Genomic DNA, 56219 nt, shown 5'->3' on the forward strand with positions numbered 1-56219 from the left:
GAGCAGGGTCGCGCGCCATTCGTTCAGCCGGCCGGTGTCCAGTGCGGCGAGGGTGTGCGGCATCTCGGTCACGAGGGCCTTCGCGAGGCCGAAGAGCCGGGATCCGCGGGCGGGGGATTCCCGCCGGGCCAAGGCGACCTGCGCTCCGACGCCGCGTCCCTGTTCGTCAGCCGGGACGCCCAGGTCGGACTCGGCGCTGCGCTGGGCGGCATCGAACGCGACCGCGATCCGGGCCTGCGCGGCGGCGGCCGCCGACTTCAAATCCTCAAGAGCACGCAACTGGTTTATCAGTTCAGTACTGTCGGAATTTGGCCGGAGGGACGTAACGGCGCCGAGTAGTTCCTCTATTTGGACGCGCCGGACGGCACCATCCGGGCCGGCCTCCGGACGCGCGCCGCCTGAAGGCGCGGCTGATCCGATCAGCTGTGTTCCCCGAATCCCGGCCATAACCAAAGCATTCCGGAGGGGTACGACATTATGAGGATGTTGCCTCGCGGGCGACCGGGCGTGGACTCACAGTGTTTTCGGGGGGATAGTCAGGGCTACGAGGACGTGAAGGGGAGAATGACGGCAACGAAGGCAGATATCAACATAATGACCAAGACGACGGCTGTCACAATCCTGAGAGGACCCTTGACTTCATTTCCGTCTTTGTCGAAATGCCGCAGCCCACGGCCCGGAGGATAGGACACCGGCTTGTGGTGTTTGGCCAACACATAGACGGCGATGCATCCAGCAACGAGAAAAAGCATCGGTATGAATCTGGCCAACCACAGAACTGCTTCCTGCGACATTAGCTTGCGACCTTTGCGCGAGGACACTCACCGAAGAGAACATTGAGGTAAGGATCGGTGCTGCTTTCCCTCACTCCCATGTGACGCTCGTTGGGAAACTCAGTCAATAGCACGATGAGCCAAAAACCACAACGGCGGGGTGCCGCTTCCCACGGAAGCCGCACCCCGCCGTCGGGTTCGTTAAACCACGCCTGTCAGCGGCGGAGAGAAACTACGCCGAAACCAGGTTGTGCCAGTCGGCCACGAGGGGCAGGTTGTGTGCCTCGGAAACCGAGCGGTGCGTGACCTTGCCGGCGGCGATGTTCAGGCCGGCTGCCAGGGCGGGGTCGCGGTCGAAGGCGGCCTTGACGCCCAGGTTGGCCAGCGACACCGCATAGCGCAGGGTGACGTTGGTCAGAGCGTAGGTGGAGGTGTTCGGAACGGCGCCCGGCATGTTGGCGACGCAGTAGAAGATCGTGTTGTGGACCTTGTACGTGGGTTCCTGGTGGGTGGTGGGGTGGGTGTCCTCGAAGCAGCCGCCCTGGTCCACGGCGATGTCCACGAGCACGGAGCCGGGCTTCATGCGGGAGACCAGCTCGTTGGTGACCAGCTTGGGAGCCTTGGCGCCCGGGATCAGCACGGAACCGATCACGAGGTCTGCGTCGACCACTGACTTCTCGATCTCGTAGGCATTGGAGGCGACGGTCTTCAGGCGGCCCTGGTAGAGGGCGTCCAGTTCGCGCAAGCGGTTGATGTTGATGTCCATGATGGTGACATCGGCACCCAGGCCCAAGGCCATCGCGGCGGCGTTGGTTCCGGCGACACCGGCGCCAAGGACAACGACCTTGGCCGGGCGAACACCCGGGACGCCGCCCAGCAGCACGCCCTTACCACCGGCCGGAGCCATAAGGGAGGAAGCGCCGACGACGACCGACAGGCGGCCAGCGACCTCGGACATGGGTGCCAACAGGGGCAGCGTGCGGCCTTCCTGGACGGTTTCGTAGGCGATGGCCGTGACGCCGGAGTTGATGAGTTCCTGAGTCAGTTCAGGCTCAGCGGCCAGATGCAGGTAGGTGAAGAGGATCAGGCCCTTGCGGAAGCGGTGGTATTCGGCCTTGATGGGTTCCTTGACCTTCATGACCATGTCAGCGCGTGCCCAGACGTCGTCGGCTTCGGCCACGATCTCAGCACCAGCTACCGCGTATTCCTCGTCCGTGATACCGGAGCCGACGCCGGCGCCGCGCTCCACCAGGACTGTGTGTCCGTGGGTGCGGAACTCGTGAACCCCCGCGGCAGTGATGGCAACGCGGAATTCGTTGTTCTTGATCTCTTTGGGGACACCGATAATCATTGTGGGCTCCATGTTCGAAAGGCTTCAACGGCCTTTTTCTCTGCGGGGGACTGTGATTCCAGAATAAATCCGCTGTGAGCCAGGCGACACGAAAGGCGATGGCCGCCGTCGTGAACTTCCTTGTATTTCCGGGGTTTTTACCCCCCACAACTCGACATTTGTCGACTCTGAGAGCGTCAGGTGTCGCCTGATGTTCGCCGGGCGATCCGGGATCCGGCATGAGTGCTTGCCCGCCAGTTGAAACGCATGTTTCATGAATGATTCTTCTAGTGACATTTGTGTCACCTCGTTGAAACGTCGTTTTCCTATCGTGGACGAGCAACCACGCACCTCCGTCCAACGATTGGCCAGCACCGTGAAGACACAGACCTCTTCGACTGTTGTTCCTGCGCCCAGGAAGCCCCTGTACAAATCCCTGTTCGTCCAGATCTTCGCCGCCGTGATTGCAGGTGTGCTGATCGGCCACTTCTGGCCCAGTATCGGTTCCGGACTGCGTCCTCTTGGCGACGGCTTCATCCAGCTCATCAAGATGATCATCGCGCCACTGATCTTCCTGGTCATCGTCACCGGAATCGCAGCGGTGGGGGATGTCAAAGCCGTGGGCCGTGTCGGAGTCAAGGCACTCATCTACTTCACGGGGGCCACACTGTTCGCCCTGGCATTCGGCCTGATGGTGGGCAATCTCGTCCAGCCTGGGGCAGGGCTCAACATCGATCCGAATTCGCTGAGCCAGGACGCCCTGAACGCCAAGACCGGCACCGCGCCGCCCAAGGACGTGGGCCAGTTCCTGCTCGGCGTCATCCCCACCAGCGTCGTGGGCGCCTTCGCGAACAACAACCTGCTGCAGGTCTTGTGCTTCTCCGTCTTCTTCGGTTCGGCCGTTGTTGTGATCGGCAAGGAACGGTGCGGGCCTGTGCTCACGTTTATGGAGACCGTCCTGGACGTGTTCTTCAAGATTATGGCCTGGGTCATGCGGGTGGCACCCATCGGCGCGTTCGGGGCCATGGCGTTCATCATTGGCCAGTACGGACTGGATTCTTTGGGCACATACGCAGTACTCATCGCGGCGTGTTACGGCGCCGCCGTCGTCTTCATCGCTTTGCTCTTCCTCGTGGCGTGGGGCATCGCCCGGGTGCCGCTCTGGCAGTTTTTGAAGTACACCCGTGAAGAGTTCCTGCTGGCCCTTGGTACGGCGTCCACAGAATCCGTCATGCCGCGCATCATGGCCAAGCTCTCCAACGCAGGTTGCTCACGCAGCACCACCGGCCTGGTTATTCCGACCGGCTACTCCTTCAACCTCGACGGTGCCGCAATCTATCTGTCGATCTCCCTGCTTTTTCTCGCCCAGGCTTTCGGGCACCATCTCGATCTCGGACAGCAGCTCGTGGCGCTGGGGATCCTCATGCTCACATCCAAGGGCATGGCAGGGGTTCCCGGGTCAGCCTTCCTCGCTTTGTCGGCCACTGCCGGTGCATTGGGGATCTTCCCGGTTGCGGGCGTCGCGCTTCTCCTTGGCGCGGACCGGCTGATGGACTCCATGCGGGTGGTGGTGAACCTGCTCGGTAACTGCGTGGCCACCTTTGTTGTGGCGAAATGGGAAGGCGAGTTCGATCGGGACGCCATGCTTCGTGCCTTCCTGGGAGAAGGCGCCCTCCCCGAAAAGGCCGACGAGGCTCCCGTGCCGGTCCGCGTCGGATAGATGCCACGCTAGATAAACAAGTCCAGCCACTCGTGGGCAGCGGGCAAAGTAGTCTTGCTCCATGCAACAGGACGTGGAGAAGATCGTCGAGGACGTCGCACTCAAATTGGGCCGCGGACTCTCCCTGGAAGATCTCGACGGTGTCCTGCTCGCCTACAGCTCCAACCAGTCCCACGCCGACCGCGTCCGCGTGAATTTCCTCCTCAGCAAGAAAGTCCCGGTGGACGTCAGTGCCTGGCAGCTCTCGCACGGCATCGCCACCGCGGTGCGTCCCGTCGTCGTGCCCGCCAATGAGGAACTCGGTATGGTGGGGCGCGTCTGCGTCCCGCTGCTGGTGCGCGGGTTCCGCGTGGGGTACCTCTGGGTCCAGCAGGACCTTGACGAACAGACCGCGACGGCGATCCTCGCCCAGTTGCCAGGAGTGCGGGACGAGCTGGACCTCCTCGCGGGGTTGCTGCTCGATTCCAATACGGCCGAATCGGAGTTCCGGCGCCGCCGCGAGCAGGAATTCCTGGCTGCATGCCAGGGCGAATCCAACGCGGTGGCGGCCGTGGCCGGATGGAAGGAGGTCCAGGGCCGGGGCCCGTGGCAGCTGGTGACCGTGCTCGACGCCGAGGACAGCGGCGGCGTCTCCGATCCCATCGCAGCCACGCTGACGCACCGTTCCGCCGCGCTGCAGGCCACTATCGGCGTCGATTCGGTCCTTTTCAGCGCTGGCACCGAGACGCATTCGGTCCTGCTGTTCCGCGAAACCGGCGGACGGGCAGAACATGCCCAGGTCTTGGTCCACTATCAGCTGGAGCTCGCCAAGCGGGCCGGCCGGAAGGTGGACCGGGTCATCCTGGGCATCAGTGAGCCGTTTTCGGTCATCCGCCAACTGGGGCGGGCGTACCGGCAGTCGAAGCTCGCGGCCCAGGCTGCCGCCGTCGATCCTCCGCTCGGTGAGCTCGTGGACAGCCGTTCGGCAGGGATCTACCAGTTGTTCGAACGGCTGCAGGCACCCGGCGGTTGGGACGATTCGGGCTCGTCCTATTTCCAGGCGATCGAGGACGCCGACCGCAACGGCGAGCTCCTGCCCGTCCTCGAACTGCTCTACGACAGCGACGGCTCAGTCCAGGACGTGGCCGCGAAGCTGCATTTGCACCGCAGCAGCATCTACAACCGCCTGGCCAGGGTCCGGCAACTCATCGGTGCGGATCCGTTGAATGGTGCTATCCGGCTCGAACTCCACGCAACGCTCAAGGCGCGCCGCTGGGCGGGCCGTCCTCGGATTTGAGGCTGCGCTGTTACTGGAGGCCGCACTCGTTTACCGCTTGAACGGCCTTAGCTGAAGGCTGCAGCGCCAGCGGTCGGGGCGGCGCTCATTCATCTGCGTCCGGGTGCTCTGGCAGCACCGCCCGTGCCACTCGACGGATGATGTTCGATGCTGTCCCATCCTCACTGCAGGATCCCGCTTGCAGCGTCCAAAATCGCTCCCAAGTCGAAGCCCGGCTGAGCTGGCTGCGACGAAGCCGTCGGTGCGCTGCTGGGCTTTACCGGCGGTTTCGGCTTCGATTGCCCAGGTGGCGTGTGGGAGGGCGGATCGGTGGGAGTGGGCGTCGGCGAGGACGGGTCAGTAGGCGTCGGCGTCGGTGTTGGAGTGACCGTGACCGGGGGAGCCGGGCTGGGAACCGGAGCAGGCTGCGCCGGGCCCTGCGTCGGAACGGCCGGCACAGGAGCAAGGCTTGGGGGCAGCGCTGATGGGATGACGGAGGGGACCTGAACGGAGACCGATGGTGCTCCAGCACTCGACGGCGCGACGGCGGCGGGCGCTTGCGGCCCTTGCGCCGGGTCGGTCGCGGTTTGACCGGCCTTGGCAGCCGTGGCGGTTGCCGACGGTGAAGCTGTTGCGTCGGGGGAGACGCTGCCCGCGGTGGAAGGGTCCTGAGGCTGGACGGAGCTTTGGCTGTCTGCGTCCTGGGCTTGGGATTCCTGGCCGAAGAAGGGCAACTCAAGGGCCTGGCCCAGGGAACCCGCCGTCAACAAGATGCCGAGGGCTCCGGCCACCACGGCCATCCGGTTGCTCATCGTCCGGATGGTCGCAGCCTTCTTCAGGACGGCATGAGGTTCCCGGCTGAACGACGAACCGGCGAAGGACATCTGACCGAAGCCGGCACGAGGAACCGCGCGCTGGGCGGTCGTGGCTGCCTTCCGAGTTTCGGCGGCCTGGGTCTTCTGGTTCGGTGCAGCCTCGGGGGCTGCGGGTTCGGCGGGGGCTGGTTCCGCCGGCGTTGTTGCCACCGTCGGGATGGCTGCGGTGGCGGGTTCCGGGGCGGAGCTGGCTTGTGCGGCCCGCTCCCGCTCGGCCGCGCGGGCGGCCGCTCGCGTGGTGGGTGCCGCCGTCGTCGGGGTTTTCGCGGTGGTGGGTGCCGCCGTCGAACTCAAAGGTTCTGGAGCCTGCGCAGGGATGAACGTTGCGCTGTCTTGGGCCCGACGGCGTCCGGTTGGTTTGGTGCGCTCGCCCGCCACTTGGGCACGGCGAGGCTGATCCATGGTTGGGGACATGGTGATTGCCTCTCAACGCCTTCGAGGTTAGCTGTCGGGTTCGGACGAGGCCGTCCGGCCGCACGTGGCGGCTTCACCCCGAGGGCCTGTGGAGAAATAGGCCCGGAGACTCTGGGTCCCCCGTCTCTGCCGCGGGTCTAGCGGAATCCGGGTTGCGGCAGAGCTCGGCGTCAACCCGGAAGCGGCCCAGTTGGGGAATGGGTCGCCCCTCGACGGTACATCAGCCGGCCAGCAAAGTCACATTTAGATAACGAGGGAGCCTGGAGCGGGCCCGGCGTGTGTCAGGGCACCCGGTCGGTACTGCACGCCAGAACGAACTATGTTCCTGCCCATAGTTCGTTCTGGCGTGCAGTTGAGGCCCCATGGCCCCCGAACCGTTCAGGGCCGGACCGGTATTCATTGAAGGCAGGGAAGTCGAAACAGGAGCCTGGCGCGGAACCATCACCGGCGGCGAAGTCGAAAGCTGACGCGGCGTTGCTTCCCGATCCGCACCTTTAGCTGACGGCGTCATCTCCGGCGGCCGTTGCCGCTTGCTTGCGCTTCTGCGTCTCCAGCCACGCCATGATGTCTGCGAGCCGGATCCGGCGGTGCGTGCCACGGTATTCGACAGGTATTTCGCCACGATCGGTCATGTTGCGAAGGTAGGTGTGCGAGATCCCCGCGAGTTCGGCAGCCCGCGACGTCGTGAGCATTTCCTCCACGCTGCTGACGGTCACCGCTTCGCCGCGGCTTAGCCGGCCGAGGAGATCGACGACGGCGTCCCTCGCCTGATCCGGCAGCCGGTGGACCGTGCCGTCGACGAAAACGGTAATGTCGTTGCTGTCCTGGAGTGAGGCTGCAAGGTTCCGGGCGTCGTCTGCGGGCAGGCCAGGCGTCATGCGGGGAGCTATCAATGCCATGGCAGAAGCCTAGCTGCGCTCGAGGCTGCGCGGTTACGCCGCCGTGTTAGATTCACGCCTATGGTCAACTACCCCGCCAATCCGGATCCGAGCCCCGCTGTGGCGGCCGCAATCGAACTGCTGGTGCGGCAAGGCTACGACGCAACCTCCGTGGACGATCTCGCCGACGCCGCGGGCGTCAGCCGCAGCACGTTCTTCCGCAAGTTCGGTTCCAAAGAGGACGTCGTTTTCGCTGATCACGACCGGATTCTGGCGCGCGTCCAAGAGTTGCTTTTGCGCACGACGGCGGCTCCGTTGCGTTCTGTCGTGGAAGCGGCGCTCTTGGTCTTTGACCACCATGTAGGCCACCGGGAAACCTCGCTGGCCCGCTACGAGCTCCTGCGCCAGGTGCCCGCCCTTCGTGATCGTGAATTGGTCATGACGCATCGCTATCAGCGGGCTTTTCGAAGTTATCTGCAAGCGGCCTTGCCCGAAGGCGAGAACCGGGAACTCACTGCCGTGGCGTTTGCTGCGTCCGTCATCGCGGTGCACAATAGCGCCCTGCGCCAATGGCTGCGGGCGGCCGCCGGTGGCGAGCAGGCAGAGGATGAGGCGCCGGAAACTGAGGCCCAAGAGCTGGCCGGCCGACTCGCGCGGGAGCTGGGTGTTCTGGCTGACACTTTCGCCGGGGGACCGGCCCGGGTTCCGGCCGACGAGGCGGGCGGGCAGGCTCATCTGGAGAGTGACCGTCCCGCCGTCGTGGTTGCCGTCCTGGATCCTGCGGCCGGTACAGAGCAGATCCTTCAAGCGGTTCGCGACGCCCTGGCCTAGCTCGGGTTTCCTCGGACCGGGCGTAGATTCTGCTGGATCATTCGGGTTCCCCATCAAAACAGCCGCGTGTTTTCGCGGCCTGCCCGTGGATGGGTCGGGATGATCCAGCAAAAACTCTCGATGGTACTGAGTTCCTTGACATGAAACTCAGTGTCAGCGCATGCTGGGAGTCGCAGAATGCAACCCAGAGCGAGGATTCACCCATGACGACGACGTCCGACGACACGTCCGCAGAGCTGAATGCCGTTTTCCGGACGGCACCGTTTTCCCAGATGGCACCATGGAACCCGAGTACGTCCTGAACGAATCGCTGGACCCGGACCCGGCCTCCGTTTTGAAGGACATCAGCGGCGAAGACCGCGCCTACTGGGACCGAGCGCGGACCTTCGTCCAGGACGAAGTGCTCCCGATCATCGCGGGATACTGGGAGCGCGCGGAGTATCCGCTGCACCTGGTGAAGCGCTTGGGTGAACTTGACCTGCTGCGCGACGGAATCAACATCGACGGGTTCCCGGCCATGAGTAAAACCGCCGCCGGGCTGGTCACCATGGAACTGAGCCGCGGGGACGGCTCCATCGGCACGGTGGTTGCGGTCCAGGGTGGTTTGGCGCTGCGGTCCGTTGCCGAATGCGGTTCCCCGGAGCAGCAGGCCCGCTGGCTTCCGGCGCTTTCCCGGGCCGAGGAATACGGCGCCTTCGCCTTGACCGAGCCGGCCCATGGCTCCGATTCGGTGGGACTCGAGACGACCGCGACGGCCGTCGAGGGCGGATATGTCCTCAATGGCGAAAAGAAGTGGATCGGCAACGGCTCGATCGGCGGCCTGACTGTGGTCTGGGCCCGAGGTGACGACGGGCAGGTGCATGGGTACCTTGTCCCGCAAGATTCTCCTGGCTACTTCGCCACAACTATCGAGGGCAAGCTGTCGCTCCGTGCGATCTGGCAGGCACACATCCGCTTGGAGAACGTCTTCGTGCCGGTGGAAAACGTGCTCCCGGGGGCCCGGAGTTTCAAGGACACAGCGCGCGTCCTTTTGGCGACCCGGCTGGGAGTGGCGTGGTCCGCCGTCGGGCATGCAACGGCCTGCTATGAAACCGCTGTACAGTACGCAGCCCAGCGCCGGCAGTTCGGTCGCCCGCTAGCCGCTTCCCAGATTGTGCAGGAGCGTCTTGCGCGCATGCACTCGGAGCTCGCCACCATGCAGCTCATGGTCATGCAGATGACCAAGCTGGACGAAGAAGGCGTGCTGACCCCCGCGCAGGCGGCGCTCGCGAAGTTCACCTGCACCCGTACCGCCCGCAGCATCGCTTCGAACGCGCGCGACCTGCTGGGTGGCAACGGAATCTTGTTGGCCAACCGCGTGGCACGGCACTTCGCCGATATCGAAGGCATCCACACGTATGAGGGCACGGAAACTGTCCAGGCGTTGATTATTGGACGCTCCATTACGGGCATGTCCGCCTTCGCGTGAGGGCGCGCCGTCCCGCCCGCCCCTGCCGCGCCCCCTGAGACGCCCGCCTCCGCCCTGAGACGCTCGCTCACCTATGCGGCCGAAATCCCGGACGCTCGCTCTGATGTGAGCCCAATCGGCGGAACGCTCCTGCAGATCTGAACTGCAAGCGCCGGCCATTTCGCCCGTCACTCCACCACGGCGACCGCGAATCCTCCCCACGCAGATCAAATAGCCGAGTAGTGAGACCGGGAGCAGCACAATACTGAGCACGTAGAACGCGACGGCGGCATTCGGCTTGCGCATTTCGGGTCCCTTCCGGCGAGCGGTGCGTATTTCTGCAGGAGGGTTGGGTTGGAAGCGGCTATATGTGAGCGAGGGTCCGGTGGTGCCTACTCCGCGTCGAGGTCTGTTTCCAGCAGGGTCACCAGGGAATCCAGTGCGGCGTCGGCGCCGTCGCCCTCTGCCCGAAGCACGACGACGTCGCCCTTTGCGGCGCCGAGCGTCATGAGCGAAAGGATGCTGGCGGCGTCGAGCGCGTCCTCGGCAGGCTCGCCGCGCATGGCGATGGTCACTTCAACCGGAGATTCTCCCGCGGCTTCGGCGAAGAGAGCCGCCGGGCGGGCGTGCAGTCCGGAGCGGCTGGCGATGGTGGCGGTGCGTTCGGGCATGGGTACTCCTTGTGTTCAGGTTGGGGTTGGTGCGGCCGGGCTTAGAGCCCGAGTTCCTCGAGGATCGGCAGTTTGGCACGGACCCAGGCCTTGGCGTCCAGGGCATCGGGAGCGCTGAGCGCCAAGCGGGCCAGCTCCTGAGCCTGTTCCAACGTGACCGTTTTGAGCACGGTTCCAACGGCGGCCAGTGACCGTGCCGTCATGGACAGCGTGGACACGCCCAGGCCAACGAGTACGACGGCGAGGGCCGGGTCCGCGGCTGCCTCACCGCACACGCCAACGGGTTTGTTGTTGCCTTCCTCCGCAGAGCCAGCGACGGTCAGCTGCACGAGGCGCAGAACGGCAGGCTGCCAGGGGGTGTTGAGCTCGGCGAGGGGGCCAAGTTGCCGGTCGGCGGCCATGGCGTATTGCGTGAGGTCGTTGGTGCCGAGGGACGCGAAGCCCACGTGTCGCAGGACCGACGCCGAGGTCAGTGCCGCGGACGGTACCTCGACCATCACTCCAGGAGTCTTGATCCCCGCGGCATCGCACATCGACGCGAAATGGGCAGCCTCGGCCGCAGTCGAGATCATGGGCGCCATGACCCACACGTCGGCTTCTGATTCGCCGGCCGCGATGGCGATGGCCTCGAGCTGGCGTTCCAAAACCCCGGGCGTGGTGAAATCGGTGCGGTAGCCGCGCACGCCGAGGGCCGGATTGGGCTCGGTTGCGTCCGTGAGGAAGGGCAGGGGCTTGTCCGCGCCGGCGTCGAGGGTCCTGAGCACCACTTTCTTGCCTGGGAAAGCGTCGAACACGCCCCTGTACGCGGCAGCTTGTTCCACCACGGTCGGTTCGGTGTCGCGTTCCAAGAAGCAGAATTCGGTGCGGAAAAGGCCCACGCCCTGCGCGCCCAGAGCGGCAGCCGCGGCAGCGTCCTTGGCGCCGCCCACATTGGCGAGAAGAGGCACCAGGTGGCCGTCCGCCGTCGTACCGTTTCCGTCGAAGACAGCCAGTGTGGCGGCATTTTCGACCCACGCGAGGGCGGCGGCGCGCTGCTCTTCGGAGGGTTCGAGGGAAAGGGAACCGGCCGCGCCGTCCACGAAGACTTCGGCGCCGTCCGGGATTTCGTCCACTCCGCGGGCCGCGACGACGGCGGGCAGGCCGAGCGAGCGGGCGATGATCGCGGTGTGGGACTGCGGTCCGCCGCCCGAGGTGACCAGCGCGGTCACGATGGCGGGGTCCAGCGTTGCGGTGTCGGCGGGGGCGAGGTCTTCGGCCACCAGGATGAAGGGAGTATCCGACGCCGGGATCCCGGGGGCGGGGACGCCGCGGAGTTCGGCGACGATCCGGGCGCGGACATCCAGGACGTCGGTGGCGCGTTCGGCCATGTACCCGCCCAAGTTGTGGAGCATTTCCGATACCGAGGCGCCGGCTTCCCAGATGGCGCGTTCGGCGGAGCTGCCGTTGTTGTTGATGAGCTTGGTGGCCGACTTCAGGAGCATGGTGTCCTTGGCCATCAGTGCTGTGGCTTCGAGCACGGCCTTACCGTCTCCGCTGGCCTTGTCAGCGCGTGCTTTGAGCTCGTCGTGGACCGATTGGGCCGCGGTCTTGAGGCCGGCGATCGCTTCTTCCGCCGTGGTGGAAACGGCTAGCTGCTCGCCCGACGGCGGTTCGCTGACTGGTTTGGGCATCTGACGGATAGTGCCAATGACGCGGCCCGGGCTGACGCCTACTCCTTGGAAATTCTGCACTGAAATCCTCTGTTCCTGCTCTCGGATCGGACCCACCGGCTGCGGCGCCTCGGGGTCCGAAAAAATCTCCTGTGACTCACTTCATATAGCGTTGCTATAGGTGCTAGGGTAGCGGCTATGAGTTTCGATGACCAGCTTCCGCCCAAAACTCGGCTGCTCCGTGCAGCTGCCGAGTTGCTGGCGAATTCGGACGGGTCACCGGTCTCAACGCGCCAAATCACCAAACTCGCAGGCGTCACGGCGCCCACGCTGTACCACCACTTCGGCGACAAGGAGGGGTTGTTCGACGCCGTCGTTGCAGCCGGCTTCGAGGAGTACGTGGCGGGAGAGCGGGACTTCGCACCCTCTGGGGAACCCCTGGAGGACGTCCGGCGGATGTGGGACAACCACGTCCAGTTCGGGCTTACCCAACCGCACCTTTACCTGGTGATGTTCGGCAACATCCGTCCGGAAAGCAGGCCGGCCATCGTGGCTGATGCCGAGTCGCTTCTGGAGGAAATGCTGAGCAAGGCGGCCATTGCCGGCCAGATCAACGTACCCCCGCGCGAGGCAGCGAGGAGCATCCTGGCAGCCAACGTTGGTGTCACGCTCATGCTCATTGCAGAGCCATTGGAAGACCGGAACCTCGAGCTCTCCACCATGACCCGGGATTCCATGATTTTCGCCGTGTCCACGGAAACTGCCCGTGGCGCCGCAGCAGACGACTCCGGCAAGTCGTCCGTTGTTGTTGCGGCAATCGCGCTGAATGCGGCACTCCAAGCCTCGCATTCAGACCAGCTATCCAGTTCGGAGCTGAAGCTTTTCCTTGAATGGCTTCACCGAATCTCAAGCAGCTCCTAAAGCTGTCCTCCTTCGATAGATATCGACTGATCCCGCACTGATGCGGGACTCACGTTAGGAATTCACATGGCAACAGAGACCGTTGCGAAGCCGCGCACCAGCCTGCGCGTTGGTGTCCAAAAGTTCGGAACATTCCTTTCCGGCATGATCATGCCCAATATCGGCGCCTTTATCGCCTGGGGCATCATTACGGCATTGTTCATCAAGACCGGCTGGCTACCCGTCCCCGAACTCGGTGGCTTCGGCAACAACGCCGCCGGCACGCCAAACGTTGGCCTCGTCGGGCCCATGATTACCTACCTCCTGCCGCTCCTGATTGCCTACACCGGCGGCAAAATGGTGTACGACGTCCGGGGCGGAGTCGTGGGTGCCATCGGCACCATGGGCGTGATTGTTGGTGCCGGTATTCCGATGTTTATCGGTGCCATGATCATGGGCCCGCTCGGTGGCTGGACGATGAAGAAGATCGACGCCATCTGGGACGGCAAGATCCGTCCGGGCTTCGAGATGTTGGTGAACAACTTCTCCGCGGGTATTTGGGGCGCCTTGCTCGCCATGCTCGGGTTCTTCGGTATTTCTCCGCTGGTCCAGGCCTTCAGCACGGCCGCGGGCAATTTCGTCCAGTTCCTGGTGCACAACGGACTCCTTCCGCTCACCAGCATCTTCATCGAACCCGCCAAGGTTCTTTTCCTCAACAACGCAATCAACCACGGCGTGCTAACCCCGCTGGGCATCCAGCAGTCACTGGACCAGGGCAAGTCGATCCTGTTCCTGCTTGAAGCCAACCCCGGTCCGGGAGCCGGAATTCTTCTCGCCTACATGTTCTTTGGACGCGGGGCAGCGAAGGCCTCGGCGCCGGGCGCTTTCATCATCCAGTTCCTCGGCGGGATCCACGAGATCTACTTCCCGTATGTCCTGATGCGCCCGCTGCTCATCCTCGGAGCCATCGCCGGGGGCATGACAGGCATTGCGACGCTCGCAATCACCAACTCAGGCCTCGTCGCTCCGGCGGCTCCGGGATCCATCTTCGCAGTCATTGCCCAGACCTCCCGTGACAGCTACGTGGGCGTCATCTTGTCGGTCATCTTGGCAGCGACGGTGTCGTTCCTCGTCTCCGCGTTGATTCTCCGCACCACGCATCACAGCGACGAGGTTGATCTTGGCGCAGCCACGTCCAAGATGGAAGAACTCAAGGGCAAGAAGAGTTCCGTTTCCTCCGCGCTCCTCGGTGCTGGTGGCGGTACCGCGCTCCTGACCCGTCCCATCCAGAACATCGTGTTCGCCTGCGACGCCGGCATGGGCTCCAGCGCCATGGGCGCCTCGGTGTTGCGGAACAAGATCAAGGCCGCGGGCTTCCCGGGGGTCAAAGTCACCAACGCTGCCATTGCCAACCTCACCGACACCTACGACGTCGTCATCACCCACCAGGACCTCGCCGAACGCGCCCAGCCGCTCACGACCGGGGCTGTACACGTCTCCGTGGACAACTTCATGAACAGTCCGCGGTATGACGAGATCGTGGAACTTGTGAAAAGCAGCAACGCTGAGCCCGGCGCTGAGGGCTCGACGGCGGTTGCCGAGCCTGCCGCTCAAGCGGCCACCGCCGTCGGGGGCAAGGATGTCCTGCTCGCCGAAAGCGTGATCCTCAACGGCACCGCGACGGACCGCGACTCGGCCATTGACGAGGCGGGCAAGCTCCTGCTGGATCGCGGCTCCGTGGACATGGGCTACATTCACGCAATGCATGAGCGCGAGGAATCCGTGTCCACTTACATGGGCAGCTTCCTGGCAATCCCTCACGGCACCAACGCTGCCAAGGACCACATCCTGCACTCCGGTGTGTCGATTGTCCGCTACCCCGAGGGCATCGACTGGGGTGGCAAGCAGGTCAAGTTCGTCGTCGGCGTCGCCGGCATCAACAACGAACACCTCCACATCCTGTCCTCCATCGCCAAGATCTTCACGGACAAGGCGCAAGTGGCCCAGCTTGAGCAAGCCACGTCGGTGGACGAAGTGCTGGATCTGTTCGGAAAGGTCAACGCATAGTGAAGGCAGTCCATTTTGGGGCAGGGAACATCGGACGGGGATTCGTCGGCTTGCTGCTGCACGAGGCTGGATATGAGGTGGTCTTCGCCGATGTCGCGGACGCCCTGATCAGCCAGCTCGCCTCCGCGTCCTCCTATGAGGTCCACGAGGTCGGCGAAAATGCGGCGGTCAAGACCGTGTCCGGTTTCCGGGCCCTGAATTCGGGCTCCGAAGAGGCTGCCGTCGTCGCGGAAATCGCGACGGCGGACCTCGTCACCACAGCGGTGGGGCCGCACATCCTCAAGTTCGTGGCGCCGGTGATCGCGCGCGGCTTGGCCGGCCGATCGCCGTCGTTGGCTCCACTGCAGGTCATGGCCTGCGAGAACGCCATCAACGCCACGGACTTGCTGCATTCCGAAGTGCAGGCCGCTTGGGACGGTGCCGCGGGTGATCTTTCCTCCACGGCGGTGTTTGCCAACACGGCCGTGGACAGGATCGTCCCCAACCAGGCGCCCGGCCAAGGTTTGGATGTCACAGTGGAAACCTTCTACGAGTGGGTGATCGACCGCACCCCGTTCGCTGGGGCGGCCCCGGTGATCCCGGGAGCCACCTTCGTCGACGAGTTGGGCCCGTACATCGAGCGCAAGCTATTCACGGTCAACACGGGACACGCCTCGGCAGCGTACTTCGGCTATGGCGCCGGACTGGAGAAGATCTCCGATGCCATGGCCGATGCCTCCATTGCTGCCCGGGTGCGAGCTGTGTTGGAGGAGACCAAGCAGCTTCTCGTGGCCAAGCATGACTTTGTCGAGGCTGAGCAGGAAGCCTACGTGCAGAAGATCCTCTCCCGCTTCACCAACCCGTACCTGCCGGACACCGTGAACCGGGTAGGCCGTGCTCCGCTGCGCAAATTGGGCAGGCACGAACGGTTCATCGGCCCGGCCGCGGAACTAGCCGAGCGCGGAGTCACTCCCGTTGCCTTGCTCGACGCCATGTCAGCCGCCCTGCGTTTCGACGACGGAGCAGACGACGAAGCCGTGGAACTCGCCCGCATGCTCGCCGAAATGGACGCCGCCGAGGCGGTCGAGCGCATTACCGAGCTGCCGCCGTCGCACCCGTTGTTCCCGCAGGTGCAAAAACTGATCGAAGACCGCAAAGCCGAGGCCTGACCCGCGGCTGAAGGGCTCTCCGGCGCCCCGGCTCCTGCTCCCGGGCGACCCTCCTGCAGATCTAGGGCATTTTTCCCGAACGCTCGCTCACCTTTGGGGTCTTTCGGGCTTATAGGTGAGCGAGCGTTGCCGGGTGGGCGCTGGGTCAGGCGCGTTGGAAGACCCGCTTGCCGGCGAACCACGTTTGAAGGGTCTGGATCTTGCCGAGGGCCGAATGCTCCACCTCGAAGGGGTTCTGGTCGAGCAGGATGAAGTCTGCGGCCTTGCCCGGTTCCAAGGAGCCAAGCTGATCCGACAGTCCGAGCATTCTCGCGGGCGCCGTCGTGTAGCAGGCCAGCGCTTCTTCGAGGGTGATGGCTTGTTCGGGCCAGAGGGTTCCAGGAAATTGTCCCGTGGGGTCGGCACGGGTGATGAGCCCTTGGATGGCCTCCCAGACATTGGGGGAGACACTGACAGGCCAGTCCGAGCCGCCACCGATGGTCGCGCCGCTGTCCAGGAGGTCCCGGTTGGGCTGCATCTTCGTGGCCCGTTCCAGTGGGAGCACCGTTTTGATGGCCTCATAAATGACGCCAGGGAACCAGAGCGACGGCGAAATGTCCGCGCTGACGTCCAGTGCTGCGAAGCGGGGGAGATCGTCTTCGTGGACGAACTGGCCGTGGGCTATCTGGTATTTCGCCTCGTGGAACCCCTCGTCCCGGATGGTTTGGACGGCGTCGAGCACCATGCGGACCGAAGCGTCGCCCGTGCAGTGGATCTTGGCCGAGATCCCCGTCTTCGCGGTCCGCCGGAGCCATCCCACCAGATCTTCCGCAGGCATGGTGGTGTGGCCGGCGAAATCATGGGCGTGGTGCTCGTCCGGCAAGTAGGGCTCCAGGAAAGCTGCAGTGCGGGACGGCGGCACACCGTCGAGGAAGATCTTGATGAAGTCGGGACGATGGTGGGCGGTCCGGAATTCCTCACCCCTGGACACCAGTTCCTCGCCCAACGGGGTTGTACCGAAGATGAAGTCGTTGACCTGCATGGAACTGACCACCCAGGCCGCCAGGGCATCGGATTGGTCAAGGTGCCGCAGCGCTTCCATTATTTGAAGCGAGGTTGCTGCGTCCTGGAAGGTTGTGACGCCGTAGGAGTGGAGGATCTCGATGCCCCGGGCGCACGCACGTGCCATCTGTTCCAGGCTGTATCCCTGCGATGCTGCCACGACCCGTTCAACCAGCACGCCGCCTGCCTCGATCAGCACACCGGTGGGGAGCCCGGTAGCGGGGTCGCGGAGGATTTCGCCGCCTTCGGGATCGCTAGTGCCCGCATCGATCCCGGCCAATGCCATGGCGGCGGAATTGACCCAGCGGTTGTGTTTGCTGTCGTCCTTGAGGAGCACGGGCCGCCCTCCGCTGGCTTCGTCGAGCCGGGCGAGCGTGTCCAAGCGGGAGAGTTCCTCGAACAGGCCGCTGCCCCAACTGCCTCCAATGACCCAGGCGCCGGGCTCGAGGCTCGCGCTCCAGCGGGCAACCGTCTCCAGAATGGTGTCCACGTCATCGGTTGGAAGGAAGTTGCACTCGAACAGATCAGCGGCGCCCGCCAGGGAATGGTGATTGTGGACGTCGATCAGGCCCGGCATGAGGAAGGCACCGTCCAAGTCCACAGCTTCCGTGCCGGTACCCACAAGTGCCTCGGCGTCCTCGTCCAACGCCACAACCCGGCCATCGGAAACGGCCATGGAGCGTGCCCACGGGCGATTCGGGTCCTGCGTCCGGATGACCGCGTTGACGAAAATCTGCAGTGTCATATTGTTGTCCTTTGCTCGGTGAGGCCTGCACGCCCGGCAGGCAGTCGCTTTGATGAGGTCCGACGTCGGGCCCTGGCAGGGGGCGGAACTAGACTTCCGCTATTCCGAGGTAAGCGCGGTGCAGCAGGGCGGGGTCGGCCATCAGCGGTTCGGCCGGCCCGCCGTACGTTACCCGTCCGCCGGTCACCACGATGGCTTCGTCCGCAATCTTCAGGGCCAGCTGTGCGAATTGTTCCACCATCAGGATGCCGACACCCGAATCGGCGATGTGCCGGATGATGGGCAAGAGCCGCAGGAATACCACTGGTGCGAGTCCCAAGGACATTTCGTCGATCAGAAGGTACTTTGGCCGGGCAGCGAAGGCCCGGGCGAGAACTACCATCTGCTGCTCACCACCGGAAAGCAAGCCACTCGCCGAACCCCTTCGCTTGTGCAGCTCCGGGAAGAGCTCGAGGGCTTCATCAACACCGGCAGGAGACTTGGCCGTCAGTTCCAGGTTTTCTTGGACGGTCAGGGAGGGGAAGACGGTGCGGCCTTGCTCCACATGGACAAGTCCCAAACGCGAACGCTTGATCCTGGACAATTTGCCCAACGGAACACCATCAAGGGACATGTCCCCCTTGCTCGTGGAAACGATGCCCGAAATCGACTCCAGCAGGCTGGTCTTCCCTGCACCGTTCGGGCCAACCAACGTCAACAGGGACCCAGGTTTCACCACCAACGAGACGCCGGACACCACAGGACCGGAGCCCCTACTGACGCTCACGTCGTCGAGGATCAACTCGTTCATGAGACCTCCAATTCGCCCATGTAGGCAGTCATGACCTGCGGATTTGCGAGCACGTCGTCGCGCTGGCCGGATGCGATGACCTCGCCGAAATTCAGGACCACCAAGTCATTGCATACGGAGCGGACCATGTCCAGATCGTGTTCGATCAGCAACAGCGTGGTGCCAAAACGATCGGGCAGCTGGACCAACTGCTCGGCGAAGGAAACGTGTTCTTCGTGTGACAAACCTGCGGCTGGCTCGTCGAGCAGCAGGAGGCGGGGCGACGCCGCCATATTGGCGGCGACCTCGATCAGCCGGCGGGTCCCGACGTCGACCCTCGCCAGTTGCGTCGACGGCGGCGGGCAGTTGAAGAACGCCAGGAGTTCCTCGACGCGTTTGTCCGACGCCTGTCCGCGTGCGATAAAGCGGACGTAGGCGCCTACGCTGAGGGTGGGCGGCACGCGGTCCTGTTGGAAGGTCCTGCGGATTCCCAACCGGGCCCGCTCCATGGGCGAGAGCCCGTTGAGGGACTGGCCGGCCAACTGGATGGTTCCCTGATGCTGCGGCAGGAACCCGGCGAGGGCGTCCACCATCGTCGATTTTCCCGCACCRTTGGGGCCCATCAGGCCTGTGACGGAGCCCTCGGCGAGGTCCAGATCCACCTCGCTGAGCGCCGTCACCTGGCCGAACGTGACTGACAATCCGCGCACCGAAAGCAGGGCGCCGGCCCCCGACGCAGGCGAGCCCGACACCGACGCTGACGACGCCGGACGCCGCGCCGCCGTCGGTTTGGTCACCGCCGTCGGGACCGCCGCCGTCGGGACCGCCGCCGTCGGGCTGGTCACTTCCACGGACTTGCGGCGCCCCTGGGTCCTGCGCCACCACATGGCGCGAAGGTCGGCGCCGAGGTTGGAACCGGTTGTCAGGGACTGAATGCCGAGGGCGCCGAAGATGACAAATCCCCAGTCTTGCGAGATACCAAAGCGCTTGAGCAATTCCGGAACGAGCACCCAGAGGATTCCGCCGAGAACTGCCATGTCGATCAAGTAGGAGCCGGAGACGATGGCCAGGACATAGAGAGCCAGGGACTGGATGGTGGTGAAACTGCTGGGGTAAACGAGCCCCACTTGGCCCGAGAGCAGGCCGCCGCCGATTCCCGCCAAGAACGCACTCGCTCCGAATGCGGTCAGCTTGGTTACGGTCACGCTGGTCCCGGCCGAAGCAGTTCCACGCTCCGAGAAGGCAACGAATTTCCAACCGCTTCCCCAGCGGCTCGCCTGCAGAAAGTGGACCAAGAGGCTGCACAGTGCCAGGACAATCACGGCGAAGAGGAAGTACCTGCGGTCGCCGGGAAAAAGATCCGGGCGAGCCACTTGGATCCCCGTCTGGGTGCCAGGGAATTGGATCTTGCCCAGGGTCAGGTCTGCGGCAGCCGCAAAGCCGAGGGTGACTACCGCTAGGTTAACGCCCCGGAGGCGGAGTGCCGGAAGGCCGACGACGACGCCCGCCGCTGCCGCTGCCAACCCACCTAGCGGGAGCCACACCATCAGGCCGCCCGGGACATCCACGGAGTTAAGCGAGGACACCACCCAGGCGCCCACGGCGGCAAAGCTGAGTTGGCAGAGCGCCATCATTCCGGCACTCCCGGTGACAATGCCGAGGCCCAAAAGGGAGATCATGGCCACGATCGCGGTGGTGCCGAGGAAGACGAAGTAGGAGGGCAGCACCGCGCTGAGGAGCCAGCCGACCAGCACGCAGGCAACGGCGATCGCAAGGGGTTTCATCGGCCCCCGGGCCAGAAACGGGTTAGCGCGCAACATCCCAGACTTCCTTTCGCTGTGTCCACAGCAGGAAAACGACAATGATCAGGAACGGGACCCAGTAGCGGAGAACGGACATTTGCTCGAACTGGGCCAAGGCGCCCTGCAGCATGCCCAAGGCCAATCCGCCCACGACGGCCAGATCAAGCCTGCGGAAGCCGCCGAGCAATGCCGCGGCCGAGGCCGGAACAATGATGAAGGACAGGGAAATGGGGTCATTCGTCTGGGTCGGCGCCACGATGGACACCGCGGCCGCGCTGATGAGGCCCGTGCCTACCCATACGGCGATGCTCAGGCCCTTGGCCGGCACGCCCAGAAGTTCCGCCGTCGTCGGGCGTTCTGACAAGGCGCGCAGTTTGGTGCCGATCTTGCTTTTGGTGAGCAGCACATGGCATCCGACGGCGACTACAAGGGCCAGCGCCACCATGACAACCGTCACCTGGGTCACCACAACGTTTCCCACGCTGAATGCGGGCCCCGGAAGAAGGGATTTGAACGTCTTGGGCTTGCTGCCGAAGAGGATGAAGGACAAGGACACCAGAAGCAGCAGGGAGGCGACTGAAACTGCCGAGCGGGCTCCGATACCGGCTTCGGGAAGCCACTGCGCGATGATCCAGCCGATCAGCCCGGAGACGACGGCGCCGACGCAGACGCCCGCTGCGGTTGCTGCCCATTGGGGGAGGTGTTGCTCGGCGAAGATCACTGCCAAGTAGGCGGCGAACATGCCGATGGCCACTTGGGAAAAGTTCACGACCCGCACAAGTCTCGCCATGAGGGTCAAACACACGGCGATCACCGCGTAGAGTCCTCCGGCGGCCAGGCCGGCCAATGCGCCTTGGAGCATGGTGTCCCTTCTTTCTCTCAAACATGGGGGCAGAGTGCTGGTGATGGCCTTGGCGGACCATCACCGGCACCCTGCCAGAGACCGCTAGTTCTGGCGCATCCAGGTATCGGAGGCCTTGACCCAGGCCCCGTCCTTGAGCTGGACCGGCCATGCGGCCGTGTTGGAGCCGTGCTTGCCGCCGGGCCCGAAGACATACGGCGTGCCGACCATGGGGTTGTCGATCGGTTTCATCGCGAGTAACGCATCCGTGACGGACTGGCGCGTGATGTCACCCTTGATGCCCTTGAGGACCTCGATGAAGTATGTTGCGGCCAGGTAGCCACCTTGGGCGAAGGACGTCAGTGGAATGTTGTTCTTTTCCATCAGGGCGCGCCAGTCCTTGTTGGCGGCTTCGTTCGGGTCGGTGAATGGTGCGAACTCTGCCGGAACGTACACGCCCTTGCCAGCGCTGCCCGCGGCCTTGGCGAATTCGCTGGTGTAGGTGGACGTCAGGAACAGCCAGGTCACATCCGTCAGTCCTTGGGCCTCGGCGGCTTTGAGCAGGCCGATCGCGTCCGGCTCAATGGCGTTGATGAAGACGGCTTTGCAGCCGGAGTTCTTCGCTTTGATGACCTGCGGCGTGAAATCGGGGCTGCCCAGGGGAACGCTGTCGTCCAGGAATTTCAAGCTCTTGCCGGTCTTCTTGGACCAATTATCGATGGCCGCCTTGTACGCAGGGCCCGTGCTGCCCGCAATTTCCAGGAATCCGCAGATGTCCGTGAGTCCAAGCTTTTCAGAGCCGTACGTCAGGGTCATTTCGGTATCGAGGAACGGGCCGACATTGACGGGGGAGACCGCCGGGCTGGAGAAACATGCGGGGTCCACTCCGGTGCCTTGCAGGGAGAGGATCTTGTTCTGCTGGTAGTACTTGGCGTTGACATCGCAATCCAGCAGGCTGGCCGAGCCAACCATGGCCACGGCTTTCTTGGACTCGACGATGTCCCGGGCAGATTGTGAGGCGGTGGAGGGATCGCCCTTGTCGTCCGTGATGACGTAGTTGATCTTCTTGCCATTGATGCCGCCGGAAGCGTTGAAGGCATCGAAGACGGCTTTGGACGCAGCCGATGCCTCGGGGAACGTCGCTCCGCCGCTCAGCGCGTTGACAGAGCCTACGACGATGTCGCCTCCGCTCGCTCCGGCTGCGGACGCTTTGGTGCTGTTGGTGTCCTCGCCGCAGGCTGTCATCAGCAGAGCGCCGGCCACGGCGATGGCGCCGATTTTCGTCAGCTTGGAAATCATGAAGGCTCTCAATTCTCTCGGAGCGGCAATGCAGGTGAACATCGGCACTGTGGGATAGATCACTTCGGCGCGACGGTATGGTCCAGCGTAAATTGGCCCCGCGCGGGGGACTTGTCTGCGAGCGAACGCCACTTGTCCAAATCGGCACAGCTGCCGCGCGGAATCGGCACAGCTGCCCTCTCGTCCGGTCCCTCCCGCGACGCTCCTGCAGATCATCATGTGAATGAGCGTTCTGGTTTTGTGCCCTATAGGTGAGCGAGCGTTCCGCCCGGCGGCCCTAAAGGTGAGCGAGCGTTCGGGGGACCGCTACCGCCGTCGTGCGCTACCGCCGTCGTCCGCTACCGCCGTCGTCCGCTCGATGCGTTCACCGACAAGTTCCCTTCACTTGAAGCCAAGGCCGACGCGGCCACGACTGCCACGATGGTGTGACGGAATCGGGCAGGAGGAACCAATGGAGCTAGGGCTTGCGGGCAAGGTCGTGATCATCACTGGTGCGGCTTCGGGCATCGGGCGGGCATGCGCCCGTGCATTTGCCGCTGAAGGCGCCAGTATCGCCTTGATCGACGTTGACAACGACGCCGGCAGTTCCCTTCAGCGCGAACTGGCAGGCGGCGAACTGGAGGCCGGAGCGTCGTGCATGTTCGTGCGCGCAGACATCACCGATCCGACTCACATGGAATTCGCCGTGCAGTCCGTGGCGCATGCTTTTGGCGGGATTGATATCGCGGTCGGATGCGCAGGCATTTCGGGGCCGGTTGGGGTAGCTCTGCAGGAAGTGGGCGTGGCCGAATTTGAGCGCGTCATGAGCGTCAACGTGACGGGGCAGTTCCTGCTCGCTCAGCAATGCGCGCCATTTCTGAAGCTGTCTAACGTCGGTGCCATGGTGCTCCTGGCCTCGGATTCCAGCTTCGTCGCGGCCCCGGGAATGGTTCCCTACAATGCATCCAAAGGGGCCGTCCTGCAATTGACGCGAGCGTTGTCAGTGGAGTTGGAACCTGACGGGATACGTGTGAATTGTGTTTGCCCATCCGTCGTGGACACCCCGATGGCACGTGCCGACCTGGGGCACACCTCGGAGACCTTCGCGGCCCAGAAGTACCCCGTCCAGACCGCGGAACAGGTGGCCAACCACGTGCTTTACCTGGCCTCACCTGTGTCCGCACCAGTGAACGGGACAAGCCTTGTTTCCGACTACGGGTACCTGGCGCAGTCGTCATTTCCGGCCTGAAAATCCCTCAAAAGCGATAGGAACAGCATGACCTCGTACAACAACACCCTGGCGGGCCAAGTGGCATTGGTGACCGGCGGCGGTACAGGAATCGGCGAAGCGATCACCGCCCGGCTCATCCAGGAGGGTGCGAGGGTCGCCGTCGTCGGAAGGCGGCGGGAACCGCTTGACGCCGTGGCGGAAAAGCACGGCGCGTTGCCCGTCGTCGCGGACATGAGCGATTCTGCCCAAGCCCGGGCCGCCGTCGACGCCGTCGTCGCCGAGTTCGGCCGCCTGGATATGGTGATCGCCAACGCTGGCGGGCACGGCTTTGCCTCTGTTGCCGATACCGACGACGACGCATGGCAGGCAAGCCTCAATGCCAACCTGACAACGGCCTTCAAGACCGTCCGGGAAGCGATACCGCATCTTCGAACCTCTGCCGGCCGGGTGGTGATCGTTTCCTCGCTTGCGGGGCTTTTTGCCGGCCCCAATGTAGCGGGTTACACGGTGGGAAAGCACGCACTCATCGGCCTGACCAAGTCCTTGGCCAGGGATTACGGAGTGCACGGAATTCGGGTGAACGCGCTGTGTCCCGGGTGGGTTCGGACTCCCATGGCCGACGCCGAAATGGATCAGTTCGCCAAATCGGCCGGTCTGGCAGGGAGGGACGAGGGCTACAGCACTGTCACGGCCAATGTGCCGTTGCGCCGGGCTGCGGCTCCTGCCGAAATGGCCGGCGTGGTGAACTTTCTGGTGTCGCCGGACTCGTCGTACATCACGGGTGCAACAATTGTCGCCGACGGCGGAGCCCATGTCGTGGACCTGCCCACCATAGCGTTCGACGGCGTCCTGTAGCCCCCGACGCTCGCTCACCTTTGGTGCCCTTTTCCCAAACGCCCGCTCACCTTTGGCGGGAAAACCCGAAACCCTCCTGCACAAAAAAGATGTGATGGAGGGTTTCGGTTTGGGCCCTCAAAAGTGCAGGAGGGCCGGGAAAATGGCCGCTATAAGTGAGCGGGCGTCGGGTGGGGGCCTCGGGTGGAGGGCGCCGGGTGAGGGGCAGGGTCTAGCGTGTGGCGGCTTCGACGGCGGTCGTTTCGGTTTCGGCCATGGCTTTCCATTCGGCCACACGGGCCTGGTGCAGCGGCGACTTCCGGACCAGGGCGTAGGCCACGGCCAGGATGGCGAACCAGATGGGGGTCACAAGCAGGGCCGTGAGGGTGTCCGGCTGCGTCGTCAGGGCCCAGACCAGGAAGGCGAAGAAGGCGAAGACCACCCACACCATCACGATCCCGCCGGGCATCTTGAACGTCGACGCCTCGTGCAAGTGGGGCCGGCGCTTGCGGAACACAAGGTAGCTGGCAAGGATGATGGACCAGACGAACATGAAGCAGACGGCGGACACGGTGGTAACCATGTCGAACGCTGCGCCGATGTCCTTGCCCGCGTAGAGCAGGGCGACGCCGCCCAGCAGCAGCACGCAGGATAGGAACAAGGCATTCTGCGGAACCTTGCGGCTGGACAGACGGCCGAACACCTTGGGGGCATCGCCGTCGTTCGCTAGACCGAACACCATGCGCGAAGTCGAGTAAATACCGGAGTTAGCCGAGGACATGGCAGAGGTCAGGACCACGAGGTTCACCACGGTGGCCGCGATGCCCAGGCCGGCCAAGGAGAACATAGCGATGAAGGGGCTGTGGCCTGCCTTGAACTCGGTCCACGGGATGACGGACATCAGGATGATGAGAGCGCCGACGTAGAACAGCATGACGCGGACGGGGATGGCGTTGATGGCGCGGGGCAAGTTGTGCTCCGGGTTCTTGGTCTCGGCCGCGGCAGTGCCCACCAGTTCGATGCCCACGAACGCGAAGACCGCGATCTGGAAACCGGCCACGAAGCCCATGAATTCCTTGGGGAAGAAGCCGCCATGGCTCCAGAGGTTGGTGAAGCTCGCGGCTCCGGCGTCGGACGTGAAACCGGTGGCGATCATCACGATGCCAACAATGATCAAAGCGGAGATCGCGATGATCTTGATGAGGGCAAACCAGAATTCCGTCTCGCCGAAGGCCTTCACCGTGGGGAGGTTCAAAAGGAGCAGGATGGCGATGGTCGCGAGGCCCGGAATCCAGAGCGGCACGCCCGGCCAGAGCTCATTGGCGTAGCCGGCGATGGCGATGACGTCGGCCACCCCGGTCACTACCCAGCAGAACCAGTAGGTCCAGCCGGTGAAGAAGCCTGCCCAAGGACCAAGGAGGTCTCCGGCGAAGTCGCTGAAGGACTTGTAGTTCAGGTTGGACAGCAGGAGCTGGCCCATGGCGCGCATGACGAAGAACAGCATGAAGCCGATGATCATGTACACGAAGATCACGGACGGCCCGGCCACGGAGATGGTCTTTCCGGAGCCCATGAACAGGCCCGTGCCGATGGCGCCGCCAATGGCGAGCAACTGGATGTGGCGGTTGCTCAGTGAGCGCGCCAGATGTGGCTCGCTGTCTTTGCTGGAGGCAGTGCGTTGCCCCGTGGTTGTCTGGTCAGACATATGTGCATCCTTTGGGTGATTCGCCGCAATGGTGACGTGGCTAACAAATCTGCTAGTCCAAAGTAGCGCGAACCATCCAAGAAATTGTGATTGAACGTTTCACTCGAAATTCGTGAACACTCGTAAAACGAAGCCGCCAGCTTGTGTCAGGCTAGTGTTATGAGTCACGCAAATCCAGGAGTGAAGCCGCTGTTGAGCATGGTTCTGGACGAAGGAGTCTTCACGCTCCGCCGCGCCCATTGGGAAGACCTCCCCGCCATTCTGCGATTGCTCGCAGCCGATCAGTTGGGCAGCTCCCGCGAAAACGCCGAGGACGTCGGGCCCTACTTGCAGGCATTCCAGCAGATCAACGAGGATCCCGCCCAGTTGTTGGTGGTGGGCCACTTGAACGGCGCCTGCGTAGCAACATTCCAGCTGAGCTTCATCCCGGGCTTGGCGCGGAAGGGCTCGCTCCGCTGCCAGATCGAGGCCGTACGCGTCGCCGCCGAGTTGCGGGACCATGGCGTTGGCGCCGCAATGATGCAGTGGGCCATCGAGGAGGCCAGGAGCCGTGGTTGCACCATGGTCCAGCTCACCAGTGACAAATCGCGCAAGGATGCCCATCGCTTCTACGAGCGGCTTGGCTTCGTGGCCAGTCATGAGGGAATGAAGCTGGCGCTGTAACCAAGGCGGCCCGAAGCGGGCCTAAGCCAAGCCAATGGGTCACGCATCCCTTGATATTTAGGTTACCTAACTGTTAGGATACCTAAATATGACCATCAATCAAGCTGACGATGCGCTCCTTGCCCTCGCCCAATCCTTTCGGGAAGCCCTGCGGCAGATTGTCTACGTGATGCGCCGTCTGGATTCCGAGGAGCAACTCAGCTCGGCACAGCTCGGCGTCCTCAAAATGGCGCTCGACGGCGGTGCCCGCGTCGGAGGGATTGCCCGGAACCTTGGGGTCAAGGTCCCTAGCGCCACGGAGCAGATCATCAAGCTCGAGCGAGCAGGCCTTGTTAAGCGTGAAGCCGACCCGGACGACTCCCGCGCTGTCCGCGTCGCCGCGACTGCGGCGGGGCGTGCCGCCGTCGAGAACGCAGACCGCCGCCGCAACCAATACATCGCCGGGATCCTTGGAACCCTAAGCCAAGAGGAACGCGACGCCGTGGAGGCCGCCCTCCCGGTGTTCGACAAGATCAACAACTCAGTCCAGAACTGAACAAGCCAACAACCCAAAACTAGGAGAGCAGTCCATGAAAGGCCAGCTCGCAGAGCAACTGCAGCCAGCGGAAGAAACCCTCGAGGCCGAGAAGGCCTCGTTCCTCAAGCAGCCCAAGGCTGTGTGGGCCACGGCGATTGCCGCCGTCTTCGCCTTCATGGGCATCGGCTTGGTGGACCCGATCCTGCCGGCCATCGCCAAGAACCTCCAGGCCAGCCCCAGCCAAGTGTCGCTGCTCTTCACGAGCTACTTCCTGGTGACCGCCGTCGCGATGCTCGTGACCGGATTCGTCTCTTCGCGGATCGGCGGCAAGAAGACGCTCATGATCGGACTGGCCCTGATTGTCGTCTTCGCGTCGCTGTCCGGCTTGTCCGGTAGCGTGGGTGAGCTGGTCGGATTCCGCGCCGGTTGGGGACTCGGTAACGCACTCTTCGTGGCCACCGCGCTTGCCGTGATTGTCGGCGTCGCGAGCGGCGGAACCGGAACCGCGATCATTCTGTACGAGGCCGCCCTTGGCCTGGGCATTTCCCTCGGCCCGCTGCTCGGAGCACTCCTGGGCGGCTGGCAGTGGCGTGCACCGTTCTTCGGCACTGCGGTCCTCATGGCTGTTTCCTTCATCGCCTTGCTGGCCCTCCTGCCCAAAACCCCGGCTCCGGCCACGAAGGCACGGCTGCGTGACCCGCTCCTTGCCCTGGGCCACAAGGGCCTTCGCGCCACCGCTGCCAGCGCGTTGTTCTACAACTACGGCTTCTTCACCATCCTGGCCTTCACCCCGTTCATCCTGGGGATGGATGCCTACGGTATCGGCGCTGTGTTCTTCGGCTGGGGCGTGGCCGTGGCCGTATTCTCAGTCTTTGTGGCACCCGTGCTGCAGCGTCGCTTCGGCACCACCAACGTTCTGGTCGGCACACTCGGGGCCCTCTTGCTGGACCTCGTCGGGCTGGGACTGGCCGCGGGGCACTCGGTGACTGCCGTCGTCGTGCTTGTCATTGTGGCGGGCGCCCTGCTGGGCATCAACAACACGCTCTACACCGAACTGGCCATGGAAGTTTCCGATTCGCCGCGTCCCGTGGCTTCGGCCGGCTACAACTTTGTGCGCTGGATGGGCGGCGCGCTGGCTCCATTCGTCGCTGCGCAGTTGGGCGAGCACTTCGGCCCGCAGGTTCCGTTCTTCGCCGCGGCGGTCGCCCTGGCGTTCGCGATCCTCGTGGCCGCCGGCGGCCGCCGCTTCCTGAAGTCGCACGAACCGCACCTCGTATAACCAGCAATACCTCCCGAGTAGCGGTCCTGCGGCGCCGTCACGCCACGCAAACTTTAGCGCCGCCGTCGGGCACTCAACCGCGCGAACGCTGGAAACGGCAACGGCAGGCAGTCCAAAAGACTGCCTGCCGTGACGCGATCCGAACTTAGTGCGCGGAGACGGATTCCTTCGCTGCGGCCGTTGGGTCCGTCAGCTTCTTGTTCGGCAAGGCGAAGCTGATGAGGAACGCGAGGCCGGTCAGTGCCGCTGCCGTGAGCATCACGGTATCGATCGACTGCGCGAATCCCTCGGTGATGGGCCGGGTGAGCACCGGGTTGGCGTGGTGCAGCCAGCTGGTGTCATTCAGCGAATCGTTGCTGGCGCCGTTCTTGAAGAAGTCGTACAGCTTGGCGTTCGCGGGGTCCGCGGCAACGGCAGGATCCTTGAGCACCTTGAGATAGTCGGGGTTCCCGATGGCGTCCTTCATGCCCGAGGCGATCTTGTCGGCTGCCAGGCTGAAGAGCATCGAGATGAACACTGCGGTACCCACGGCGCCGCCCATGGAACGGAAGAACGCTGCGGTGGAGGTGCCCACGCCCATGTCCTTCGGCGGTACGGAAACCTGCATGGCGAGCGTGAGCGGCTGCATGCAGAAGCCCAGGCCCATGCCGAAGAACACGGCGATCAGGCCGGGAACCCACAGCCCGGTGTCCACCCCGAGCGAGAGGCCCATGACGATGGCGGCGGCAGTCAGGATGGCCGTGCCGAGGATGGGGAAGATCCGGAAAACGCCCGACGCCGAGATGGTCCGTCCCGCTGTAATGGAACCGAAGAGGATACCCACCGTGAAGGTGATCATCATGAGGCCGGCCTCGGTGGGAGTGAGGCCCTTGACCAGCTGCAAGTACATCGGGAGCATCGCGATGGCCCCGAACATGCCGATACCGATGATGAAGTTCAGCAGGGATGACAGTCCGAAAGTGATGTTCTTGAAGAGTCGCAGGGGGATCAGCGCGTAGTCGCCGGCACGCCTCTCAACCAGCAGGAACGCAACGATGCCTACGACGCCCAAACCGTAGCAGATCCACGAGTTCACGGAGGTCCAGCCCCAACTGCGGCCCTGTTCGGCCACAAGCAGCAATGGAACGATTGCCAGGGTGATGGCTGCCGCACCCCAGTAGTCGATCTTCTGCTTGACGTGCTTCGCGGGCAGGTGCAGGAAGAAGAAGACCACGGCCAAGGCGGCCAAGCCTATGGGCAGGTTGATGAAGAAGACCCAGCGCCAGCCGTCGAAACCGAGGATGTTGGACGAGCCGGCGAAAGCGCCGCCAACCACGGGACCCAGCACCGAGGAAACGCCAAAGACGGACATGAAGTAGCCCTGGTACTTCGCACGATCCTTCAGGGCAACGATGTCGCCGATGATCGTCAGTGCGAGGGCCAGCAGACCGCCGGCGCCCATGCCCTGGATGCCGCGGGCGATGGCGAGCTCGGTCATGGAATGTACGGAACCGGCGTACAAAGAGCCCGCCAGGAAGATCAGGATCGCGGCCAGGTAGAGCGGGCGGCGGCCGAAGATGTCGCTCAGCTTGCCGTACAGCGGAGTGCTCACCGTGGACGTGATGAGGTACGCCGTGGTGGCCCAGGCCTGCAAGGACAGGCCATCGAGATCGTTGGCGATCGTGTAAATGGACGTGGACACGATGGTCTGATCCAGCGAGGACAGGAACATGCCGAGCATGAGGCCCACCATGACGGTGAGCGTCTGACGGTGCGTCAGGACCTCACCGGCGGCCCGGACGGGCGTGGCTTTGGACATTGCTTCTCCAAGGGTGGAAGAAAAGGGGACTAAGCAGGATAGTTGCTTTCAGTAACTATCCTAATCGCTCCCGTATTCCCTGTCTTACCCGAATGAAGGCAAAATTGTCACCGCTCCACGAGAATCCCGTCAGGATCGCAGTAGATCAGGTTGCCGGGTTCGATGTGGACGCCATCGATCACCAAAGGGATGTCCACTTCTCCACGGCCCACTTTTGAGCTCTTCCGGGGGTTGCTTCCGAGGGCTTTGACGCCCAAAGGCAGCTTCGCGATCGCCACGCGATCGCGAATGGCCCCGTTGATGACGACGCCGGCCCAGCCGTTGGCGACGGCGCTCTCGGCGATCATGTCCCCCATGAGGGCGGTGTTCAGCGAGCCGTAGCCGTCCACCACCAGGACGGCGCCTTCGCCCGGGGTTGCCAGGACGGTCTTGACCAGGGCATTGTCCTCGAAGCACTTGATGGTGCGCACGGGCCCGCTGAAGTGGGAGACGCCGCCGAGGTCCTGGAACTGCAGTGAGATCGACTCAACATCTTCCTCACGCTCGTCGTAAAGATCGGCCGTGTTGATGGGGTTCTCTGGCATGTTCATCATTGTTCCTCCTCGGTCCGTTGGAGTTACCCTAACGCGTGGGGACTTACCCACGCGCGTCGGGACCGTGCCTTTATCCACATAGCTGCCTTGATCACAGCCGATCAGACTCCCGCAGCGCTAGGCTGAATCCACACGTTAAGCTGCTAGGGGAGCACCGTTATGAGCCTGTCCGATCTGCCCGGTTCACTGCCTGAGAGACCGGCGATGGATCCTCTTGGGCCTCACGATCCTCTAGGTGCGCAGGTTCCTCCAGGGAAACAGGGCGGCCCGACGACGGCGCTCGCCGAGCCCGTGCAGCGCGTCCGTTCGCTGTGGGTCACCGGAGTGGTGCTGGTCAATGTGGGCATCAACGCCGCGTTCTTCGGTCCCATCCAGGTGTTGTTAGGGCAGCAGGCCATCCATTTCGACGAAGGCCAGAAGGAAGCCATCCTTGCCCTCGTCACCGGGTGCGGTGCCGCAGTGTCCCTCGTGGCGAACCCCCTCTTCGGCGCCTTCAGCGACCGCACTACGTCCCGCTTCGGGCGCCGAGTGCCATGGGTGCTCCTTGGCGCCATCTTGGGCGCCGCAGCCTTGATAGCGCTGGCAGGCGCTCCCAATGTGGCAGTCATGGCCCTCCTGTGGTGCTTGGTTCAGGCCGGTTGCAACGGTGCGTATGCGGCCTTGACGGCGGCCATCCCGGACCGGGTGCCGGTGCCCCAGCGTGGCACGGTGGGCGGGCTTGCGGCCATGGGCCAGACCGTCGGCATTCTCGCCGGCGCGGTGATCGCGTCCGCCGTTTCGGGGAACTTTGCCCTCGGCTACATCGTGTGCGCTGTCGTGCTGCTAGCCGGCGTGGTGCTCTATCTTTTCAAGAACGACGACGTACCTCTCCCGGCGGAGACCCGCCCACCGTTTAAGCTGTGGACTTTCCTTCGGGGATTCTGGATCTCGCCGGTCAAGTACCCGGACTTCGCGTGGGCCTGGTTGACGCGCCTGCTGGTCAATATCGGCAACCATATGGTCACGCTCTACTTGCTGTTCTTCCTCAAGGATGCCGTGCACCTGGAGGAGACCCAGAACCTCAAGCCTGAGTTCGGGGTCCTCATCCTCACAGGGCTCTATGCCGTGATGGTGATCGTCACGAGTGTGGTGGGTGGTGCCATCAGTGACCGCATGGGCAAACGCAAACCGCTGGTGATCGTCTCGTCGGTCGTCATTTCGATAGCGGCCTTGGTCCTTGGCTTCGATCCCACCTGGACGGGGGCCATTGCGGGTGCGGTGGTGCTTGGTATCGGGTTTGGCGCTTACCTGGCGGTCGACTTTGCCCTCATTACCCAGGTGCTGCCCACTGCGCTGGACCGGGGCCGGGACCTTGGCGTCATCAATGTGGCCAACTCTCTGCCGCAGGTGCTCGCGCCTCTCATTGCCTACCCCTTCGTGGCGTTCTGGGGCGGCTACGTGTCGTTGTATGTGGCCGCGGCTGTCATCGGCTTGCTGGGTGCGGTATTCGTGGTGAAAATCAGGGGCGTCGCGTAGCCCTGGAATCCTCTCTCAGGGAACTGACATTTTGCTGCCGTATCATTGTCAGGACGCGCCCGGCCTTTGGGGGGCCGCGCTTCCCAGAACGAAGCCCACACCAACAGAACGCCGGAAATGTCCGAACCGAACTCCTTGGAACCGTATTCGCTGGATCTGGCTGCGGGGCTGCCCCAGATGGCAGCTGCTCCCACCACGCCGAGACAGCTATTGCGCTACGCCCGGATATTGAAGACTGCCGCAGGATTCGCCCAGCGGCAGTTCGATACTGTGAGTCTTTCGGACGTATCCACCAGGGCCCATGTTCCGCTCGGGACCCTCTACCGCTACTTTCCCTCCACGGTCCATCTGATGCTCGCGGTCTACCGGCAGCAGCTCCGGGAACTCAATGATGCCAAGCCGGCATCTTCGAGGTGCAGCCAGCAGGAGCTCACAGGACTCGGCATGGAGATTTTCCACATGCGGGTCATGCAGCCCGCCGTCGAACACTGCCTTTCCCGCACGTGGGACACCCGCGATGGCGACATCCCCGTGCTTTTGCGAGATATTGAAGCGCTCTCCGCGGAGATGGTCACGGCAGCAATCGGCGATGCCGGCAAGGCCCGGATCCTGCTGCACGTGGTCAGTGGTCTGGTCCAGTCGGTCAATTGCCGCCGGATCTCGCTTTTCGACGCGGAGAAGGACCTCAAGAACGCCTGCAAGCTCTTTGCGGACGCGTAGCTTTTCCGCAAATTGGCGTAACCGGTCTAGACCACAATGACCAAAAGTATGTATTTATAGCTGGATGTCTCTAGTCTTCCTATCAAGCACCTGTCTACGAAGTCAGGCGCTAAGCGGCTAGCAGCCCATATCCGCAGGAGTTTCACCGCACGGACCAGCCACCCTTGGTCCGTCACCGAAGCCTCTACACCTGCCCGAATTGTGCCGTGGGTTCACGGCTAGCCTGAGGAGACAACGACGTGTCCGTCGAGACCATCACCCCTGAACAGAACCTGACTGCCCTGGCGCTGAGCGAAGAGGAAATCTTCACTGCCCACGAAGGCGGTAAGCTTTCCGTTTCCAGCACCGTGCCGCTCTTGAACAAGCGTGATCTTTCCATTGCCTACACCCCCGGGGTTGCCGAGGTGAGCCGCGCGATCCATGCCAACCCGGAGCTTGCCCGCACCCACACCTGGGCCGAGCGCCTCGTGGTGGTTGTTAGCGATGGTACGGCCGTCCTGGGTCTTGGCAACATCGGTCCCAGCGCCTCCCTCCCGGTCATGGAAGGAAAGTCCGCGCTTTTCAAGGCCTTCGGTGATCTCGATTCCATCCCCTTGGTCCTCAACACCACCAACGTGGACGAAATCATCGAGACCCTCGTCCGCCTGCGTCCGAGCTTCGGTGCGGTGAACCTCGAAGACATCTCCGCGCCCCGCTGCTTCGAACTCGAAGAGCGTCTCATCGAAGCCCTCGATTGCCCCGTCATGCACGATGACCAGCACGGCACCGCCGTCGTGGTTCTGGCAGCCTTGACCAACGCCGCCAAGGTGACCGGCCGTGAACTTGAGGGACTGAAGGTTGTGGTCTCTGGTGCGGGTGCCGCGGGCATCGCCGTCTCCGAGATCCTGCTGACCGCGGGCGTCAAGGACGTCGTCATTCTGGACTCCAAGGGCATCATCAACGCCGAGCGCGCCGATCTGGTGGCCGATTCGGGCAGTGTCAAGGCCCGCTTCGCCCAGCGCACCAACCCCCGTGCCCTTACCGGTGGACCCGCCGAAGCCCTGCAGGGCGCCGACGTGTTCATCGGCGTTTCCTCGTCCAAGCTGGCTGAGGAACACCTGAAGCTCATGAACCAGGACTCGATCGTGTTCGCGCTGTCCAACCCGGACCCGGAAGTCCTGCCCGAGGTTGCCGTCAAGTACGCCGCAGTCGTGGCCACGGGCCGCAGCGATTTCCCGAACCAGATCAACAACGTCCTGGCCTTCCCCGGGATTTTCCGCGGTGCCTTGGACGCCGGTGCGCGCAGGATCACCCCGGCCATGAAGATCGCCGCGGCCCGCGCCATCGCCGCTCTGGCCGAGGAAGACCTCTCCGCCGAGTACATCGTGCCCAGCCCCCTGGATTCCCGCGTTGCTCCGGCGGTCACCGCGGCGGTTGCTGCGGCCGCTGAGTAAGCCGGGCGTTTAGCCCCACGTGCCGACGACGGCGACGGTCCCGCGCCTGGGGAGCGTCGCCGTCGTTCTTTGCTTAGCCCGCTCTGGCCGCAGCCGGAGCGCCATCAGTTTTGTGAGCGCTGGCGGTAGCGACGGGGAGTTTCCCCGGTGTCGTTGAGGAAATGCCGATTGAAATTGGACAGGTTCGAGAAGCCCACTTCGTAGCAGATGTCGGAAATGGCTTTATCGCTGTGCTCCAGCAGGCGTCGCGCATGGGCCAGCCGTAGCTTGCGGACGAGGTCGCTGAAGTTCTGGCCTGTGGAGCGTTTGAAGTATTTGGAGAAGGTCGGTTCGGACATTCCCACCATGGCCGCAGCCTCGGACAGTGTCACGCTGCCGGCGTGATTGCTGAACACGTATTCGAGGACGATGTCCACAACGGCCGCGGCCTGGCCGTCGAGTTGGGGCCTGAACCATTCGTCGGCAAGGTAGCGGCGTTCCTCCTCGGGTGCGCGCGCAAGAATCGAAAATACTTCAAAGAGGTGGTGTAGGCGCTCCAATCCGGTGGATGTTCCCATTGCCTCGATGGCCGCGGCTGCGGCTGTGGCTGACCTTCCCAGGAACTCGATCCCGCGTGCGGACTGTTCCAGCAGGGGAAGTACTTCGGCCATTTCCGGAATCGTGGCGGCTGCGTGTTCGACCCATTTTCCGTCGAACTGGATCACGGCGTCCCGGTTCTCCAGTACTTCGCCGGGCCCAAGGTCGCTCACCCAGTCATGCGGCAGGCCCGATCCCACCAGGGACACGTGCCCGGCCTCGAATGTGCCGATGTGGTCTCCGACGATGAATTTGCCGGTGCCTTTCCGGATGAGGTGGATCTCGTATTCGGGGTGGTAGTTCCAGCGTGCCAACGGGCTGGGATAGTCATGCTCGTGCCACCGGACTGAGTGGTTTGGGTCGGCCGGGATGACCTCCCTGTTGGCACGCATGCCTAGGAGCCGTTCGGCGAGCCTTGCCGCCGCCCCCTCGCTCGGGGCCACCGCGCTCATAGCGTTTCTCCATGCTCTCGACTTTTATGAATTCTGGACAGCATCCCTAGGCCTCTTCCCCTAGATTAGCGCCTTCCAGGCACGCTCGCTGGAAAATTAGTATCAGAAACTGGCAACGCTGGCGCTAGTTGTGCCCTATGACACACGCCTAATCTTGAGGAACAAAGCGCGGCGGATCGGATTCCCGATCTGAGGCCACGCTCCAGTCCGGTACATCGACACGGCAGTCGAGATGCAGGGACTGCGTATCCCCTTGAAGAACGAAGGAGTCCTCAATGCGCCCAAAAATGCGCGCTGCCTCGATGGCCGCAGGCGCCCTGTGCATCGCACTTGGTGCTTCCGCCTGTTCCGGCGCCGGCGGCGGCACCGCGGCAGGAGATCAGAACAGCATCAACGTCCTGATGGTCAACAACCCCCAGATGGAAGACCTGCAGAAGCTCACTGCGGATAACTTCACCAAGGAAACCGGCATTAAGGTCAACTACACCGTGCTGCCTGAGAACGACGTCCGGGCGAAGATCAGCCAGGAGTTCTCCAGCCAGGCAGGGCAATACGATGTTGCGTCGCTGTCCAACTACGAGATCCCCTTCTACTCGGCGAACGGCTGGCTCGCGCCGCTGGACAACGTGGCGAAGGACGCATCGTTCAACCAGTCAGACATTCTGCCGGCCTACACCGCCTCCCTCACCGGCAAGGACGGCAAGCTGTACGGCGAACCGTTCTACGGTGAATCCTCCTTCCTGATGTACCGCAAGGACATTTTCGCGGCCAAGGGCCTGACCATGCCGGCGAAACCCACCTGGGACCAGGTGGCTGACCTTGCTGCAAAGGTTGATGGTGCGGCTCCGGGGATGAAGGGCATCTGCCTCCGCGGCCAGCCCGGCTGGGGCCAGGTCTTCGCCCCGTTGACTACGGTGGTGAACACCTTCGGCGGTACGTGGTTCGACAAGGACTGGAACGCGAAGGTCAACGCCCCCGAATTTACCGCGGCCACCCAGTTCTACGTGGACCTGGTGCGCGCACACGGTGAAGCAGGTGCCGCCCAGGCCGGGTTCACCGAATGCCTGAACAACATGAGCCAGAGCAAAACTGCCATGTGGTACGACGCCACCTCCGCGGCTGGCGCCTTGGAGGCTGATGGATCTCCCGTGAAGGGTGAGATCGGCTATGTCCAGGCCCCGGTGAAGGAAACCAAGTCCTCGGGCTGGCTGTGGACCTGGTCCTGGGGCGTGCAGGCTGCTTCAAAGAAGCAGGACGCCGCCAGCAAGTTCATTGCCTGGGCGAGCTCGAAAAAGTACGAAGAGCTCGTAGCCGCCAAGCTGGGCTGGGCCAAGGTTCCGTCTGGAAAGCGCATTTCAACCTATGAGAATGCTGATTTCCAGAAGGCTGCGCCGTTCTTCCAGGCTGAACGCACCGCCATTGAGAATGCCGATCCGAAGAACCCCGGCATGCAGCAGCGCCCGGTGGTGGGCATCCAGTTCGTAGGCATTCCCGAGTTCGCCGACCTGGGAACCACAGTCTCACAGGGTGTCAGTTCGGCCATCGCCGGCCAGGGCTCCGTAGCCGATGCGCTGGCCAAGGGCCAGGACGCGGCACAAAAAATCGGCGACAAGTACAAGAAGTAACCATCCACCAACCGGTTCCGGGGCCAGCCGCCAAGTGCTGGCCCCGGAACCGCAGGAGACCCAATGACTACCGCAACAGCGCGCATCTCCCGTTCCGGGCACAGCGCACCCAAACCTTCCATGAACGCCAAGGCCCGTGAACGCGCCCTGGCCTGGGCCCGGCGTGCGCCGCTGCTGCCAGCCCTGATCTTCCTCATCATCGTCACCCAGCTCCCGTTCGTGGTGACCCTGATCATCTCGTTCCTGAACTGGAACAGCCTCCGCCCCGACCAGACCGGATTCGCGGGATTCACCAATTACGTCCAGGTCCTCACCGACCCGGACCTGCGCCAGGCGATTTTCACCACCATCATCCTGACCGTCTCGGTGGTGCTGTTCAGTCTGCTGATCGGACTTGGCCTCGCGCTGCTGCTGGACAAGAAGTTCATCGGCCGCGGTCTGGCCAGGACGCTGCTGATCGCACCCTTCCTCGTGGTGCCCGTGGCTGCGGCCCTCATCTGGAAGCATGCCCTGCTCAACCCCACGTATGGTCTGATCAACGGAATCCTGACGTGGATCTGGTCGCTCTTCGGAAGCAACACTCCGCCCCAGCCAGACCTGCTCTCCCAGGCGCCGCTGATGGCCGTCGTCCTGTCATTGGTCTGGCAGTGGACCCCATTCATGATGCTGATCCTGCTTGCGGGCCTGCAGTCGCGGCCCATGGACACCGTGGAGGCGGCCCAGATGGACGGGGCCAGCAGCTGGGACATCTTCCGCCACCTGACGCTCCCGCACCTGCGCCAATACATGGAACTGGGCGGCCTGCTCGGCGCGATCTATATCGTGCAGAACTTCGACGCCGTCTTCACCCTCACTTCCGGAGGCCTGGGCACCGCGAACCTGCCCTACGCCATCTACCAGACGTTCTACTTCGCCAACGAATACGGGTTGGCGTCCGCCGCCGGGGTCGTGGTGGTCATCGGCACCATCATCGTGGCCACCTTCGCCCTCCGCACCGTCTTTTCGCTCTTCAAGAAGGAGGCAGCACGATGAGCACTCTCACCCCTGCCGCACGCGGCAACACCGCAGCCGGACTCGCAGGGTTCGACGGCGGATCCCGCCGGCGCGGGTTCGGGAAGTTCGGCGGGGCCAAGTCCCGCATGGACCCCACCCGGAACAACACCGCAGCCGGACTCGCCGCCTGGCTGCTGGCCTTGCTGTTCGCATCCCCTGTTCTGTGGATGGTCCTGACGTCCTTCCACTCGGAAACGGACGCAGCTACCAACCCGCCCTCCATCGCGGCGAACCTCACCCTGGACGCCTACCAGGAGTTCTTCGGAGCGACCTCCGGGGTCAGCCCGTGGCCGCCGATGATCAACTCCGCCACCGCGTCGGTGTTCTCCACCGTGCTGGTCCTGGTCCTGGCCATTCCCGCCGCCTACGCGCTGTCCATCCGGCCTGTGAAGAAGTGGACCGACGTCATGTTCTTCTTCCTCTCCACGAAGATGATGCCGGTGGTCGCCGCGATCCTGCCGCTCTACCTGTTCGCCAAGACCGTTGGTGCCCTGGACAACATCTGGTTCCTGATCCTGATGTACACCTCCATGAACCTGCCGATCGCGGTCTGGATGATGCGCTCCTTCCTCGCCGAAGTCCCCGTCGAGATGCTCGAGGCCGCCCAGATCGATGGCGCAGGCTTGCTGCTGACCCTCCGGAAGATCATCGCCCCCGTGGCGATGCCAGGCATCGCGGCGACCGCACTGATCTGTTTCATCTTCAGCTGGAACGAACTGCTTCTGGCCCGTGTGCTCACCGGCGTCGTCGCCGGCACCGCGCCCGTGTTCCTGACCGGCTTCGTTTCCAGCCAAGGCCTGTTCCTCGCGAAAGTCTGCGCGGCCGCCGTCGTGATTTCCCTCCCGGTGCTGTTCGCTGGTTTCGCCGCCCAGGACAAGCTCGTCCAGGGTCTTTCCCTCGGCGCCGTCAAGTAACTGCGCCGTCAAATAGGCTGCCCTTCCCTTCGATTTCCAAAGGATTACTTCGATGACAACACCAACCGCACGGTCCAACGCGCTCCCGCAGTCCAACGCGCTCGCGCAGTCCAACGCGCTCGCGCGCCCCGAACTGCCCGCCACCATGCGCGCCTCCATCCTGAAGCGCCAGGGCGAGATGGCTTTGGAAACGCTTTCCTTGCCGGAACTGGAACCCGATCAGGTCCTGGTGCAGGTCGCCGCCGTCGGCGTATGCGGCAGCGACGTCCACTACTATGAGCACGGCCGGATCGGCGACTACGTCGTTGACCACCCCCTGATCCTGGGCCACGAACTCTCCGGCCGTATCGCCGCCGTCGGAAGCGCCGTGGACCCCGCCCGCATAGGCAACCGAGTCGCCGTCGAGCCCCAGCGACCGTGCCGCAAATGCAAGCAGTGCAAGGCAGGCCGCTACAACCTCTGCCCGGACATCGAGTTCTACGCAACCCCGCCGATCGACGGAGCCTTCGCCGAATACGTCACCATCCAGGCCGACTTCGCCTACGACATCCCGGACAACGTCAGCGACGAGGCCGCAGCCCTCATCGAACCACTCTCCGTCGGACTCTGGGCCTGCGAACGCGCCGACATCAAGCCCGGCAGCCGCGTCCTCATCGCCGGGGCGGGCCCCATCGGCATCATCGCCGCCCAGGCCGCCCGTGCCTTCGGCGCCACCGACATCTACATCACCGACATCGCCGAAGACCGGCTCGCGTTCGCCCTGGAACACGGCGCCACGCATGCGCTCAACGCCAAGACGGATAGCGCGGAAGGGCTCGACGTCGATGCCTTCATCGACGCTTCCGGCGCACCACAGGCGGTCCGTTCCGGGATCAAGGCCGTGGGACCGGCCGGCAGGGTGATCCTGGTGGGGCTCGGGGCCGACGACGTCGAACTCCCCGTTTCGTACATCCAGAACCGTGAGATCTGGCTCTCCGGCGTGTTCCGCTACACCAACACCTGGCCCTTGGCCATCCAGCTGATCGCCAATGGCAAGGTCGACCTGGATGTCCTGGTCACCGGCCGTTTCGCCCTGGCCGAGGCAGAAGAAGCACTCAAGGCCGGTAAGCAGCCAGGACAGCTCAAAGCCATCGTCTACCCGGGCCGCTGAGAAGAATGGCACCAGAAACCGCTGAGAAGAATGGCACCAGAAACCGCTGAGAAGAATGGCACCAGAAACCAAGGTGACCGTCGTCGGCGAATCCCTCGTCGATATCATCAGGGACCCCCACGGGCGGACCGACAGCCAGGCCCATCCGGGTGGAAGCCCACTCAACGTGGCCGTCGGGACCGCCCGCCTCGGCCTGAAGACGAACCTCGTGACGCACTACTCCGAGGACCCCTACGGGCTCATGATCGACGAGCACCTGCAGTCCAACGGCGTAGACGTCATCAACGGCCGAACCGCACCGACGTCGACGGCCCTGGCCACGCTGGGGCCCGACGGCGGCGCCGAATACACTTTCTCCATCACCTGGGACATCAACGGGGCATCCCTGACCGCCCTCGCCGCCGTCGAGGGTTCAACCCACATCCACACAGGTTCGATCGCCACCGTGCTCCCGCCGGGCGATCTCGCGACCTTGACCCTCGTGGAATCCGCCCGGGAGCACGCGACCATCAGCTTTGATCCCAACTGCCGGCCAGCGATCAGCCCCGACACTGCCGCGGCAAGGCAGCATGCCGAAACATTCGTGGCCGCCAGCGACATCGTCAAAGCCAGCGATGAAGACCTCCGTTGGCTGTACCCGGACCGGACTCCGGATGAAACCCTCAGGGCTTGGCTGGCACTTGGCCCGGCGATCGTTGCCCTGACCCGCGGAGCCTCCGGCCCGGTGATCCTATCGCGCACCGGGCGGGCGGAAATGGCAGCCGAAGCCATCGTCGTCGCCGATACGGTGGGCGCAGGCGACTCCTTCATGGCGGGGCTGATCTCCGGACTCGCGCAGTTGGATGCCCTCGGGGCGGGGGGTAGAACACGGCTGGACAGCCTCGCATTCGATGACCTGGAAGCTTTGGCCGACTACGCCAACCGTGCCGCAGCGATCACGTGCTCCCGGCCGGGCGCCGACCCGCCCCGGACGGACGAACTCGGTCCGTTGTTTCGCACCTGACATCTTTGAGCCGCACCTAGATTGGGCGCGCGAACGCCGAAGTGACATGACATCGGGCGCTGCACTCATTGGCCGGAAACGGATATGTGATGGAGCGTTGGGGCTTTTGGCCTGATATGTGATGGAGCGTTGGGGCTTTTGGCCGGATATGTGATGGAGCGTTTGCCTCGACCAACCCTCGCTCACCTTTAGCGGCATTTTCGCCCACGCTCGCTCACGTCTTGTGAGCGAGAGCCTTGGCTCCAAGGATGAATCCGCTGGCTTCCGGGTGGAGATCGGACGCTGGAGGGCAGAATCGGCGGTCCCGTGTCCTTAGCCGTGGATAGGGTGGCTGACATGGAACAGACACTGAAAGTTGTACGGCAATGGGGCGCCCCCGCGGCGGCCGTCATCTTTTTCGCCCTGTGGTGCGTAGCGGAGGCTGGAAGGATGGGGCCGTGGGGGCTGAACTATTGGCCCGGCACGTGGATGCTCGTCCTGATGACCTTGGCCATAGCCACGGCGGTGTGGAAACCCTATGTGTCGCTCGGGCTCACGGCTATCCTTTTGCTTGGCCAACTGACTTATGTCATCCGTCCGCCCGGGCCCACTCATTGGGCAATCTACATTGGTTCATTCATCGCGCTGGCTTTCATTCTGTGGACCGGATCCCGCAGGCAGCGGTCTATCGCAGGGGCAGCCAACGTCGTTTTCACGGCCGTCATAACCTTTCTGATGCTGTCATGGCGTTACGGCTATGGCGTCGGCTGGTTCAGGCCAATATATGCGGGTGACCGGGGCGCCCTGAGCTACTACGGCTGGCAACTCTTCTCCACCCTGATCCTGATCGCCGCCGGCTGTGCCGCCGTCGGTATCGCCTTGGCCCTTTACGAGGACCGGGGGAGTCTTTCCCTGGCGCGCAAACTTGCCCAGGCAAACCTCAAGGAGACCGAGGTCGAGCTCGTCGTGGAGCAGGAACGCACCCGGATCGCCCGTGACCTTCACGATGTCTTGGCGCACTCGCTTGCAGTGATTGCCGCGCAAGCCGACGGCACGCGCTATCTCAGCCAGGATCAACCCAAGGCAGTGCTCGACGCCTTGGAGAACATCGCGGTGTCCGCCCGCCACGCACTCGTGGACGCCCAGCGGGTCATTGAAGGAGTGCGCGACGACGGACTGGTGACTCCGCAGCCCCGGCTCACCGACGTCGGGCCTCTTGTTGAGCGGATGCGCCAAGGCAGCCTCAAAGTCCAGCAGAGCGAAACCGGAACCCCGGTCGAGATTGGCGCGGGCCAACAGCTCGCCGTCTTCCGCATAGTGCAGGAATGCCTGACGAACGCCCTCAAACACGGCGGACGCGGCACGGCTGTGCGGCTTCACTTCGACTGGAGCGGCCCGGGGCTGACGATGCACGTCGCTTCCGAGCTGCCGGCGTCCGTTTCGATTGGGGGGACGGACGCCGGCGGCGAGGTCGCGCGCGTGGGGCGCGGCATCCCCGGAATGCGGGAGCGTGCGCATCTGGCCGGCGGTTGGCTCAGTTCCGGGCCTGACGGCGAGCAGTTCCGCGTGACGGTCTTCATCCCGTACGGTTCGCGCTCTGCTTCCCTCCTCCCGGAAGTCGGAGCGGAAGACGGCCTGGAAGGAGTTGCGGACCGGGAAACCACTTCGTCCCCAAAGGGCCAGGAGCAGGAGCCGGCGCTGGCTCTGGAGGGCGCGTCGCCGTCGTCGGGCATCCAGCGGGAAAGCGTCGGACGTGGCTGAAGCACCGATCACGGTTGCCCTGGTGGACGATCAGCCGCTGTTCCGAGCCGGTATCCGCATGCTCGTGCAAAGCCAATCAGACATGGACATGGCGTGGGAGGCCGACGACGGCGAACAGGCCGTGGCGCTCGCGGCCAAGCAACGGCCAGACGTCATGCTGATGGACCTCCGGATGCCGGTGCTCGATGGAGTCGCAGCCACCCGGCGTATCACGGAGGAAGCCGATGCCGCGGGAGTGGACAAGCCCAAGATCATTGCCCTGACAACCTTCAACAGGGACCAGGCCGTGGTTGAAGCGGTGCAAGCGGGCGCCAGCGGATATCTGCTCAAGAGTGCGGAGCCGGAGTTCCTGCTGGCCGCGATCCGAACGGTGTACTCGGGATACTCGGTGATCGCGCCCGGCTCGGTGCACGAACTCTTCCAACACGCAGCCAGGACGGTCCCGGTGGCCGGGCCGGACCTCGCCGTGATGGATGACCTCTCGCCACGCGAGCGGGACGTGTTCCTGCTCGCGGCCAAAGGCCTGGGGAACGCAGAGATGGCGGAAAGCTTGTTTGTTTCCGAGGCCACGGTGAAGACCCATTTGCGCAGCGTGCTCAGCAAGCTCGGGGTGCGCACCAGGCTCCAACTGGTGGCGTTCGCCTACGAGCACCGGCTCCTCGGCTAGGCAACCCGGAACGGCTAGGCACCCGGATGCAAAGGCGACGGCCGCCCGAGGGGGGACGGCCGCCGTCGTGCAACTGCAGGTGCTGCAGAGTCAGGGTGCGCTACATGGCGCGGCCCTTCGTCTCCTCTCTTGCGTCCCGCCCCAGCCAGAGGCCAAGACCTACCATGGCAACGCCGAGAACCAGGTGCAGCCAGTTGTCCGCGGAGTTCATAGGCACGAAGTCAGCGCTCATGTTCGAGCTGGTGATGAGGCCATAAATCCACAGGACGAGGTAGATTGCGCCGCCGCCAATGAGGTAACCGCGGGCCATCCTCCCAGTCCTCGCGAAGTACAGGCCTGCCGCGCCGAATAGCAGATGGACAATATTGTGCAGGACGGATACTTGGAAAACTCCAAGAAGCATGGCGCCCGAATCATGTCCTGCAAAGGTCATGGCGCCGTAATTGCTGGTGATGCCCGGGATGAATCCCAAGACGCCAACAGCCAGGAAAACCCAGCCCAAACCCAGTGCTGTGTTGTGCAGCGTCAGCCCCATCACGTGGTGGTGCTGCGCGGGGTGTGAAGCAGTGGTCATAGCTCCTCCCGATCACGATTCCGATCGGCCCTTCAAATGGAGGGCCGCATCGCGGCAAGGAGTCGGAACCCTGCCGACGAGGATATCTTACTCCCGAAAACCCGGGAAATAGAGGGGAAGGGGTGGGACAAAGCGCGGTTAGCATGGTTCTGTGATGCCCAATTCTGCGACGCTTTGTCCTGCGATCACGGGGCAACCGTGAGTGAGCCATCATTTCCCGGCACCCAAGGAGCGATTTTCGGCGACACGAGGGACATCACACCGTTCCGCGACGGACATGTCCGCACCTCGGTGAGTGGACTGGCCGAGGGTTTGAGCGGCGCGATTGCCGGTGTCCTGAAAGGGAAAGCCGCCGGCCGGATCGACGTCGCCGGGGACGTTCCCAAGCTCAAGCGGCTGGCCGGGAAGACCGCCAAGTCGGTGTACGACGCCATTTTCACCAGCACCGAACCGGACCGCCTCATCACCCTGGCCCGTGCCTACCCCGGTTGGGCGGGCTTGTGCTACGTGATTGCAGGGCTGCTTGCCTACAAGCACGGTGGATATCTGCGGGCATCGGAACTGCTGCAGCGGGGCTTGTCCATACGGATCGACGACGCCGCCAGCCAGTTCTCCCGCAGCTACCTTGGCAGGGTGGTCACCCGGGTCGAGGTGGCTGAGCGGATTGACGTTTCGGTGCTGTTCAGCGAGGAATCGGTGTTCCTCGCCCTCTCACACTGTTTTCGGGAGACGGGCCAGACGACGGAAGCCCTCGACATCCTGGCCAGCCTGCCCCCGTCGTTGCCCTCCGCCTTGGCCCGCTGCACTGCGGCGGCCGCACTCGAGCGGCATTCCGACGTCGTCGCCTGGACTGACGGGCTCCGCAACGCGGACGACCTCTCGGCCGCGTTGCTCCTGATACGGGCGCAGGCGCTCCGGGCGCTGGGGGAGCGGGCAGCGGCCCAGGTCGCATTGGCAGAGGTGCTCCGGAGGAAAAAGACCAGCCTCGCCTTGCGCAATGACGCCCTCACGGATCGGGCCCTGTCGATGCTTGAGGTTAGGTGGAGGGCACCTGGCTCGCGGCCTCCTCTTCCACGGGTGGTCGTGCGGCGAAAGCCTGGCAAGCAGGAGGAGGCCAGCCTTGAGGCCGTCGACGGGATCCGCAAGGACGTCGAGGTGCGCCGGCTGTGGAACAAGGACTTCGGCGAACCGGGCGACTAAGCCCGAAGCGCGCGGAGGACTCCGCGAATGAAGACCCCCGCAGCCCCGACGAGTGGTAGCAGCATGGCCATGACAACCACGGTGTTCGGCTGGAATGTCACCCGGCCCTTGCTGTTGCGGGCATAAACCCCCACGGGGAGCACGAGACCGCCGCCGCCACCGCCGGCAGCATTGCTTCCATCGCCGCCCCCTCCGAACCCAAAGGACACCAGCGCCACCGGGATCAGTTCCTCACCGCCGATTTGTAGGGGAGGTCCGTAGGCCCTCGACACGCCGAATTGTTTAAAGGACTCCACGAGCGCTGAAAAGTCATTGGACATGAAGCCGACCATAGGGCGCACCGGCGAAGAACGCCAGAGTGATCTGGCCCGGCGGCAGCGTCACCGGAGCAGCGGAAGTAATTGTTCGCCGAGCAGAACGGCGCCGAGTCCCACCATGATGATGCCGCTGCCGAGAGTCACCACGCGTGCGGCGGCAGGCCGGGACTGCAGGAGCTTTCGCGAGGTCAGCGCCACGGCCGTGTAAATGATGCCGACGAACAAGACGAACGTGAGGCCCAGCACGCCTGATTGCACCGGTACGGGCAATGACGCTTCCGGGCTCACGAACTGCGGCACCAGAGCGAGGAAGAACAGCAAACCCTTGGGATTGATGCCGCTGGTGCCCATGCCTTGCAGGAAGGTGCGCAACTGGTTTCGGGACTGCCCGACGGCGTCATCCGCACTGAAGCTTGCGCCTCGCCACGAGCGTATGGTGCTCACTCCGAGCCAGAGCAAATACGCTGCCCCCGCGATCGTCAGCCAGCCAAGAAGTCCCGGAACTCCCGTCAAGAGGGCTGCGAGTCCGGCCACCAGGAGGGCCGTGTGCAGCACGTAGCCGCTGCACAGGCCGGCTACGGCGGGGAGGAAGCTGCGCTGCCGCAGGCCTGCGGCAATCGAATACGCCCAATCGACGCCCGGGGTGCACGCCAAGGTGACGGCGACAATGACGAAGGCGATGAAAAGCTGGGGATTCATGGTGGCTCCTGGCTGATGGTTACACCATGAACTTTAGGGAAAATCCGCCCGTAAGTGTTCCCATTATTAGCCAGACTTGCCATGATTTCGGTAAGATATTTGCGTGATTGATGGAATCGATAGAACTATTTTGCGCCACCTCAAAGAGGATGGCCGAATGACTGCCACTGCGCTCGCCGCCAAGGTGGGATTGACCGTGGCTCCGTGCCATCGAAGGCTGCGGGATCTCGAGGCTTCAGGCGTCATTCGGGGCTATCGCGCGGACATTGATCCAGCGGCCATCGGCTTGGGATTCGAGGCGATAGTATTTGTGACCCTGCGGCAGGCTGACCGCGCCACGATGTCGGAGTTCGAAGACCGCGTGGCGGCCATTCCGAACATCGTCGAGGCCCAGCGGCTCTTCGGCTCGCCGGATTACCTCCTCCGCGTGATCGCCGCCGATCTCCCGGCCTACCAGCGCTTCTACGATGACCAACTCTCGGCACTTCCCGCCGTCGAGCGCCTCAATTCGACGTTGGTGATGAAGAACCTGAAGTCGAACGCGGGACCGCCGGTCTGAGTTCGGTTAAATGTCGGAGCCTCTTGGCAGAGTGTTTCCATGGAAGCGATCGGATACTTCGACACCCGGCAGGGCCTTGCGTCCGGCGGGCTTTTCGGAGTGTCCCGTGATGCCTGTGCTCCGCGCTTTGCCGCGGTCCCGGGCGGGCTAGCGTTGGTGGATCCGCGCGATCGAGGCGGTCGGCAGGCTGCTTTGGACAGGGCCGTGGCGGTAGTGAGGTCGTTGGCCGAAAAGGCGGCCGACGACGTCGGGCCGCCCGGTTTTCAGGAGGCTGTCGCGTTCGCGTCCGGGGTGGAGGAACTCTCCCGCGCCCTGGATTATCTCAAGGTGGTCGCCGCAGCCGGGCTGGACACGGCCCGGAACCGGGAACCCCGAAGAAACCACTTCTTCCAGATATGAGCTCACCCCCGCAGCAACCCTGTCGTCCGGTACGGAATCACCTCACGCAGGAACATGCTGGTGGACGTGCGCACGATCCCCGGGCATAGCCTGATTTCTTCGGATACCCGGTATAGATCGTCCGGACTTGTGGCGACCACCCGGATGATGAGGTCGGTGTCTCCGGCTGGCGCATGGCATTCAAGCACCTCCGGAATGTCGCGCAGGGCCGCGATCGCCTCGTTCAGCCGGCTCTGATCCAGTTCCGCACTCACTGCTGCCGCGACTCCGCGACCTAGCGCGGAGGGCAGGACTCGGCTGCTGTTCGGACGCAAAGCGCCCGACGCCGTCATCCGCTCCAGGCGCGACTGGACCGTCCCGCGCGCCAAGCCCAGGCGTTGGGCGAGAACCATGATCGGGACACGAGGATCGTCGTCGAGCGCGGCAAGGATCCGCTTGTCCGTTGAATCCAATTCCTGCATCGCTGCCGCTTTCTGCCTGGTCGCCGAAGGTTCGACTGGTCAGAATGTCCAGTCGAACCCCATTCTCCCGCACAATCCCTGCCGAGTGGCCCGTCAATGGAACCACGTCGCCAGCGAGCCATGGTTGCGAATCATTTACATGCCCGTAACGGGAGACCCTTGACGGCGTGAATTTAAAACGCGAAACTCTTCTCATATGTGATTGACGTCTCAAGACGATCGACGCCCAAAGCGCCGGCTCCTGGGAAGAAACCAAAGGCGAAGAAAATGGCAACAACACTCGAACTGACCGTCCGCACCGCATCATGGACCCGGCCGCCCCGCGAACTGGTCCGCGCGTTCGAAGCGTTCCCCGTAGCAAACATCGGTGACGCCATGGAGCGGCTCGGAATCGTCGACGGCGGAATCAGCCCGGTCTGGGAAGGCGCCCGCTGCGTCGGCTCGGCCCTCCCCGTCCTCGGTGCCGCGGGAGACAACGCCGCCGTCATCGAAGCGCTGAACTACATCCAGCCTGGTGACGTGGTGGTGATCAACGGCTTCGGCCATGAACACCGTGCCTTGGTGGGTGAGCAGCTGTCCCAGCGCTTCGAAGCCGCCGGCGCCACCGGAGCCATCATTGACGGCTACATCCGCGACCGCGCCACCATCACCGAAATCAAGTTCCCCGTCTTTGCCCGCGGAGTCACCCCTGCCGGTCCGTTCAAGAACGGCCCGGGAGTCATCGGCGAACCCGTAGCAATCGGCGGCATCGTCTGCTCGGCAGGCGACATCGTCGCCGCCGATGACGACGGAGTCGTGATCATCCCCCAGGCCCGTGCCGCCGAAATCCTGGAACGAGTCATCGCCGTGGCCGCGCACGAGGCCGAGATGACCGCGGAAATAACCCGCGAGTACAGCTAGTCCCCATCGGCCCCCTAGCCTCGCTCCGCTTCGGCCAGGGAACCCTGCCGACGGGGGCCCAGGCTTTCTCCCACCCCAGCCCCCTCATAGACTGAAAGCACCCACCATGACAAAGCAATCGACGGACTCAGTGGAACTGAACACCGCTCAAATCAAAGTCGTAACCGCTGACGGCAGGATGGTGCGCAAAGCAACCTTTGCCGGCACCATGGGTTCCTTCGTGGAATGGTACGACTACGGCATCTACGGCCTGCTGACCACGTATCTGGCCATGAACATCATGGGTTCCAAGGACGTCGGCTCCCTACTCCTGACMAACGTCGGCTTCCTGGTGAGCTTCCTGGCCCGCCCCTTCGGCAGCGTCATCTGTGGTTTTCTGGGTGACCGGCTGGGCCGCAAGAACCTGCTCGCCGTCCTCCTGCTCCTCATTTCCGGGGCCACCGCCTGCATCGGCCTCATCCCGTCCTACTCGGTCATCTTCTGGGCCGCTCCGGCCTTGCTGATCCTGTTCCGGATCCTTCAGGGCTTCTCCGCCGGCGGCGAAGTGGCAGGGGCCATGGCGTTCGTGGGCGAATACGCCCATAACAAGCACCGCAACTACTCCATGAGCTTCATCGCGGTCGGTTCCTTCTGCGCCCTGCTTTTCGGTAGCGCCCTCTCCGCCGGCCTCATCACCACCCTCGGCGACTCGACCATGCAATCCTGGGCGTGGCGCATCCCGTTCCTCTTCGCCTTGCCCTTGGGCTACGTCGGCTTCTACATCCGCTCCAAGATGGAAGACACCCCGCACTTCGCCGCACTACGTGAGCGCAACGAGGTGGAACGCAACCCGCTGCGCACCGTCTTCACGTCCAAGCGCCACCTCAAAGCCATCGCGCTGACCATCTTCCTCCCCGCGCTGAACGGCCCCGGCTACTACCTCCTGTTCGCCTACATGCCCACGTACCTGAAGACCCAGCTGGGTGCAAGCAACAACTTCACCATGCTCCAGGCGCTCCTCGTCACTGCGGTCAGCCTGGTGGCGATCATCATCGCGATCCCGCTGATGGCCCGCCTTTCCGACCGGATCGGCCGCAAGCCGGTGCTGGCTCTCTCCGCCGTGCTCATGGCACTGGTTTCGTACCCAATGTTTGCCATGATCACCACCGGCAACATGCCGCTTGCCTGCGTTGCCACGGTAGTCATGGCCATCGCCTTCTCCGGCCACGCCGCCGTCGTCCACACCGTGTTGACCGAAATGTTCCCCACCACGGTCCGCTACAGCGCGTACAGCATCGGCTTCAGCATCAGCACCATCATCTTCGGCGGCAGCGCACCATTGGTGATGACTGAACTCATCAAAGCCACCGGCAACAGCATGGTTCCCGCCTACGCCTCGATCGGCACGGCCATCATCACGCTCGTCTCGGTCTACTTCCTGAAGGAAACCAAGGGCCAGCCCCTGCAGACGCACTAGTAGCGGACCACCAGAACCCCGACGGCGGCGGCCGCCCGCCACCGAAACGGCAGCCGCCCGCCACCGAAACGGCAGCCGCCGCCGTCGAACCCTTAGTAACGAACACAGACAGAACCACCGGGAGTCACCTTGAGCATCAATTCAGTCGCCGTCGTCGCAGACCTCGGCGAAAGCTACGGCAACTACACGATCGGCGACGACGACGCCCTCCTGGGTCTCGTCACCGCCTCCAACATCGCCTGCGGTTTCCACGCCGGCGATCCGCGGGTCATGGATGCCACCGTCAAGGCTTGCGTGGAGCGCGGCATCGAACTCGGTGCCCACCCCGGCTACCCGGACCTAGTGGGCTTCGGACGCCGCCTGATCGAGGCCAGCGAGGAAGAAATCCGCACTGATGTCCTCTACCAGATCGGCGCCCTGGACGCGTTCGCCCGTATCCACGGCGGCAAGATCAGCCACGTGGCCCCGCACGGCCGCATGGGCAGCATCGCCCAGACCGACGCCAAGCACGCCCGAGCCATCACCGATGCCATCAAGGCCTACGACCCCTCCTACATCGTGATCTGCCAGAACGGCCTCCTGGCCGATGAATCCCGCAAGCGCGGACTCGAAGTGGGCTACGTCTTCCTGGCGGACCGGGGCTACGGCGAAGACGGCATGCCAGTCTCCCGCAACACCGAAGGCGCGCTCCTGCACGACCCTGAGGAAATCGGCCGCCGCGTGGTCCAGGTCGTCACCGAAGGAACAGTCCGCGCCGTCACCGGCAAGGTGGTCCCGCTCGGGCACGATGCCGACGTCGTCCTCCTCCACGGCGACCACCCGCAGGTCCTCCAGAACGGCACCGCCCTCCGCGCGGCCTTGGACAAGGCGGGCATCAAAGCCACCGGACTCCAGGAAGTTCTCGCCGAAAAGGCCCGGCTCGCCACCGTCTGAACCGGCCACTGTCTGAACTGAGCAACACCCGGATCCATCACCCGTACCACCGAGCAGGACTCATGACCACGCATACAGCATCCGCGGAGCGGTTGCTCCACCCGCCCGAATTGGCAGCCGAGCCGTTCGGCGATTCAGCCCTCATGCTCAGGGTCAAGAACGACGACGCCGACTTCCGCCGGGCGGCGAGCAGCCGGCTCCGCGATGTGCTGCTGGAGGTGCGGCCACACGGGGTACTGGATATCGTGGCCGGTGTTGAGTCCTTGTTGGTCGAGTTCGATTGCCTGGCCGCGACCCACGAACAGTTAGCGCAGACCATTCGTTTGGCAGTTGCCGGTAAAGGCCTGGAACCGGGAGTCGCTAGCGCCTCGCAATCACTTTTTGTCATCCCGATGGTGGTCAGCGAGGAATTCTCTCCCGACCTTCGGGGTGTGGCCGAGGAATTGGGCCTGAGTCCGGAGGCGGTCCTGCAGCAGTTCTCATCCTCAGTGCTGACCATCAACCTGCTGGCCGCGGCCATGGCCCCCATGATGGGCGGCGTGCAATTCCCGGGCCAGGTGAGCCGCTGCGTCGAGCCGCGGACCAATGTGGAACCCGGATCCGTGATGGTGGCCGGTACCAATGCCATCATCCAACCGTTCCCCGGGCCGAGCGGTTGGAAGGTGATCGGCCGGACTCCGCTGACCATCTGCGACATCCGCGAAGATCCCGCCACGTCCTACAAGCCCGGGGATCTGGTGCGCTTCGAGTTGGTTCCGGAGAGCCAATGGGCGCGGCTCGAAGGCCAATTCCTGCGGGCTAGCGCGGCCAGCAGGCAGGAAGGGGGCCACCGTGACCTTCCCTGAGCGTGCGATCGGCATCAAGGTAAGCGAAGCCGGCTGGCTGTCCACTTTCCAGGACCTGGGCCGCGAGAATTCCGAGTTCATGGGTGTCCCCTGCGGAGGCGCGGCGGACCAGCACTCCGCGGCCGCGGCCAATATCCTGGTCGGAAATAGCCGCAAGTCCACGTGCCTGGAAATCATGGGTGGACGTTTTGCGTTCACGGCGACGGACGACGTGATGTGCGCCGTGACCGGGGTTCCCGCGGAAGTCACGGTCAACGGGGATCCGGTCGCCATGTGGGAGCCGCTTTGTCTTCCTGCCGGAGCCCGGGTTGTGCTTTCCAAGGCCAGCGGCGGAATGCGGAATTACTTGGCCTTCAGCGGGTATCTGGAAACTGCCCGCTTCATGGGAAGCGCCGCGCCGGAATCCCGGATGGGTTTCCCGCAACAGCTCGCTCCCGGCCAGACGCTCACCCTCCACAGCCGGTACCGCGGATTCACCCATCCGTTCTTGACCCAGCCTCTATTCCGGCTGCCTGTTCCCGTGCCGGACTTCAGCCCGGAGGTGTGGACTATCGACGTCGTCGATGGCCCCGAAACGGGCCGGACGCCCGGCATTCGAAAGCTGCTCAGCTCCAGCCACTACACCGTGGGCGCCAAATCCAACCACGTGGGCCTGCGTTTGGACGGGCCGGTGGTGCATCCCGAGGGGCTTGGGGAAATCGTGTCCCACGGAGTGCCGATCGGAGCCTTCGAAATCCCGCATGGCGATGAGCTCATCATCCTGGGTCGCTCACGGACGCTCACCGCCGGCTACCCGATCGTGGCGGTCGCAGTCAAAGCCTCCCTGTCCATGCTGGGCCAGGCCAGCCCCGGTCGGAAGATGACCTTCCGCTGGATCAGCAACGCCGAAGCGGTGGAGCAATACCGCGAACAGCAGCGCGGCTTGGCGCATTTGGAAGAGCGCGTGCACGCCCTGTTCACCGCCGTCGGGCTCCCCGTCTCCGCAATCTCCGAGGCCTCGCCGAGTCCTGCCGCGGCGTGACTCGAAGTTCCCGGAGAAACCACTTGACCCCCATCCTCTAAAATGAGAAACTCTTCTCATATGTGATGAGCATCTCAAGTGATTCACGCAAGAACGCAAGGAACTGAAACCATGGGACTTCTGGACGGCAAGCTCGCGATCATCACCGGCGCCGGTACCGGCATGGGACGCTCGACGGCGGCCCTGCTGGCGACGGAGGGTGCCACGGTGGTGCTGGTGGGGCGGCGTGAAGGCGTGCTGCAGGAACTCGCCGCGGAAATCGTTGCCGACGGCGGCCGCGCCGTTGCCCGGGCCGCGGACATCACCTCCAAAGACGATGTAGACGCGCTGCTGGACTGGGTCCACGTGAATCTGGGCCCGGTGGACATCCTTGTCAACAACGCAGGCAGCTCCAGCAAGGTCCTCAACGTTCGCTGGATCAGTCAGCAGGAGTGGAATGACGTCCTGGACGTCAACCTCAACGCCGTCTACCTTCTCAGCCAAGCAGTCCTTCCGGACATGCTGGCCCGCAAAACTGGAACCATCATTACGGTCTCTTCGCTCGCAGCCGTGAACCCCAACCTCTTGGGCGGCGCCGCGTATGGCGCAGCCAAGGCCGCGGTCCGGAACTTCATGACCTACCTTCACAACACGTTCCGCAACGACGGACTGCGTGCAGTGACCATCCTCCCCGGCGAAACGGCGACTCCCATCTTGGACAACCGTGCCCGCCCGCCCCGCACAGAGGAAAGGGATGCCATGGTCCAGCCCGAAGATGTGGCCCGCGCCATCCACATGGTGGCCACGCTTCCGCAGCGTACGGTAGTCCAGGAGTTGATCATCGCTCCCACTTTCCAGCGGGACACCTCCGGTGACATCGAGATCAGCCGCTGGGCCGGAGCTCCTGCTGAGCAATCACCCACCCACGAAGCGCCCCAGTGATGAAAGCCCGCAGGCACTACGCGCGGCCCCCCGGGGCAACTACAAGTGGGCGCGGCCCCAAAACTGCGACCACCAAAACAACCTCAGCCACCACCCAGATCAGGACCCTCATGACACACGAGCCAGCCACCGCCGTCGCCGATTTCCAGCCCTCCGAAGCGGTGCAGCGCATCCAGCGCACATCGCTGCGCGTGCAGCAGCCCCAATCCAAAGGTGACCTCGTCTCCTTGGCCATGGGCGAGCCGGACTTCGATACCCCGGCCCAGGTCCGTGCGGCAGCCGCCCGCGCCCTCGAGGACGGCTACACCCATTACTCGCCGTTGCTTGGCGAGCTGGTGCTTCGCGAGGAGCTGGCTGCCCGTATCGGCCAGCTCCTCGGCGGAGTGGCCAGCCCCGGCGACGTGCTCATCACGCAAGGCGGCACCGCCGGCCTGTCAGCGGCGATCCTTGGAGTCGTCAACCCGGGCGACAAAGTGGTCATCCCGGACCCCACCTATTCCCTGTACGCGGATCTCGTGAGCATGGCCGGGGGCATCACGGTGCCGGTGCCGCTGGCCGATGACCTGCACTGGGACCTCGAGGCGCTGGCCACCGCGCTTGAAAACGCCAGGATGTTCGTCTTCTGCAACCCCTCCAACCCGACCGGCATCGTGCACTCCCGCCGCGAACTCGAAGCCCTCGCAGACATGGTGGCCGGAACCGACACCTTGATCCTTTCCGACGAGGCTTACAGCGATCTTGTCTACACGCCCGAACCCTTCACCTCGGCCCTGGAAATCGAAGCCCTGGCCGGCCGGACCATCTACTGCCAGACCTTCTCCAAGAGCTACGCCATGACGGGTTGGCGCGTGGGCTACCTCTGGGGTCCGTCCGACGTCATCGCTTCCGCCGCGCGGGTCCACAACACCTTCAACGGTTCCATGAACCAGGCCGTGCAGTACGCCGCATTGACTGCCCTCAAGACGTGCGGGCCGGACATCGAGCGGATGCACGCTTCCTACGCCCTGCGTAGGGAACTCATGGCCAGCGGCCTCCAGGGGATTCCAGGCCTGACGGTCAGCTCGCCGGAAGGTGCGTTCTACCTTTTCCCCAAGTACGACGTCGAGCTGCCGGCCGCTGCGATGGTGGCGCACTTGCGCAACCACGGGGTAGCGGTCCGTCCCGGAAGTGAATTCGGCCGGAACGGCGAGTTCCACCTGCGCTTGTCCTACGCCGCCAGCTCGGAGGCGATCACCACCGGCGTGGAGCGGCTGGCGGCCGGACTGGCCGAGCTCCGGTGAGTTCCGACGTGGCCAGCGTAGCGCCTGCCGCTCAGGCGCTACGCTGGGATCTGACACGGAAGGGGGCGCCCATGCGCAGCGACACCCAACGCAACCGCCGCCAACTGGTGCGGGCCGCCGGGAAGCTCTTCGCCAAGGCCAAGGGCCCGGTGAGCATGACGGACATCGCTCGCGAAGCCGAGATCTCTCCGGCAACGGCCTACCGTCATTTCGCCTCGGTGGAGGACGTGCTGGCCGCGTTCCGCTTTGGTGTTGGTGAGAAGCTGCGCGATTTCAGCGTTGCCCAGACTACGTCCGGCGTGGAACTGCTGGAGAGCGTCAGCCGGCACTGGGTGGGCCTCGTCATCAAGCATGGTGGTTCCATGGTTCACACCCGCTCCGGCGAGGGATACCTGGCCCGTCTTCGCTCCGGCGCGTACTACCTGACCATCCAGGCCGAGGCCTTGGAGCGGCCACTTCGCGAGGCTTGCGAGGAACTCGGCCTCCCGCCCCTGGGGGACGAAGCCATGTTCCTGTGGAACATCCTCTTTGACCCCCGAGAAATTTTCGATCTGCTCAACACTGTGGGCTTGGACAAAGACCAGGTGTCCACGAAGCTCTGTGCCGCGCTTCGGGGCGCCATGGCTGCGTGGGCCGCTACCGAGCCAACTCCGGCAAAGTGATCATCTCCTGTCCATCTTCTGTCAAGGAAATGGTCAGATTGACCAGTGTCAATTGAGCCCGTTGCGCCAACTGCAGGGTTCCTGTTGAAA

General features: G+C 63.9%; 52 protein-coding genes, 1 pseudogene and 1 riboswitch. Of the genes and pseudogenes, 33 read left to right on the top strand and 20 right to left on the bottom strand.

The genetic code is table 11. The annotated features are described in order from the left end of the window. The 3 genes and pseudogenes from AC1DLO_RS16315 to ald all read right to left on the bottom strand — a co-directional run. Positions 1–447 (bottom strand): annotated as a pseudogene (locus tag AC1DLO_RS16315) (HNH endonuclease); the annotation flags it as partial. Positions 448–542: 95 nt separating this feature from the next. Continuing rightward, positions 543–752: a hypothetical protein gene (locus tag AC1DLO_RS16320; RefSeq protein WP_476890679.1), complete on the bottom strand. Its 210-nt coding sequence runs from the start codon at positions 750–752 to the stop codon at positions 543–545. 253 nt (positions 753–1005) lie between these two features. After that, the gene (gene ald / locus AC1DLO_RS16325) at positions 1006–2124 is read right to left on the bottom strand and encodes an alanine dehydrogenase (RefSeq protein WP_476890775.1); all 1119 of its coding nucleotides are present in this window, start codon (positions 2122–2124) and stop codon (positions 1006–1008) included. 355 nt (positions 2125–2479) lie between these two features. Here ald and AC1DLO_RS16330 point away from each other — a divergent pair, with 355 nt between their 5' ends. Then, on the top strand, positions 2480–3823 hold the full coding sequence (locus AC1DLO_RS16330) for a cation:dicarboxylate symporter family transporter (protein ID WP_476890680.1): 1344 nt from the start codon (positions 2480–2482) through the stop codon (positions 3821–3823). Positions 3824–3884: 61 nt separating this feature from the next. Further along, a complete protein-coding gene (locus AC1DLO_RS16335; protein WP_476890681.1) occupies positions 3885–5099 on the top strand; it encodes a PucR family transcriptional regulator in 1215 nt (404 codons plus the stop codon). A 161-nt stretch (positions 5100–5260) separates the two neighbouring features. Here AC1DLO_RS16335 and AC1DLO_RS16340 read toward each other — a convergent pair whose 3' ends face one another. Further along, positions 5261–6367, bottom strand: a complete 1107-nt coding sequence (locus AC1DLO_RS16340) for a hypothetical protein (protein ID WP_476890682.1) — start codon at positions 6365–6367, stop codon at positions 5261–5263. Positions 6368–6369: 2 nt separating this feature from the next. Further along, positions 6370–6520, bottom strand: a riboswitch (cyclic di-AMP (ydaO/yuaA leader). Positions 6521–6861: 341 nt separating this feature from the next. Beyond that, positions 6862–7266: a helix-turn-helix domain-containing protein gene (locus AC1DLO_RS16345; protein ID WP_476890683.1), complete on the bottom strand. Its 405-nt coding sequence runs from the start codon at positions 7264–7266 to the stop codon at positions 6862–6864. A 60-nt stretch (positions 7267–7326) separates the two neighbouring features. Between AC1DLO_RS16345 and AC1DLO_RS16350 the strand changes: the two genes are divergently transcribed. Together AC1DLO_RS16350 and AC1DLO_RS16355 are read left to right on the top strand one after the other, a co-directional pair. Further along, complete coding sequence (locus tag AC1DLO_RS16350; RefSeq protein WP_476890684.1) at positions 7327–8076, top strand: TetR/AcrR family transcriptional regulator; 750 nt, start codon at positions 7327–7329, stop codon at positions 8074–8076. A 280-nt stretch (positions 8077–8356) separates the two neighbouring features. After that, the gene (locus AC1DLO_RS16355) at positions 8357–9544 is read left to right on the top strand and encodes an acyl-CoA dehydrogenase family protein (protein WP_476914528.1); all 1188 of its coding nucleotides are present in this window, start codon (positions 8357–8359) and stop codon (positions 9542–9544) included. Between the two features lie 371 nt (positions 9545–9915). On the opposite strand, the gene AC1DLO_RS16360 is transcribed toward AC1DLO_RS16355, so the two are convergent. Together AC1DLO_RS16360 and ptsP are read right to left on the bottom strand one after the other, a co-directional pair. Further along, the gene (locus tag AC1DLO_RS16360) at positions 9916–10194 is read right to left on the bottom strand and encodes an HPr family phosphocarrier protein (RefSeq protein ID WP_184740275.1); all 279 of its coding nucleotides are present in this window, start codon (positions 10192–10194) and stop codon (positions 9916–9918) included. A gap of 41 nt (positions 10195–10235) precedes the next feature. Further along, on the bottom strand, positions 10236–11924 hold the full coding sequence (ptsP, locus tag AC1DLO_RS16365) for a phosphoenolpyruvate--protein phosphotransferase (protein WP_476890686.1): 1689 nt from the start codon (positions 11922–11924) through the stop codon (positions 10236–10238). 117 nt (positions 11925–12041) lie between these two features. Here ptsP and AC1DLO_RS16370 point away from each other — a divergent pair, with 117 nt between their 5' ends. From AC1DLO_RS16370 to AC1DLO_RS16380, 3 genes are all read left to right on the top strand, one after another. Beyond that, positions 12042–12764, top strand: coding sequence for a TetR/AcrR family transcriptional regulator (locus AC1DLO_RS16370; protein ID WP_234751842.1), 723 nt, complete (start codon positions 12042–12044; stop codon positions 12762–12764). A gap of 66 nt (positions 12765–12830) precedes the next feature. Continuing rightward, positions 12831–14810, top strand: a complete 1980-nt coding sequence (locus AC1DLO_RS16375) for a PTS mannitol transporter subunit IICBA (protein ID WP_476890687.1) — start codon at positions 12831–12833, stop codon at positions 14808–14810. Then, positions 14810–15958, top strand: coding sequence for a mannitol-1-phosphate 5-dehydrogenase (locus AC1DLO_RS16380; protein WP_476890688.1), 1149 nt, complete (start codon positions 14810–14812; stop codon positions 15956–15958). Before AC1DLO_RS16375 ends, AC1DLO_RS16380 begins: the two co-directional genes overlap by 1 nt. Before the next feature lie 145 nt (positions 15959–16103). Here AC1DLO_RS16380 and AC1DLO_RS16385 read toward each other — a convergent pair whose 3' ends face one another. The 5 genes from AC1DLO_RS16385 to AC1DLO_RS16405 all read right to left on the bottom strand — a co-directional run bounded on the left by AC1DLO_RS16385 (position 16104) and on the right by AC1DLO_RS16405 (position 22455). Beyond that, positions 16104–17744: an amidohydrolase gene (locus AC1DLO_RS16385; protein WP_476890689.1), complete on the bottom strand. Its 1641-nt coding sequence runs from the start codon at positions 17742–17744 to the stop codon at positions 16104–16106. 88 nt (positions 17745–17832) lie between these two features. Then, entirely contained in the window at positions 17833–18534 is a 702-nt protein-coding gene (locus tag AC1DLO_RS16390) for an ABC transporter ATP-binding protein (RefSeq protein ID WP_476890690.1), read from the bottom strand. Next, the gene (locus AC1DLO_RS16395) at positions 18531–20333 is read right to left on the bottom strand and encodes a branched-chain amino acid ABC transporter ATP-binding protein/permease (RefSeq protein ID WP_476890691.1); all 1803 of its coding nucleotides are present in this window, start codon (positions 20331–20333) and stop codon (positions 18531–18533) included. Before AC1DLO_RS16395 ends, AC1DLO_RS16390 begins: the two co-directional genes overlap by 4 nt. After that, on the bottom strand, positions 20320–21177 hold the full coding sequence (locus tag AC1DLO_RS16400) for a branched-chain amino acid ABC transporter permease (RefSeq protein WP_184740290.1): 858 nt from the start codon (positions 21175–21177) through the stop codon (positions 20320–20322). Before AC1DLO_RS16400 ends, AC1DLO_RS16395 begins: the two co-directional genes overlap by 14 nt. An 84-nt stretch (positions 21178–21261) precedes the next feature. Then, positions 21262–22455: an ABC transporter substrate-binding protein gene (locus tag AC1DLO_RS16405; protein ID WP_476890692.1), complete on the bottom strand. Its 1194-nt coding sequence runs from the start codon at positions 22453–22455 to the stop codon at positions 21262–21264. A gap of 451 nt (positions 22456–22906) precedes the next feature. Between AC1DLO_RS16405 and AC1DLO_RS16410 the strand changes: the two genes are divergently transcribed. Both AC1DLO_RS16410 and AC1DLO_RS16415 read left to right on the top strand, forming a co-directional pair. Then, positions 22907–23683 carry an SDR family NAD(P)-dependent oxidoreductase gene (locus AC1DLO_RS16410; protein ID WP_476890693.1) on the top strand — a complete coding sequence of 259 codons (777 nt, stop codon included), beginning with the start codon at positions 22907–22909 and terminating at the stop codon, positions 23681–23683. A 27-nt stretch (positions 23684–23710) separates the two neighbouring features. Then, complete coding sequence (locus tag AC1DLO_RS16415) at positions 23711–24520, top strand: SDR family NAD(P)-dependent oxidoreductase (protein ID WP_476890694.1); 810 nt, start codon at positions 23711–23713, stop codon at positions 24518–24520. A 211-nt stretch (positions 24521–24731) separates the two neighbouring features. On the opposite strand, the gene AC1DLO_RS16420 is transcribed toward AC1DLO_RS16415, so the two are convergent. Further along, positions 24732–26204 carry an amino acid permease gene (locus tag AC1DLO_RS16420; protein ID WP_476890695.1) on the bottom strand — a complete coding sequence of 491 codons (1473 nt, stop codon included), beginning with the start codon at positions 26202–26204 and terminating at the stop codon, positions 24732–24734. Positions 26205–26363: 159 nt separating this feature from the next. Between AC1DLO_RS16420 and AC1DLO_RS16425 the strand changes: the two genes are divergently transcribed. The 3 genes from AC1DLO_RS16425 to AC1DLO_RS16435 all read left to right on the top strand — a co-directional run bounded on the left by AC1DLO_RS16425 (position 26364) and on the right by AC1DLO_RS16435 (position 28663). After that, positions 26364–26867 carry a GNAT family N-acetyltransferase gene (locus AC1DLO_RS16425; RefSeq protein ID WP_184741529.1) on the top strand — a complete coding sequence of 168 codons (504 nt, stop codon included), beginning with the start codon at positions 26364–26366 and terminating at the stop codon, positions 26865–26867. A gap of 88 nt (positions 26868–26955) precedes the next feature. After that, the gene (locus AC1DLO_RS16430; protein WP_476890696.1) at positions 26956–27402 is read left to right on the top strand and encodes a MarR family winged helix-turn-helix transcriptional regulator; all 447 of its coding nucleotides are present in this window, start codon (positions 26956–26958) and stop codon (positions 27400–27402) included. A 34-nt stretch (positions 27403–27436) separates the two neighbouring features. Continuing rightward, complete coding sequence (locus AC1DLO_RS16435; RefSeq protein WP_476890697.1) at positions 27437–28663, top strand: MFS transporter; 1227 nt, start codon at positions 27437–27439, stop codon at positions 28661–28663. A gap of 145 nt (positions 28664–28808) precedes the next feature. On the opposite strand, the gene AC1DLO_RS16440 is transcribed toward AC1DLO_RS16435, so the two are convergent. Further along, positions 28809–30461, bottom strand: a complete 1653-nt coding sequence (locus AC1DLO_RS16440) for an MDR family MFS transporter (RefSeq protein WP_476890698.1) — start codon at positions 30459–30461, stop codon at positions 28809–28811. Positions 30462–30568: 107 nt separating this feature from the next. Further along, entirely contained in the window at positions 30569–31054 is a 486-nt protein-coding gene (gene rraA, locus AC1DLO_RS16445; RefSeq protein WP_476890699.1) for a ribonuclease E activity regulator RraA, read from the bottom strand. A gap of 159 nt (positions 31055–31213) precedes the next feature. On the opposite strand from rraA, the gene AC1DLO_RS16450 reads away from it, so the two are divergent. From AC1DLO_RS16450 to AC1DLO_RS16460, 3 genes are all read left to right on the top strand, one after another. After that, a complete protein-coding gene (locus AC1DLO_RS16450) occupies positions 31214–32569 on the top strand; it encodes an MFS transporter (RefSeq protein WP_476890700.1) in 1356 nt (451 codons plus the stop codon). Positions 32570–32686: 117 nt separating this feature from the next. Beyond that, positions 32687–33289: a TetR/AcrR family transcriptional regulator gene (locus AC1DLO_RS16455; RefSeq protein ID WP_184741523.1), complete on the top strand. Its 603-nt coding sequence runs from the start codon at positions 32687–32689 to the stop codon at positions 33287–33289. Positions 33290–33528: 239 nt separating this feature from the next. Next, entirely contained in the window at positions 33529–34722 is a 1194-nt protein-coding gene (locus AC1DLO_RS16460; RefSeq protein ID WP_476890701.1) for an NAD(P)-dependent malic enzyme, read from the top strand. Positions 34723–34826: 104 nt separating this feature from the next. On the opposite strand, the gene AC1DLO_RS16465 is transcribed toward AC1DLO_RS16460, so the two are convergent. Further along, on the bottom strand, positions 34827–35750 hold the full coding sequence (locus AC1DLO_RS16465) for an AraC family transcriptional regulator (protein WP_476890702.1): 924 nt from the start codon (positions 35748–35750) through the stop codon (positions 34827–34829). A gap of 275 nt (positions 35751–36025) precedes the next feature. Here AC1DLO_RS16465 and AC1DLO_RS16470 point away from each other — a divergent pair, with 275 nt between their 5' ends. The 7 genes from AC1DLO_RS16470 (at position 36026) to AC1DLO_RS16500 (ending at position 43902) form a co-directional block, all read left to right on the top strand. Further along, entirely contained in the window at positions 36026–37375 is a 1350-nt protein-coding gene (locus AC1DLO_RS16470) for an ABC transporter substrate-binding protein (RefSeq protein ID WP_476890703.1), read from the top strand. A 63-nt stretch (positions 37376–37438) separates the two neighbouring features. Next, the gene (locus AC1DLO_RS16475) at positions 37439–38407 is read left to right on the top strand and encodes a carbohydrate ABC transporter permease (RefSeq protein WP_476914529.1); all 969 of its coding nucleotides are present in this window, start codon (positions 37439–37441) and stop codon (positions 38405–38407) included. Then, positions 38404–39342 (top strand): carbohydrate ABC transporter permease, encoded by a 939-nt coding sequence (locus AC1DLO_RS16480; RefSeq protein WP_476890705.1) that lies wholly within the window; start codon positions 38404–38406, stop codon positions 39340–39342. The genes AC1DLO_RS16475 and AC1DLO_RS16480 overlap by 4 nt, the downstream gene beginning before the upstream one ends. A gap of 52 nt (positions 39343–39394) precedes the next feature. After that, positions 39395–40492 (top strand): NAD(P)-dependent alcohol dehydrogenase, encoded by a 1098-nt coding sequence (locus AC1DLO_RS16485; protein ID WP_476890706.1) that lies wholly within the window; start codon positions 39395–39397, stop codon positions 40490–40492. A 55-nt stretch (positions 40493–40547) separates the two neighbouring features. Further along, positions 40548–41495, top strand: a complete 948-nt coding sequence (locus tag AC1DLO_RS16490) for a carbohydrate kinase family protein (protein WP_476890707.1) — start codon at positions 40548–40550, stop codon at positions 41493–41495. A gap of 336 nt (positions 41496–41831) precedes the next feature. Next, positions 41832–43235 carry a histidine kinase gene (locus AC1DLO_RS16495; protein WP_476890708.1) on the top strand — a complete coding sequence of 468 codons (1404 nt, stop codon included), beginning with the start codon at positions 41832–41834 and terminating at the stop codon, positions 43233–43235. Next, a complete protein-coding gene (locus AC1DLO_RS16500; protein ID WP_184741520.1) occupies positions 43228–43902 on the top strand; it encodes a response regulator in 675 nt (224 codons plus the stop codon). Before AC1DLO_RS16495 ends, AC1DLO_RS16500 begins: the two co-directional genes overlap by 8 nt. 100 nt (positions 43903–44002) lie before the next feature. Here AC1DLO_RS16500 and AC1DLO_RS16505 read toward each other — a convergent pair whose 3' ends face one another. After that, positions 44003–44476, bottom strand: coding sequence for a DUF4383 domain-containing protein (locus tag AC1DLO_RS16505; RefSeq protein WP_184741519.1), 474 nt, complete (start codon positions 44474–44476; stop codon positions 44003–44005). Positions 44477–44674: 198 nt separating this feature from the next. Between AC1DLO_RS16505 and AC1DLO_RS16510 the strand changes: the two genes are divergently transcribed. Beyond that, positions 44675–45676, top strand: a complete 1002-nt coding sequence (locus tag AC1DLO_RS16510) for a hypothetical protein (protein ID WP_476890709.1) — start codon at positions 44675–44677, stop codon at positions 45674–45676. Here the strand turns inward: AC1DLO_RS16510 and AC1DLO_RS16515 are convergent. Together AC1DLO_RS16515 and AC1DLO_RS16520 are read right to left on the bottom strand one after the other, a co-directional pair. Next, on the bottom strand, positions 45673–45996 hold the full coding sequence (locus tag AC1DLO_RS16515; protein ID WP_476890710.1) for a hypothetical protein: 324 nt from the start codon (positions 45994–45996) through the stop codon (positions 45673–45675). The genes AC1DLO_RS16510 and AC1DLO_RS16515 overlap by 4 nt on opposite strands. Positions 45997–46056: 60 nt before the next feature. Next, complete coding sequence (locus AC1DLO_RS16520; RefSeq protein WP_476890711.1) at positions 46057–46692, bottom strand: LysE family translocator; 636 nt, start codon at positions 46690–46692, stop codon at positions 46057–46059. A 103-nt stretch (positions 46693–46795) separates the two neighbouring features. Between AC1DLO_RS16520 and AC1DLO_RS16525 the strand changes: the two genes are divergently transcribed. Both AC1DLO_RS16525 and AC1DLO_RS16530 read left to right on the top strand, forming a co-directional pair. Beyond that, the gene (locus AC1DLO_RS16525) at positions 46796–47251 is read left to right on the top strand and encodes an Lrp/AsnC family transcriptional regulator (RefSeq protein WP_476890712.1); all 456 of its coding nucleotides are present in this window, start codon (positions 46796–46798) and stop codon (positions 47249–47251) included. 39 nt (positions 47252–47290) lie between these two features. Then, entirely contained in the window at positions 47291–47650 is a 360-nt protein-coding gene (locus AC1DLO_RS16530) for a hypothetical protein (RefSeq protein WP_476890713.1), read from the top strand. A gap of 2 nt (positions 47651–47652) precedes the next feature. Here the strand turns inward: AC1DLO_RS16530 and AC1DLO_RS16535 are convergent, their stop codons facing one another. Next, a complete protein-coding gene (locus AC1DLO_RS16535) occupies positions 47653–48111 on the bottom strand; it encodes an Lrp/AsnC family transcriptional regulator (RefSeq protein ID WP_476890714.1) in 459 nt (152 codons plus the stop codon). Between the two features lie 267 nt (positions 48112–48378). On the opposite strand from AC1DLO_RS16535, the gene AC1DLO_RS16540 reads away from it, so the two are divergent. The 8 genes from AC1DLO_RS16540 (at position 48379) to AC1DLO_RS16575 (ending at position 56129) form a co-directional block, all read left to right on the top strand. After that, positions 48379–49011, top strand: a complete 633-nt coding sequence (locus AC1DLO_RS16540; RefSeq protein ID WP_332602877.1) for an RraA family protein — start codon at positions 48379–48381, stop codon at positions 49009–49011. A gap of 106 nt (positions 49012–49117) precedes the next feature. Then, positions 49118–50467 (top strand): MFS transporter, encoded by a 1350-nt coding sequence (locus AC1DLO_RS16545; RefSeq protein WP_476890715.1) that lies wholly within the window; start codon positions 49118–49120, stop codon positions 50465–50467. A gap of 129 nt (positions 50468–50596) precedes the next feature. Further along, positions 50597–51400 (top strand): LamB/YcsF family protein, encoded by an 804-nt coding sequence (locus AC1DLO_RS16550; protein ID WP_476890716.1) that lies wholly within the window; start codon positions 50597–50599, stop codon positions 51398–51400. Between the two features lie 62 nt (positions 51401–51462). Next, a complete protein-coding gene (locus tag AC1DLO_RS16555; RefSeq protein ID WP_476890717.1) occupies positions 51463–52245 on the top strand; it encodes a carboxyltransferase domain-containing protein in 783 nt (260 codons plus the stop codon). After that, positions 52232–53266 carry a 5-oxoprolinase subunit C family protein gene (locus AC1DLO_RS16560; RefSeq protein WP_476890718.1) on the top strand — a complete coding sequence of 345 codons (1035 nt, stop codon included), beginning with the start codon at positions 52232–52234 and terminating at the stop codon, positions 53264–53266. Before AC1DLO_RS16555 ends, AC1DLO_RS16560 begins: the two co-directional genes overlap by 14 nt. 111 nt (positions 53267–53377) lie before the next feature. Next, positions 53378–54187 (top strand): SDR family oxidoreductase, encoded by an 810-nt coding sequence (locus tag AC1DLO_RS16565; RefSeq protein ID WP_476890719.1) that lies wholly within the window; start codon positions 53378–53380, stop codon positions 54185–54187. A gap of 110 nt (positions 54188–54297) precedes the next feature. Continuing rightward, entirely contained in the window at positions 54298–55467 is a 1170-nt protein-coding gene (locus tag AC1DLO_RS16570; RefSeq protein ID WP_476890720.1) for a pyridoxal phosphate-dependent aminotransferase, read from the top strand. A 71-nt stretch (positions 55468–55538) separates the two neighbouring features. Beyond that, on the top strand, positions 55539–56129 hold the full coding sequence (locus AC1DLO_RS16575) for a TetR/AcrR family transcriptional regulator (RefSeq protein WP_184741507.1): 591 nt from the start codon (positions 55539–55541) through the stop codon (positions 56127–56129). The last annotated feature ends 90 nt before the right edge of the window (positions 56130–56219 follow it).

This window comes from Arthrobacter sp. 01T419 (assembly GCF_056398865.1).

Bases quoted from the DNA above. Each gene is read 5' to 3' on its own strand.
- AC1DLO_RS16520 (WP_476890711.1), bottom strand. From the start codon at position 46,692: ATGAATCCCCAGCTTTTCATCGCCTTCGTCATTGTCGCCGTCACCTTG.
- AC1DLO_RS16575 (WP_184741507.1), top strand. From the start codon at position 55,539: ATGCGCAGCGACACCCAACGCAACCGCCGCCAACTGGTGCGGGCCGCC.
- AC1DLO_RS16390 (WP_476890690.1), bottom strand. From the start codon at position 18,534: ATGAACGAGTTGATCCTCGACGACGTGAGCGTCAGTAGGGGCTCCGGT.
- AC1DLO_RS16340 (WP_476890682.1), bottom strand. From the start codon at position 6,367: ATGTCCCCAACCATGGATCAGCCTCGCCGTGCCCAAGTGGCGGGCGAG.
- AC1DLO_RS16360 (WP_184740275.1), bottom strand. From the start codon at position 10,194: ATGCCCGAACGCACCGCCACCATCGCCAGCCGCTCCGGACTGCACGCC.
- AC1DLO_RS16320 (WP_476890679.1), bottom strand. From the start codon at position 752: ATGCTTTTTCTCGTTGCTGGATGCATCGCCGTCTATGTGTTGGCCAAA.
- AC1DLO_RS16530 (WP_476890713.1), top strand. From the start codon at position 47,291: ATGGAAGCGATCGGATACTTCGACACCCGGCAGGGCCTTGCGTCCGGC.
- AC1DLO_RS16400 (WP_184740290.1), bottom strand. From the start codon at position 21,177: ATGCTCCAAGGCGCATTGGCCGGCCTGGCCGCCGGAGGACTCTACGCG.
- rraA (WP_476890699.1), bottom strand. From the start codon at position 31,054: ATGATGAACATGCCAGAGAACCCCATCAACACGGCCGATCTTTACGAC.
- AC1DLO_RS16435 (WP_476890697.1), top strand. From the start codon at position 27,437: ATGAAAGGCCAGCTCGCAGAGCAACTGCAGCCAGCGGAAGAAACCCTC.
- AC1DLO_RS16465 (WP_476890702.1), bottom strand. From the start codon at position 35,750: ATGAGCGCGGTGGCCCCGAGCGAGGGGGCGGCGGCAAGGCTCGCCGAA.
- AC1DLO_RS16385 (WP_476890689.1), bottom strand. From the start codon at position 17,744: ATGACACTGCAGATTTTCGTCAACGCGGTCATCCGGACGCAGGACCCG.
- AC1DLO_RS16425 (WP_184741529.1), top strand. From the start codon at position 26,364: ATGAGTCACGCAAATCCAGGAGTGAAGCCGCTGTTGAGCATGGTTCTG.
- AC1DLO_RS16415 (WP_476890694.1), top strand. From the start codon at position 23,711: ATGACCTCGTACAACAACACCCTGGCGGGCCAAGTGGCATTGGTGACC.
- AC1DLO_RS16485 (WP_476890706.1), top strand. From the start codon at position 39,395: ATGACAACACCAACCGCACGGTCCAACGCGCTCCCGCAGTCCAACGCG.
- AC1DLO_RS16495 (WP_476890708.1), top strand. From the start codon at position 41,832: ATGGAACAGACACTGAAAGTTGTACGGCAATGGGGCGCCCCCGCGGCG.
- AC1DLO_RS16505 (WP_184741519.1), bottom strand. From the start codon at position 44,476: ATGACCACTGCTTCACACCCCGCGCAGCACCACCACGTGATGGGGCTG.
- AC1DLO_RS16410 (WP_476890693.1), top strand. From the start codon at position 22,907: ATGGAGCTAGGGCTTGCGGGCAAGGTCGTGATCATCACTGGTGCGGCT.
- AC1DLO_RS16405 (WP_476890692.1), bottom strand. From the start codon at position 22,455: ATGATTTCCAAGCTGACGAAAATCGGCGCCATCGCCGTGGCCGGCGCT.
- AC1DLO_RS16565 (WP_476890719.1), top strand. From the start codon at position 53,378: ATGGGACTTCTGGACGGCAAGCTCGCGATCATCACCGGCGCCGGTACC.
- AC1DLO_RS16470 (WP_476890703.1), top strand. From the start codon at position 36,026: ATGCGCCCAAAAATGCGCGCTGCCTCGATGGCCGCAGGCGCCCTGTGC.
- AC1DLO_RS16570 (WP_476890720.1), top strand. From the start codon at position 54,298: ATGACACACGAGCCAGCCACCGCCGTCGCCGATTTCCAGCCCTCCGAA.
- AC1DLO_RS16355 (WP_476914528.1), top strand. From the start codon at position 8,357: ATGGAACCCGAGTACGTCCTGAACGAATCGCTGGACCCGGACCCGGCC.
- AC1DLO_RS16430 (WP_476890696.1), top strand. From the start codon at position 26,956: ATGACCATCAATCAAGCTGACGATGCGCTCCTTGCCCTCGCCCAATCC.
- AC1DLO_RS16345 (WP_476890683.1), bottom strand. From the start codon at position 7,266: ATGGCATTGATAGCTCCCCGCATGACGCCTGGCCTGCCCGCAGACGAC.
- AC1DLO_RS16370 (WP_234751842.1), top strand. From the start codon at position 12,042: ATGAGTTTCGATGACCAGCTTCCGCCCAAAACTCGGCTGCTCCGTGCA.
- AC1DLO_RS16440 (WP_476890698.1), bottom strand. From the start codon at position 30,461: ATGTCCAAAGCCACGCCCGTCCGGGCCGCCGGTGAGGTCCTGACGCAC.
- AC1DLO_RS16375 (WP_476890687.1), top strand. From the start codon at position 12,831: ATGGCAACAGAGACCGTTGCGAAGCCGCGCACCAGCCTGCGCGTTGGT.
- AC1DLO_RS16450 (WP_476890700.1), top strand. From the start codon at position 31,214: ATGAGCCTGTCCGATCTGCCCGGTTCACTGCCTGAGAGACCGGCGATG.
- AC1DLO_RS16475 (WP_476914529.1), top strand. From the start codon at position 37,439: ATGACTACCGCAACAGCGCGCATCTCCCGTTCCGGGCACAGCGCACCC.
- AC1DLO_RS16455 (WP_184741523.1), top strand. From the start codon at position 32,687: ATGTCCGAACCGAACTCCTTGGAACCGTATTCGCTGGATCTGGCTGCG.
- ald (WP_476890775.1), bottom strand. From the start codon at position 2,124: ATGATTATCGGTGTCCCCAAAGAGATCAAGAACAACGAATTCCGCGTT.
- AC1DLO_RS16420 (WP_476890695.1), bottom strand. From the start codon at position 26,204: ATGTCTGACCAGACAACCACGGGGCAACGCACTGCCTCCAGCAAAGAC.
- AC1DLO_RS16540 (WP_332602877.1), top strand. From the start codon at position 48,379: ATGGCAACAACACTCGAACTGACCGTCCGCACCGCATCATGGACCCGG.
- AC1DLO_RS16490 (WP_476890707.1), top strand. From the start codon at position 40,548: ATGGCACCAGAAACCAAGGTGACCGTCGTCGGCGAATCCCTCGTCGAT.
- AC1DLO_RS16535 (WP_476890714.1), bottom strand. From the start codon at position 48,111: ATGCAGGAATTGGATTCAACGGACAAGCGGATCCTTGCCGCGCTCGAC.
- AC1DLO_RS16350 (WP_476890684.1), top strand. From the start codon at position 7,327: ATGGTCAACTACCCCGCCAATCCGGATCCGAGCCCCGCTGTGGCGGCC.
- AC1DLO_RS16555 (WP_476890717.1), top strand. From the start codon at position 51,463: ATGACCACGCATACAGCATCCGCGGAGCGGTTGCTCCACCCGCCCGAA.
- AC1DLO_RS16515 (WP_476890710.1), bottom strand. From the start codon at position 45,996: ATGTCCAATGACTTTTCAGCGCTCGTGGAGTCCTTTAAACAATTCGGC.
- AC1DLO_RS16480 (WP_476890705.1), top strand. From the start codon at position 38,404: ATGAGCACTCTCACCCCTGCCGCACGCGGCAACACCGCAGCCGGACTC.
- AC1DLO_RS16335 (WP_476890681.1), top strand. From the start codon at position 3,885: ATGCAACAGGACGTGGAGAAGATCGTCGAGGACGTCGCACTCAAATTG.